57 protein-coding genes and 1 pseudogene are annotated in these 54,910 nt (G+C 57.9%); 47 read left to right on the forward strand and 11 right to left on the reverse strand.

Going from position 1 to position 54,910, the window contains the following annotated elements:
* Positions 1-253 precede the first annotated feature (253 nt).
* From EXR70_06540 to EXR70_06650, 23 genes are all read left to right on the forward strand, one after another.
* Positions 254-2,092: an ATP-dependent metallopeptidase FtsH/Yme1/Tma family protein gene (locus tag EXR70_06540; protein MSP38131.1), complete on the forward strand. Its 1,839-nt coding sequence runs from the start codon at positions 254-256 to the stop codon at positions 2,090-2,092.
* 521 nt (positions 2,093-2,613) lie between these two features.
* On the forward strand, positions 2,614-3,537 hold the full coding sequence (gene folP, locus EXR70_06545; GenBank protein MSP38132.1) for a dihydropteroate synthase: 924 nt from the start codon (positions 2,614-2,616) through the stop codon (positions 3,535-3,537).
* A 16-nt stretch (positions 3,538-3,553) separates the two neighbouring features.
* On the forward strand, positions 3,554-4,312 hold the full coding sequence (locus EXR70_06550) for a TIGR00159 family protein (protein ID MSP38133.1): 759 nt from the start codon (positions 3,554-3,556) through the stop codon (positions 4,310-4,312).
* A complete protein-coding gene (locus tag EXR70_06555) occupies positions 4,309-5,238 on the forward strand; it encodes a YbbR-like domain-containing protein (protein ID MSP38134.1) in 930 nt (309 codons plus the stop codon). Before EXR70_06550 ends, EXR70_06555 begins: the two co-directional genes overlap by 4 nt.
* A 42-nt stretch (positions 5,239-5,280) precedes the next feature.
* Positions 5,281-6,717: a phosphoglucosamine mutase gene (locus EXR70_06560; protein MSP38135.1), complete on the forward strand. Its 1,437-nt coding sequence runs from the start codon at positions 5,281-5,283 to the stop codon at positions 6,715-6,717.
* A 157-nt stretch (positions 6,718-6,874) separates the two neighbouring features.
* Positions 6,875-7,597, forward strand: coding sequence for a pyridoxine 5'-phosphate synthase (locus tag EXR70_06565; GenBank protein MSP38136.1), 723 nt, complete (start codon positions 6,875-6,877; stop codon positions 7,595-7,597).
* Positions 7,598-7,727: 130 nt separating this feature from the next.
* On the forward strand, positions 7,728-9,284 hold the full coding sequence (locus EXR70_06570) for an NAD(P)H-hydrate dehydratase (GenBank protein MSP38137.1): 1,557 nt from the start codon (positions 7,728-7,730) through the stop codon (positions 9,282-9,284).
* Positions 9,285-9,377: 93 nt separating this feature from the next.
* On the forward strand, positions 9,378-9,848 hold the full coding sequence (tsaE, locus tag EXR70_06575) for a tRNA (adenosine(37)-N6)-threonylcarbamoyltransferase complex ATPase subunit type 1 TsaE (protein MSP38138.1): 471 nt from the start codon (positions 9,378-9,380) through the stop codon (positions 9,846-9,848).
* 66 nt (positions 9,849-9,914) lie between these two features.
* Entirely contained in the window at positions 9,915-11,123 is a 1,209-nt protein-coding gene (locus EXR70_06580) for an aspartate kinase (GenBank protein MSP38139.1), read from the forward strand.
* A 335-nt stretch (positions 11,124-11,458) separates the two neighbouring features.
* On the forward strand, positions 11,459-13,051 hold the full coding sequence (locus EXR70_06585; GenBank protein MSP38140.1) for a citramalate synthase: 1,593 nt from the start codon (positions 11,459-11,461) through the stop codon (positions 13,049-13,051).
* Between the two features lie 50 nt (positions 13,052-13,101).
* Positions 13,102-13,836, forward strand: coding sequence for a serine O-acetyltransferase (cysE, locus tag EXR70_06590; protein ID MSP38141.1), 735 nt, complete (start codon positions 13,102-13,104; stop codon positions 13,834-13,836).
* Between the two features lie 121 nt (positions 13,837-13,957).
* On the forward strand, positions 13,958-14,938 hold the full coding sequence (locus tag EXR70_06595; protein ID MSP38142.1) for an ABC transporter substrate-binding protein: 981 nt from the start codon (positions 13,958-13,960) through the stop codon (positions 14,936-14,938).
* A 290-nt stretch (positions 14,939-15,228) separates the two neighbouring features.
* Positions 15,229-16,293, forward strand: a complete 1,065-nt coding sequence (gene mnmA / locus EXR70_06600) for a tRNA 2-thiouridine(34) synthase MnmA (protein ID MSP38143.1) — start codon at positions 15,229-15,231, stop codon at positions 16,291-16,293.
* Positions 16,294-16,398: 105 nt separating this feature from the next.
* Positions 16,399-17,748: a tRNA (N(6)-L-threonylcarbamoyladenosine(37)-C(2))-methylthiotransferase MtaB gene (gene mtaB / locus EXR70_06605; GenBank protein MSP38144.1), complete on the forward strand. Its 1,350-nt coding sequence runs from the start codon at positions 16,399-16,401 to the stop codon at positions 17,746-17,748.
* A gap of 248 nt (positions 17,749-17,996) precedes the next feature.
* Positions 17,997-18,686 carry a ribonuclease III gene (rnc, locus tag EXR70_06610; GenBank protein ID MSP38145.1) on the forward strand — a complete coding sequence of 230 codons (690 nt, stop codon included), beginning with the start codon at positions 17,997-17,999 and terminating at the stop codon, positions 18,684-18,686.
* Positions 18,687-18,723: 37 nt separating this feature from the next.
* A complete protein-coding gene (locus EXR70_06615; protein ID MSP38146.1) occupies positions 18,724-19,194 on the forward strand; it encodes a hypothetical protein in 471 nt (156 codons plus the stop codon).
* Positions 19,195-19,214: 20 nt separating this feature from the next.
* The gene (locus tag EXR70_06620; GenBank protein ID MSP38147.1) at positions 19,215-20,903 is read left to right on the forward strand and encodes an FAD-dependent oxidoreductase; all 1,689 of its coding nucleotides are present in this window, start codon (positions 19,215-19,217) and stop codon (positions 20,901-20,903) included.
* Positions 20,900-21,241, forward strand: coding sequence for a hypothetical protein (locus EXR70_06625; GenBank protein MSP38148.1), 342 nt, complete (start codon positions 20,900-20,902; stop codon positions 21,239-21,241). The genes EXR70_06620 and EXR70_06625 overlap by 4 nt, the downstream gene beginning before the upstream one ends.
* A gap of 238 nt (positions 21,242-21,479) precedes the next feature.
* On the forward strand, positions 21,480-21,809 hold the full coding sequence (locus tag EXR70_06630; protein ID MSP38149.1) for a hypothetical protein: 330 nt from the start codon (positions 21,480-21,482) through the stop codon (positions 21,807-21,809).
* Positions 21,810-21,861: 52 nt separating this feature from the next.
* Positions 21,862-22,410, forward strand: a complete 549-nt coding sequence (locus tag EXR70_06635; protein ID MSP38150.1) for a hypothetical protein — start codon at positions 21,862-21,864, stop codon at positions 22,408-22,410.
* A 36-nt stretch (positions 22,411-22,446) separates the two neighbouring features.
* Positions 22,447-22,800, forward strand: coding sequence for a hypothetical protein (locus EXR70_06640; protein ID MSP38151.1), 354 nt, complete (start codon positions 22,447-22,449; stop codon positions 22,798-22,800).
* A gap of 23 nt (positions 22,801-22,823) precedes the next feature.
* Positions 22,824-23,564 (forward strand): DUF2071 domain-containing protein, encoded by a 741-nt coding sequence (locus EXR70_06645; GenBank protein ID MSP38152.1) that lies wholly within the window; start codon positions 22,824-22,826, stop codon positions 23,562-23,564.
* 345 nt (positions 23,565-23,909) lie between these two features.
* Positions 23,910-24,782 carry an HDOD domain-containing protein gene (locus EXR70_06650; GenBank protein MSP38153.1) on the forward strand — a complete coding sequence of 291 codons (873 nt, stop codon included), beginning with the start codon at positions 23,910-23,912 and terminating at the stop codon, positions 24,780-24,782.
* Between the two features lie 23 nt (positions 24,783-24,805).
* On the opposite strand, the gene EXR70_06655 is transcribed toward EXR70_06650, so the two are convergent.
* Positions 24,806-25,696 (reverse strand): hypothetical protein, encoded by an 891-nt coding sequence (locus EXR70_06655; protein MSP38154.1) that lies wholly within the window; start codon positions 25,694-25,696, stop codon positions 24,806-24,808.
* 101 nt (positions 25,697-25,797) lie between these two features.
* A complete protein-coding gene (locus tag EXR70_06660; protein MSP38155.1) occupies positions 25,798-27,117 on the reverse strand; it encodes an anaerobic sulfatase maturase in 1,320 nt (439 codons plus the stop codon).
* 205 nt (positions 27,118-27,322) lie between these two features.
* On the opposite strand from EXR70_06660, the gene EXR70_06665 reads away from it, so the two are divergent.
* Positions 27,323-27,661 (forward strand): hypothetical protein, encoded by a 339-nt coding sequence (locus EXR70_06665; GenBank protein ID MSP38156.1) that lies wholly within the window; start codon positions 27,323-27,325, stop codon positions 27,659-27,661.
* Here EXR70_06665 and EXR70_06670 read toward each other — a convergent pair.
* Positions 27,658-27,846: a hypothetical protein gene (locus tag EXR70_06670; protein MSP38157.1), complete on the reverse strand. Its 189-nt coding sequence runs from the start codon at positions 27,844-27,846 to the stop codon at positions 27,658-27,660. The two genes, EXR70_06665 and EXR70_06670, sit on opposite strands and share 4 nt — an antisense overlap.
* Here EXR70_06670 and EXR70_06675 point away from each other — a divergent pair.
* From EXR70_06675 to EXR70_06725, 11 genes are all read left to right on the forward strand, one after another.
* Positions 27,827-28,057, forward strand: coding sequence for a hypothetical protein (locus EXR70_06675; protein MSP38158.1), 231 nt, complete (start codon positions 27,827-27,829; stop codon positions 28,055-28,057). The two genes, EXR70_06670 and EXR70_06675, sit on opposite strands and share 20 nt — an antisense overlap.
* Positions 28,058-28,333, forward strand: a complete 276-nt coding sequence (locus tag EXR70_06680; protein ID MSP38159.1) for a hypothetical protein — start codon at positions 28,058-28,060, stop codon at positions 28,331-28,333.
* Positions 28,330-28,791, forward strand: coding sequence for a hypothetical protein (locus tag EXR70_06685; protein ID MSP38160.1), 462 nt, complete (start codon positions 28,330-28,332; stop codon positions 28,789-28,791). The genes EXR70_06680 and EXR70_06685 overlap by 4 nt, the downstream gene beginning before the upstream one ends.
* A 28-nt stretch (positions 28,792-28,819) precedes the next feature.
* Complete coding sequence (locus tag EXR70_06690) at positions 28,820-29,698, forward strand: dihydrodipicolinate synthase family protein (protein ID MSP38161.1); 879 nt, start codon at positions 28,820-28,822, stop codon at positions 29,696-29,698.
* 92 nt (positions 29,699-29,790) lie between these two features.
* Complete coding sequence (locus EXR70_06695) at positions 29,791-30,792, forward strand: ABC transporter substrate-binding protein (protein ID MSP38162.1); 1,002 nt, start codon at positions 29,791-29,793, stop codon at positions 30,790-30,792.
* A 48-nt stretch (positions 30,793-30,840) separates the two neighbouring features.
* Entirely contained in the window at positions 30,841-31,902 is a 1,062-nt protein-coding gene (locus EXR70_06700) for a glycine/betaine/sarcosine/D-proline family reductase selenoprotein B (GenBank protein ID MSP38163.1), read from the forward strand.
* 24 nt (positions 31,903-31,926) lie between these two features.
* The gene (locus EXR70_06705; protein MSP38164.1) at positions 31,927-32,181 is read left to right on the forward strand and encodes a glycine/betaine/sarcosine/D-proline family reductase selenoprotein B; all 255 of its coding nucleotides are present in this window, start codon (positions 31,927-31,929) and stop codon (positions 32,179-32,181) included.
* A gap of 218 nt (positions 32,182-32,399) precedes the next feature.
* On the forward strand, positions 32,400-33,704 hold the full coding sequence (locus EXR70_06710) for a hypothetical protein (GenBank protein ID MSP38165.1): 1,305 nt from the start codon (positions 32,400-32,402) through the stop codon (positions 33,702-33,704).
* Positions 33,679-34,707: an ABC transporter substrate-binding protein gene (locus EXR70_06715; protein MSP38166.1), complete on the forward strand. Its 1,029-nt coding sequence runs from the start codon at positions 33,679-33,681 to the stop codon at positions 34,705-34,707. Before EXR70_06710 ends, EXR70_06715 begins: the two co-directional genes overlap by 26 nt.
* 81 nt (positions 34,708-34,788) lie before the next feature.
* The gene (locus tag EXR70_06720; GenBank protein MSP38167.1) at positions 34,789-36,093 is read left to right on the forward strand and encodes a hypothetical protein; all 1,305 of its coding nucleotides are present in this window, start codon (positions 34,789-34,791) and stop codon (positions 36,091-36,093) included.
* A gap of 16 nt (positions 36,094-36,109) precedes the next feature.
* Complete coding sequence (locus tag EXR70_06725) at positions 36,110-36,814, forward strand: peptidase E (GenBank protein MSP38168.1); 705 nt, start codon at positions 36,110-36,112, stop codon at positions 36,812-36,814.
* Positions 36,815-36,842: 28 nt separating this feature from the next.
* Here the strand turns inward: EXR70_06725 and EXR70_06730 are convergent.
* Positions 36,843-38,245: pseudogene (locus tag EXR70_06730) on the reverse strand (ammonia-forming cytochrome c nitrite reductase subunit c552).
* Between the two features lie 15 nt (positions 38,246-38,260).
* Positions 38,261-38,680 carry a cytochrome c nitrite reductase small subunit gene (nrfH, locus tag EXR70_06735; GenBank protein MSP38169.1) on the reverse strand — a complete coding sequence of 140 codons (420 nt, stop codon included), beginning with the start codon at positions 38,678-38,680 and terminating at the stop codon, positions 38,261-38,263.
* Positions 38,681-39,133: 453 nt separating this feature from the next.
* On the opposite strand from nrfH, the gene EXR70_06740 reads away from it, so the two are divergent.
* The 6 genes from EXR70_06740 to EXR70_06765 all read left to right on the forward strand — a co-directional run bounded on the left by EXR70_06740 (position 39,134) and on the right by EXR70_06765 (position 43,366).
* A complete protein-coding gene (locus EXR70_06740) occupies positions 39,134-39,700 on the forward strand; it encodes a DoxX family membrane protein (GenBank protein ID MSP38170.1) in 567 nt (188 codons plus the stop codon).
* Between the two features lie 61 nt (positions 39,701-39,761).
* Entirely contained in the window at positions 39,762-40,262 is a 501-nt protein-coding gene (locus tag EXR70_06745; GenBank protein MSP38171.1) for a hypothetical protein, read from the forward strand.
* The gene (locus EXR70_06750; GenBank protein ID MSP38172.1) at positions 40,259-40,762 is read left to right on the forward strand and encodes a hypothetical protein; all 504 of its coding nucleotides are present in this window, start codon (positions 40,259-40,261) and stop codon (positions 40,760-40,762) included. The genes EXR70_06745 and EXR70_06750 overlap by 4 nt, the downstream gene beginning before the upstream one ends.
* 44 nt (positions 40,763-40,806) lie before the next feature.
* Positions 40,807-41,751 (forward strand): AAA family ATPase, encoded by a 945-nt coding sequence (locus tag EXR70_06755; GenBank protein ID MSP38173.1) that lies wholly within the window; start codon positions 40,807-40,809, stop codon positions 41,749-41,751.
* Positions 41,752-41,963: 212 nt separating this feature from the next.
* Positions 41,964-42,863: a universal stress protein gene (locus tag EXR70_06760; protein ID MSP38174.1), complete on the forward strand. Its 900-nt coding sequence runs from the start codon at positions 41,964-41,966 to the stop codon at positions 42,861-42,863.
* Between the two features lie 32 nt (positions 42,864-42,895).
* The gene (locus tag EXR70_06765; GenBank protein MSP38175.1) at positions 42,896-43,366 is read left to right on the forward strand and encodes a universal stress protein; all 471 of its coding nucleotides are present in this window, start codon (positions 42,896-42,898) and stop codon (positions 43,364-43,366) included.
* An 8-nt stretch (positions 43,367-43,374) separates the two neighbouring features.
* Here the strand turns inward: EXR70_06765 and EXR70_06770 are convergent, their stop codons facing one another.
* Positions 43,375-44,583 (reverse strand): threonine ammonia-lyase, encoded by a 1,209-nt coding sequence (locus EXR70_06770; GenBank protein ID MSP38176.1) that lies wholly within the window; start codon positions 44,581-44,583, stop codon positions 43,375-43,377.
* Between the two features lie 157 nt (positions 44,584-44,740).
* Between EXR70_06770 and EXR70_06775 the strand changes: the two genes are divergently transcribed.
* Positions 44,741-45,874 (forward strand): rubrerythrin family protein, encoded by a 1,134-nt coding sequence (locus tag EXR70_06775; GenBank protein MSP38177.1) that lies wholly within the window; start codon positions 44,741-44,743, stop codon positions 45,872-45,874.
* Between the two features lie 15 nt (positions 45,875-45,889).
* Here EXR70_06775 and EXR70_06780 read toward each other — a convergent pair whose 3' ends face one another.
* The 3 genes from EXR70_06780 to EXR70_06790 all read right to left on the reverse strand — a co-directional run bounded on the left by EXR70_06780 (position 45,890) and on the right by EXR70_06790 (position 49,239).
* Positions 45,890-46,666 carry a hypothetical protein gene (locus EXR70_06780; GenBank protein MSP38178.1) on the reverse strand — a complete coding sequence of 259 codons (777 nt, stop codon included), beginning with the start codon at positions 46,664-46,666 and terminating at the stop codon, positions 45,890-45,892.
* Positions 46,615-47,223: a glutathione S-transferase family protein gene (locus EXR70_06785; protein ID MSP38179.1), complete on the reverse strand. Its 609-nt coding sequence runs from the start codon at positions 47,221-47,223 to the stop codon at positions 46,615-46,617. The genes EXR70_06780 and EXR70_06785 overlap by 52 nt, the downstream gene beginning before the upstream one ends.
* Before the next feature lie 144 nt (positions 47,224-47,367).
* The gene (locus EXR70_06790) at positions 47,368-49,239 is read right to left on the reverse strand and encodes a M20/M25/M40 family metallo-hydrolase (protein ID MSP38180.1); all 1,872 of its coding nucleotides are present in this window, start codon (positions 49,237-49,239) and stop codon (positions 47,368-47,370) included.
* Positions 49,240-49,336: 97 nt separating this feature from the next.
* Between EXR70_06790 and EXR70_06795 the strand changes: the two genes are divergently transcribed.
* Together EXR70_06795 and EXR70_06800 are read left to right on the forward strand one after the other, a co-directional pair.
* On the forward strand, positions 49,337-49,570 hold the full coding sequence (locus EXR70_06795) for a glutaredoxin family protein (GenBank protein MSP38181.1): 234 nt from the start codon (positions 49,337-49,339) through the stop codon (positions 49,568-49,570).
* A gap of 10 nt (positions 49,571-49,580) precedes the next feature.
* Positions 49,581-49,880, forward strand: a complete 300-nt coding sequence (locus EXR70_06800; GenBank protein MSP38182.1) for a hypothetical protein — start codon at positions 49,581-49,583, stop codon at positions 49,878-49,880.
* 160 nt (positions 49,881-50,040) lie between these two features.
* Here the strand turns inward: EXR70_06800 and EXR70_06805 are convergent, their stop codons facing one another.
* Entirely contained in the window at positions 50,041-50,742 is a 702-nt protein-coding gene (locus tag EXR70_06805) for an SDR family oxidoreductase (protein MSP38183.1), read from the reverse strand.
* 47 nt (positions 50,743-50,789) lie between these two features.
* Between EXR70_06805 and EXR70_06810 the strand changes: the two genes are divergently transcribed.
* Positions 50,790-51,749 (forward strand): ABC transporter substrate-binding protein, encoded by a 960-nt coding sequence (locus tag EXR70_06810; GenBank protein ID MSP38184.1) that lies wholly within the window; start codon positions 50,790-50,792, stop codon positions 51,747-51,749.
* 172 nt (positions 51,750-51,921) lie between these two features.
* Here the strand turns inward: EXR70_06810 and EXR70_06815 are convergent, their stop codons facing one another.
* On the reverse strand, positions 51,922-52,260 hold the full coding sequence (locus EXR70_06815) for a phage holin family protein (GenBank protein MSP38185.1): 339 nt from the start codon (positions 52,258-52,260) through the stop codon (positions 51,922-51,924).
* A 128-nt stretch (positions 52,261-52,388) separates the two neighbouring features.
* On the opposite strand from EXR70_06815, the gene EXR70_06820 reads away from it, so the two are divergent.
* Together EXR70_06820 and EXR70_06825 are read left to right on the forward strand one after the other, a co-directional pair.
* Positions 52,389-53,408 carry a fructose-bisphosphate aldolase class I gene (locus EXR70_06820; protein MSP38186.1) on the forward strand — a complete coding sequence of 340 codons (1,020 nt, stop codon included), beginning with the start codon at positions 52,389-52,391 and terminating at the stop codon, positions 53,406-53,408.
* Between the two features lie 130 nt (positions 53,409-53,538).
* Complete coding sequence (locus EXR70_06825; protein MSP38187.1) at positions 53,539-54,585, forward strand: PAS domain S-box protein; 1,047 nt, start codon at positions 53,539-53,541, stop codon at positions 54,583-54,585.
* The last annotated feature ends 325 nt before the right edge of the window (positions 54,586-54,910 follow it).

The following is a 54,910-nucleotide window of genomic DNA, read 5'->3' on the forward strand; positions in this document are numbered from 1 at the left end:
CGGCCTCAACCACGGTGATCTCGCTGCGATATACTCGTTGAATTACGTCTAGTCGTTTCTCGTCTTTCATTGTCAGGGTTGTCATCCTTCCACCCTGACATAATTACGTTGCCGTTAACCCCTGACATAATCACTTTGCTACAACAAGGATTTAAACTCTATGTTGATCGATCTGGGAGCGTGTGTTAAGCTTTCGTTTGTTTTCCATATCGATTAAGTCAGCTACATTGCGTCGTTTGTGTAGGAGGCTCGGTTGAGTCAGTCATCGAAACATATTGCCCTCTATTTGGTTCTTGCATTGGTGTTGCTCGGCGTCTTCAGCGTATTCAACAAACAGCATGGCCGCGAGCCGGAAGTCGTCTTCAGCGAGTTTATGACTTCCGTCGAGCGTGGCGATGTCCAAAAGGTCGTTATTCAGGGCCACAACATTCAGGGCGAATACAAAACCGGCGAACGCTTTCGCACCTTCGCGCCCAACGACCCTGAGTTAGTCAAATCGCTGCGCGATAAAAAAGTAAAAATCGCCGCCAAACCAGAAGACGACTCGCCTTGGTACATGGTGCTGTTGCTCAACTGGTTCCCGATGTTGCTTTTGATCGGCGTGTGGGTTTTCTTCATGCGCCAGATGCAAGTTGGCGGCGGTAAGGCGATGTCTTTCGGCAAGAGCCGGGCCAAGTTGCTCACGGAAAATCAGCACAAGATGACCTTCAACGATGTCGCCGGCGTCGATGAAGCGAAGGACGATTTGCAAGAGATCATCGCGTTCCTCAAAGACCCGAAGAAGTTTACTAAACTCGGCGGCCGAATTCCCAAGGGCTGCTTGCTGGTCGGCCCTCCAGGCACGGGCAAGACGTTGCTCGCCCGCGCGGTCGCAGGCGAAGCGGGCGTGCCGTTTTTCAGCATCAGCGGTTCGGACTTCGTGGAGATGTTTGTCGGCGTCGGCGCGTCTCGTGTGCGAGATCTGTTCGTCCAGGGCAAAAAAAATGCTCCTTGTATTATTTTCATCGATGAAATCGACGCCGTCGGGCGTCACCGCGGCGCCGGTCTTGGCGGAGGTCATGACGAGCGCGAACAGACTTTGAACCAGCTGCTCGTCGAAATGGACGGCTTCGAGACCAATGAAGGCGTCATTCTCATCGCCGCCACCAACCGCCCCGATGTTTTGGATCCGGCGCTGCTGAGGCCCGGCCGCTTCGATCGGCGCGTCGTCGTGCCACGGCCGGATGTGAAAGGGCGCGAAGGCATTCTCCAAGTGCACACGAAAAAGGTGCCGATGGGCGCCGACGTCGATGTCGGCGTGTTGGCCCGGGCGACGCCCGGTTTTGCCGGCGCCGATTTGGAAAACCTGGTCAATGAAGCTGCGCTCTTGGCGGCGCGCAACGATAAAGAAAAAGTCGACATGGACGACTTCGAGCTGGCCAAGGATAAAGTCATGATGGGCGCCGAGCGGCGCAGCATGATCATCAGCGACGAAGAGAAGCGCAATACCGCGTTTCACGAAGCCGGCCACGCTTTGGTCGCCGTGCTTTTGCCCGGCACCGATCCGATTCACAAGGTGACGATCATTCCGCGCGGCATGGCGTTGGGCTTGACCCAGCAGTTGCCGCTGGACGAGAAACATACTTACGGCAAAGATTTTCTGCTTAATAATTTGGTCATTCTATTCGGTGGCCGGGTCGCCGAAGAGCTGGTGCTCGCTCATACGACCACCGGCGCCGGCAACGATATTGAGAAGGCCACCGACTTGGCGCATCGGATGGTGTGCGAATGGGGCATGAGCGAAAAGCTCGGGCCCATGACCTTCGGCAAAAAAGAAGAAGAAATATTTTTGGGCCGGGATTTTACCCAGAAGGCGGATTACTCCGAGAGCACCGCCATCGAGATCGATGCCGAAGTCAGACGGATCATTCAAGAGAGCTATTACAAAGCCAAGGATCTCCTGAAGTCGAATATCCGCCTGCTCCATAAGGTCGCCGAATCGCTGCTCGAAAAAGAAGTTCTCGACGGCTCCGAGATCGACGCGATCGTGCGCGAGTTTGGCGGGAATGGTGGAGCCCCGCTTACTCCGACCGCCGCCGCCGCCGTCGCTTAAGCAATTCTTTACGGCGCGCCCGTGGCGCCCCTATCTCCACGTTCCAAATCATCGTCGCCGCGCCGCGCTCGGCTTGCCGAACGCGGCGCGGTTTTCTCGATCGCAATGCGGCTCTTGGCTTGCCGATATGCATTTTGAATAACTAGGCTTGAGGCGAGAGGCGCGAGTTGAAGAGGGGGGGGGAGGCATGTTCAAGAAAATTCTCGGCTGGCTACAGATCGCTTTCCTTCCGACAACTGTTTCATTCACTCCGGTCGAACAGCCGATGAAGATTGAATTCATCGTTAATCTCAAAGCGGCTAAACTGATCGGCTTCACGATGCCGCCGGAAATGTTGGCGCGGGCGACTCGAATTATTCGATGAAGGCAACATTGCAATTCATTGATTGGAACCATCCCCCCTTTGAAAAAGGGGGGCCAGGGGGGATTTTCTTCAGCGGCTTTACTCACGCACGCGCAGGGAAAATTCCCCTAGATACCCCTTTTTCAAAGGGGGAAGCTCGAAAGCTTTCGGAGAATCGATGACCGGCAACAATCCGTCCAATCCGACTGGCAACTTGAGCCCGCTGGGATTTTTGAATCCGGCGCTGGCGCAGTCTGGAGGCGAGCTTGTCACGCGTCATGGGCGGGTCGATTTTCGCCGGCGCACGGCGGTCATGGGAGTGCTCAATGTGACGCCGGATTCATTTTACGACGGCGGGCGGTGGCGCGATGCGCAGCAAGCGATCGCTGACGGTGTGGCGATGGTTGCTGCGGGGGCGGACATCATCGACATCGGCGGCGAGTCGAGCCGGCCCGGCGCTGAGGAAGTTTCTGCAAGCGAAGAGCTCGCGCGGGTGTTGCCGGTGATCGAAGGTTTACGCAAACAAATCTCACTGCCGATTTCCATCGACACTTACAAATCGTCCGTTGCCCGCGCCGCTTTGGATAGCGGCGCCGATATCGTCAACGACATCAGCGCGCTGCGTTTCGATCCGGCCATGGTCGGCTTGATCGCGGCGGAAAAAATCCCGGTGATCTTGATGCATATGCAGGGCACTCCGCGCACCATGCAAGTGGAGCCGCGTTACGACGATGTGGTGCGCGAGGTGCGCGACTTTCTCGCGGCGCAGCTTTATGACGCGCTCGACGTCGGCATCGCCGCCGAGTCGGTGCTGCTCGATCCGGGCATCGGCTTCGGCAAAAACCTTGAGCACAATTTGCAACTACTTCGCGGCCTGCCGATCTTCGCGGCGTTAGGCCAGCCGCTATTGGTCGGCGTGTCGCGCAAGACTTTCATCGGCAAAATTCTCGACTTAGATCCCCACCAGCGGCTCGAAGGCAGCTTGGCGGCGAATGTCGCCGCGGTGCTTAGCGGCGCCAATATCGTGCGCGTGCACGACGTTGTCGAAACCTGCCGGGCGATCAAGGTCGCCGATGCGCTCCGCTTCGGCCCGGCGCGGTGACGATAAAGGCACGACGATGTTCGACATGATCCCGCAAATTCGCTGGCAAGATGTCTTGGACATCGGCATCATCGCGTTCCTGGTTTATCGGGCGCTGCACATCGTGCGCGGTAGCCGGGCGATGCAGATGATCATCGGCCTGGCGGTGATTTTGGTCGCTTATGTTTCGTCCCGCGCCCTCGGATTGTTCACGCTCAACTGGATTCTCGACAATTTTCTCGCCTCGATCATTCTCGTCATCATTGTGATTTTTCAAAGCGATATTCGCCGGGCGCTGACTCAAGTGGGCAGCGCGCCGATGTTCGTCTCGGCGGAGCGCGAGGTGCAGCGGCGCGAGGAAATCATCGATGAAGTGGCCCAAGCGGCGCTGGCGATGGCGTCCAAGCATGTCGGCGCCCTAGTCGTGTTCGAACGCGAAGTCGGTCTCAACGAGTATATGGAAATCGGCACCCGGCTCGACGCCAGGGTGAGCCGGGAACTATTGGAAAGCGTTTTTCTGCCCCATTCGCCGATCCACGACGGCGCGCTGGTGATTCAAAAAGGGCGGGTGACGGCGGTGCGCTGCTTGTTGCCGCTCAGCACCAATCCGCATTTGAAAAAAACCTGGGGCACGCGCCATCGTGCCGCACTCGGCGTGACCGAAGAGACCGATGCCGTGGCGCTGGTGGTTTCCGAACAGGAAGGCACGGCGACTTTGGTGGTCGCTGGCAACGTTACGGAAAATGTCGATGGTGTGCGCTTGCGCGCGGCGCTACAGGAACTGCTTAAACCATGAAACGGCTGTGGGAAAAAATCGTCGCCCTGGCCGGAAGCAATTTCGGTTTGAAAGTCTTGGCGCTGGTGATCGCTCTCGGCCTGTGGACCGCCGGCCATCGAGATATCGAGCGGGCCATCGAAGTGGCGGTGGAGTTTCGCAATCTTCCATCCGACTTGATGGTGGTGGACAATCGCGTCGATTACGTAGTCTTGCGCTTGAACGGACCGCGCACCTTGGTTTCGACCCTCGATCCCGACGACATGAAACTCTCCCTCGATCTCCAGGGCGCCAAGTCCGGTCCGGCGAGTTATCCGTTGAGCGGCGGACTGTTCAATCTGCCACGCGGTATTACCGTGGCGCGGATCACGCCGCCGGTGGTGCATGTGCGTTTTGACCCGGTGTTGCGGCGGGCGGTGCCGGTGACCATCAAACTTTCCGGTAAACCCAGCAGCGGTTACCGCATCGTCCACTCGGTCGCCGAGCCGCAAACCGTTTCGGTGTCGGGACCGGCGGAAGAGGTGCAGCGGCTGGCGTCCGTCGATACCCTGCCCATCGACGTTTTCGAAAGCCGCGGCGTCATCAAGCGTAAGGTGCGCCTGTCCAACGACGGCAAGCCGTTGACGTTTCTCCCCGACCAGGTGGACGTAGTGGTGACCATCGAGGAGGAAGAGGTCAGCCGGGACTTTAGCGCCGTCGCCGTGCGGGCGAAGGATTTCGCCGGCGCCTATACAGTTTTACCGTCGACGGTTTCATTAAAAATTTCTGGTGCCAAATCGCTGCTCGATAAGCTAGAATTGAGCGGTAACGAGGTGTTTTTGAGTCTCAAGGGGTTGGGCCTTGGCGATCATAACCTGCCTTTGATGACTGACCTGCCTGCCGGTGTACGTGTCGTCGAACAAAAGCCCCAGCGCGTCCGCGTGCGCATCACCCGGCTGGCGAACTGAAAATTTCTAGTTTAGGAGTTGCTACCGATGAGTTTGCCGCAGATGAAAAAGAAACCGGCGAAGCGCCGACTGTTTGGCACCGACGGAGTGCGCGGGGTCGCCAATCAAGAACCGATGACTTCCGAGATGGCGCTCAAGCTCGGCCGCGCCATCGCCAAGGTGTTGTACGAATCGCAACCGTCGGAGTCCTCCGGTCGCATGGCGCCGGCTTCCTTCGCGCGCCAGAACGGCGCCAACGATAAGCATCGATTCAAAATTCTCATTGGCAAAGACACCCGGCTTTCCGGTTACATGCTCGAAACCGCGTTGGCGTCGGGGATCGTCTCCATGGGCGCGGACGTGTTACTCGTCGGCCCCATGCCGACGCCGGGCGTGGCGTTCTTGACCCGCAGCATGCGCGCCGACGCCGGCGTGGTGATCTCGGCGTCGCACAACCCCTATCAAGACAACGGCATCAAGTTTTTTTCCTGGGACGGCTTCAAGCTGCCCGACGAAGTCGAAGCGCGCATGGAGGAAATTATTTTCAGCGGCGAGATCGAAACTTCCCGGCCGACCGCTGGCGCGATTGGCAAAGCGTTTCGAATTTCCGACGCGGTGGGGCGCTACAATGTGTTTCTTAAAAATAGTTTTCCGCGCAACTTGACCTTGGAAGGGTTGAAGATCGTCGTCGACTGCGGCCATGGCGCGGCCTACAAAGTCGTGCCGGAAGTTTTATCCGAACTGGGCGCGCAAATTCTGCCCATCGGTGTGCTGCCCGACGGCGAGAATATCAACCGGCGTTGCGGCGCGCTCTATCCGGAAACCGCGCGGGAAGTGCTGTTGCATGAGAAAGCCGACTTTGCCGTGGCGCTCGACGGCGACGCCGACCGCGCCGTGTTCATCGATGAGACCGGCGAGATTCTCGATGGCGATCATATCTTGGCGATCTGCGCCCTGGACATGCAGGAAAAGGGAATTCTTAAAGGCAACGGCGTGGTCGCCACGGTGATGAGCAATTTAGGACTCGATATCGCCATGAAAAAAGCCGGGCTCGAAGTCGTGCGCGCCCAGGTCGGCGACCGCTACGTGGTCGAAAAAATGGTCGCGGGAAATTACAACCTCGGCGGTGAACAGTCCGGCCATATCCTTTTCCTCGATCACAACAGCACCGGTGACGGCGCGATTACCTGTTTGCAGATGCTCGCGTTGATGGTCGAGAAGCGCAAGCGTTTATCCGAATTGCACAGCGTCATGAAGCGCTTGCCGCAAGTGTTGGTCAACGTCAATGTTAAAGAGCGCAAGGATTTTTCGCACATGCCCAAGGTGACCGAGAAGATTGCCGAGATCGAACGCGCGCTCGCCGGCCGCGGCCGAGTGTTGGTGCGCTACTCCGGCACTGAACTGTTAGCGCGCGTCATGATCGAAGGGGAAGATCAAAAAAAGATTCGCGCCATGGCGGATGATATCGCCAGTGAAATCCGCGCCGAGGTCGGCAAGTAGGGGCCGGTCGCGACCGGCCCGGCCCGGTTAGGATTCGGATAATTAACCGCAAAGTACGCAAAAATTTCAGGAAGAAATCCGATTGTAGGGGCAAGGCGTGCCTTGCCCTCGCCGCTATGAAACCCTATCGACACCTATATCAGAAAATCTGCAATTCATGATCCGCCTAGGCGTCAATGTCGATCACGTTGCCACGGTGCGCCAGGCGCGCGGCGGCGCACTTCCCGATCCCGTCGAGGCGGCTTTGCTCGCCGAGAAGGCGGGCGCCAACAGCATTACCGTGCACCTGCGCGAAGACCGCCGCCATATTCAAGAACGGGACGTCATTCTGCTGCGCCAGAAAGCTCGCAGCAAAGTCAATTTAGAAATGGCGGTGACGCCGGCGATGGTGGCTTTCGCCGCCAAGCTCGGTCCCGACGACGCCTGCTTCGTGCCGGAAAAACGCCAGGAGCTTACTACTGAGGGCGGCCTCAATGTCGTGGCCCAGCGGCGCAAAATTAAAAGCGCGGTGGCGTTGCTTCAGGATTTGGGCATCAACGTTGCCTTGTTCATCGATCCGGTGAAAGCGCAGATCGAAGCGGCCAAAGATGTTGGCGCCCATGCCATCGAGATTCACACCGGCGCGTATTGCAACACCGTCGGCGCCAAACGCGCCAAGGAGTTGCGCGCCATAGTCGCCGCGGCGAAGTTTGCCAAGCTTTTAGGAATCGAAGTGCACGGCGGCCACGGACTCAATGTCGACAACGTATTGCCGATCGCGAAAATTCCCGAGATGGTCGAGTTGAACATCGGCCACAGCATCATCGCCCGCGCGGTGATCGTCGGCATTCGACAAGCCGTCCGTGAAATGAAAGAACTACTCGCTAAAGCGAAAGAATAACAGGTTCAAACCGTTTGAACGGAGCGCCCCTCGATACAGCCCTGCGGGCTTACTCGGGGAGGCGGGTGCTCAAACACCGATTATCCTGAGTAGCGCGAAGCGCGTATCGAAGGATTGAACTTCCTAAACCATGCTAGTTGTAACCGCTGAACAGATGCGCGAACTCGATCGCCGGACCATCGAGCAATATGGCGTGGCGAGCTTGACGCTGATGGAGCGCGCCGGCGAAGCCATTGCGCAGGCGCTGCTCGAACGCTTTTCGCGCAACGCCAAGAAGGGCGTTTTGATCGTCGCCGGCAAAGGCAACAACGGCGGCGACGGCTTTGTCGTTGCGCGTTTGCTCAAGAAAAAACGCATCCCCTGCGAAGTGGTGTTGCTGGCGCGGCAAGCGGAGCTTTCTTCTGACGCCAAGCATAATCTCGCCGCATTCAAAAAACTCAAGGGCAAGGTCAGCGAGATCGCCGGCGACGATCTCGGCTTGCTGAGCCAGCGCTTGAGCAAGAACGCGCTGATCGTCGACGCCATACTCGGCACCGGCATGAAGAACGACGTGCGCGGCCTGTTCGCCGAGGCGATCACGCTGCTTAACGCTTCGGGCTTACCGATCGTCGCGGTGGATATTCCTTCCGGTCTCGATTCTGACAAAGGCACGCCGCTCGGCGTGGCGATTCAAGCCGAGCTCACCGTGGCGTTGGGTTTAGCTAAACTTGGCGAAGTGATTTATCCCGGCTTAAACTTTGTCGGCGAGTTGGCGGTCGCCGACATTGGCATCGATCCGCGAGCGATCGACGATCTCGCGCCTGGCACGGAACTGTTGGAGCGCGAGACGATGCGCTGGCTGGTGCCGCGCCGGGCAGCCGACACGCACAAGGGTAGCTACGGACACTTGCTTGTCATCGCCGGATCGCGCGGCAAAACCGGCGCGGCGATTCTCGCCTGCCGGGCGGCGATGCGCAGCGGCGCGGGCCTTGTCACGTTGGCGGCGCCACGCTCGCTCAATACGATTTTCGCGACGTCATTAATCGAAGTGATGACCGAGCCGTTGGGCGAGAATTTACAGGAACAAATGGAACCGTTGAGCGATGACGACTGGCGCGGCTTGCTCGAACGCAAAAATGCATTGCTGTTCGGACCCGGCATCGGTGTCACCGACACGACGCAGAACACGATGCGCTGGCTCTTGCGCAATTTCGATATGCCTTGGGTGATCGATGCCGACGGGCTGAATAATTTAGCGCTTGAATTGAATCGTCTGCGTCACGCCAAAAGAGCGCCGATTCTCACGCCCCATCCTGGCGAAATGGCGCGGTTGGTTGGCAAAGACACCGCGGTGGTGAATGGCGATCGCGTCGCCATCGCCCGCGCTTTCGCCGTCGCGCATCATTGTCATCTCGTTCTCAAAGGAGCGCGCACGGTGATCGCCACGGCGCAAGGCAAAGTCTTTATCAATCCCACCGGCAATCCGGGTATGGCGAGCGGCGGCATGGGCGATGTTTTGGCCGGCATCATCACCGGGCTGTTGGGCCAGGGTTTAAGTGCCGAAGACGCCATGAAGCTCGGCGTCTATTTGCACGGTTACGCCGGCGACCGCGTCGCCGCTGCGCGCGGTGAAATAGGACTGATCGCGTCGGATATTATCGGCGATCTGTCCGCGGCGTTCCGTAGCCTCGCGACGGCAGATTCATAGTCTCGAATTCTCTCCAAAAATATACTAGTTATACTGGGAGGCCCTTTACCCGTGGGTTTGTCTACAACTGTTTCAAAATCTTCGCGCCAAACCATGAGTTGGGGAAAAAAGTTGGGCCGGCTGGTTCAAGGCGGGGAAATCATCGGCCTGGTCGGCGAGTTGGGGACGGGAAAAACCTGTTTCGTGCGCGGTTTCGCCGAGGGCATCGGGGTCGGCAAAGAAGCTTGGGTGCGTAGCCCGACCTTTACCTTGATCAATGAGTACAGCGGCCGGTTGCCGGTATACCATATCGATCTGTATCGGGTGGCGGGCCAGGCGGCCCAGGCCGGGCTCAATCTGCGCGAGTATCTCTACGGCGACGGGGTGAGTTTGGTCGAGTGGTTCGAATATCTTGACGCCGATGAAATCGACGAGCATCTGGAAATAAAAATCGCTCATCGCGGCGGCGCGAAGCGCGAGCTTGAGTTTATTGCGCATGGCGAGCGCTATGAAGCGATTCTGGCGCGCTTGTTTAGCCGGCGCGATTCGGCCAAGGCAAAAGGCAAAATGCAAATTGCAGAATGATAAATTTGGATTTTGCATTCTGCAATTTGCATTATCCATTTGGGGCGAGGTTGAGAGGTTAGATTCGTGGCTTTGTTAGTCCAAAAATACGGCGGCACGTCGGTGGGGTCTGTTGAAAAGATCAAGCATGTAGCAACCAAGGTGGCGGCGGCGAAGAAAGCCGGCAAGGATGTCGTCGTCGTGGTGTCGGCGATGGCCGGGGAGACCAACAGATTAATCGCCTTGGCTCAGGAGATTTCAATCATTCCTGACGAGCGCGAGAAGGACGTGCTGATCGCCACCGGCGAGCAGGTGACCGTGGCGCTGTTAAGCTTGGCGCTTAAAGAGATCGGCCAACCGGCGCGATCCTATCTCGGTCATCAGGTGCGCATCGAGACCGACAACGCTTACGGCAAGGCGCGCATCTTGAGTATCGACTCGACGAAAATTGTCGACGCGCTCAAGACCGGCGACGTTGTCGTCGTCGCGGGGTTTCAAGGCGTCGATGAGGACGACAACATCACGACGCTCGGCCGCGGCGGCTCGGACACCAGCGCGGTGGCGCTGGCGGCGTTTTTGAACGCCGAGGCGTGCGAGATCTTCACCGATGTCGAGGGTGTGTTTAGCACCGATCCGCGCATTTGCCCCGCGGCGAAAAAGCTCGGCAAGGTTTCCTACGACGAGATGATCGAGCTGGCCAGCACCGGTGCCAAGGTTTTAGAGATCCGCTCCGTCGAGTTCGCCAAAAAATATGCCGTGCCGGTGCACGTGCGTTCGACATTTACTGACGTGGAAGGGACTTGGTTAGTCGAGGAGGATGAGAGCATGAGCGATGTGTTGGTTTCCGGCGTGGCCTGCGACAAGAATGAGGCGAAGATCACGCTGCTGCGCGTGCCCGACCAGCCGGGCTTGGCGGCCCAGGTATTCGGCCCGATTGCCGACGCCCACATCGTCGTCGACATGATCATTCAAAACGCCAGCGAAGATGGCACCACCGACATGACCTTCACGGTATCCAAGGCGGACCATCAAAAAGCGCTGGCGATCGTCGAAAAAGCTTTGCCCGCGGTGCATGCCAAGGGCATCAAGGTCGACCCCGATATCGCAAAAATATCCGTGGTCGGCGTCGGCATGCGCACTCACGCCGGCGTGGCGGCGACTATGTTTCAAGTGCTGGCGCGGGAGAAGATCAATATTCAGATGATCTCGACATCGGAGATCAAAATCTCCGTGGTGATCGCCGCCGGGCAGGCGGATCAAGCGGTGCGCGCGCTGCACGAGGCGTTTATCGGCTAACGACCGCGTGGCTTAATGTTTCTCTCGGTGTTGGTAGATAATCCTCGCCCCCGGATCGCGGTCCGGGGCAGGCTTCAGGCGAAGCGAAGATTCGTCATGCCGGCGCAGAGCTTGCCCCGGACTCGATCCGGGACCGGTATCCAGCTGGCGGATAGGGTCCGTCATACCGTTGGAAAACGGTATCCAGGTTGGGTGGATGGGGATGGACCCCGGTTTTCACCGGGGTGACGATAAGACCGGAATGACGGAATGGGAGTCGACTTCTAGTCGACAATTTTAGAACCCCTCGGCCAAAAGCCGAGGGTTGTTCAATTGACAACTATTCAGAGGATTTTATGAAAGACGTTTTGCTTTACGACACGACATTGAGGGACGGCTGCCAGGCCGAAGATGTTTCGTTCTCGCTTGAGGACAAGTTGCGCATCGCCGCCAAGCTCGAAGAATTGGGCATCGATTACATCGAAGGCGGTTATCCGGGTTCCAATGAGCGCGACGCCGATTTTTTCACCCAGGTGAAAAAATTGAAGCTCAAGCATGCCAAGGTTGCGTCCTTCGGCACGACGCGGAAGTTCGGCGCCAAACCGTCCCAGGATATTAATTTGAAAGTCTTGCTCCAAGCCGACACGCCGGTGGTGACGCTGGTGGGCAAAACCTGGGATCTCCACGTGCGCGACGATCTGCGCATCAGCCAGAAGGCGAATCTGGAGTTGATCGCCGACTCCATCGCCTACATGAAAAAGCGCGTCGACGAAGTGATGTTCGACGCCGAGCATTTTTTCGACGGCTTTCGCGCCAATCCCGAGTACGCCATCGATTGTCTCAAGGCGGCCGAGGAAGGCGGCGCCGATTGGATCGTGCTGTGCGAGACCAACGGTGGCCGGCTGCCGGGAGAAATTCGCGACGCGCTCAATCACGTCAACCGCGTGATCAAGACGCCGCTGGGCATTCACTGCCACAACGACGGCGAGCTGGCGGTGGCCAATACCTTGGCCGGCGTCGAGATGGGCGTGACCCAAGTCCAGGGCACGATCAACGGCTTCGGCGAACGCTGCGGCAACATGAATTTGATTTCGATCATCGGAAACTTGCAGTTGAAGCTCGGCAAAAAATGCGTCACTCCGGCGCAGCTGAAAAAATTGCGCGAGGTGTCGCAGCTGTTTTACGAGCTGGCGAATATTCATCCGAACAAGCGCCAAGCCTATGTTGGCGACAGCGCCTTCGCGCATAAGGGCGGCTTGCATGTCTCCGGCGTGCTGAAAAATCGCGAGACTTACGAGCACATCGATCCGGAATTGGTCGGCAATCGCCAGCGGGTTTTGGTTTCCGATCTGTCCGGCCGCAGCAATGTGGTTTACAAAGGCAAAGAGTACGGTATCGATCTGAGCAACAAAGGCGACGCCGTGAAAGACATCTTGCGCCGCACCAAAGAGCTCGAAGGCCAGGGCTACGAGTTCCAAGCGGCGGAGGCGTCTTTCGAATTGTTGATTCAAGAAGCGCTCGGCAAGAAAAAGAAAAATTTTAGCTTGATCGGTTTTCGCGTCATCGACGAGAAGCGTAAGGAAGGTGAGGCGCCGATTTCCGAAGCGACGATTCAAGTAGAGGTCGACGGCGAGTTGGAACATGCCGCAGCCATGGGTAATGGCCCGGTGAACGCGCTCGATCAGGCGCTGCGCCGCGCGCTGACGAAATTTTATCCGGCGTTAAAGCAAATCGAGCTGCTCGACTACAAAGTCCGCGTGTTGTCGTCGGGCGAAGGCACCGGCGCGGTGGTGCGGGTCTTGATCGAATCCGGCGACGGCAAAGATCGCTGGGGTACCGTCGGCGTGTCGCACAACGTCATCGAAGCGAGCTGGCAGGCGCTGGTCGATAGCATCGATTACAAACTGTATAAAGACGCGAGGAAGGCAATAGGCAATAGGCAACAGTAAGACTCGGATTCGTTCCGAAACTGTTGCCTGTTGCCTGTTGCCTGCTGCCGATGTGGCAAGACATTAAAGAAGACTTCCAAGTAATTTCCCAGCGCGATCCGGCGTTGCGTTCGGTGTGGGAAATCTTGCTCGCCTATCCTGGCTTTCACGCCATCGTGCTGCATCGGCTGGCGCACTGGCTGTGGCAGCAGGAGTTGACGACCTTGGCACGCTTCGTCAGCCATGTCGGCCGCTTTCTCACCGGCATTGAAATTCATCCTGGCGCGAAAATCGGCCGGCGTTTTTTCATCGATCACGGCATGGGTGTGGTGATCGGCGAGACCAGCGAGATCGGTGACGACGTGACGCTCTATCAGGGCGTGACGCTGGGCGGCACGGCGACCGCGCCGATCAAGCGCCACCCGACCATCGAAGACTCGGTCACGATCTTCAGCGGCGCGGCGGTGCTCGGACCGGTGACAGTGGGAAGACACAGCCGCATCGGCGCCGGTTCGGTGTTAGTCACGTCGGTGCCGCCGCACTCGACGGTGGTCGGCATCCCCGGCAAAGTCGTCAAGACCGACGCGCTGCACACGCCGAGCGGCAAAGCGGTCATCGATCTCAACGCCGCCGATCTCCCCGACCCGGTGGCGAAGGCGTTCAGCGCGCTCGGCGATTACATCGAGAAACTCGAAAAGAAAGTCGACGAACTGAGCACGCGCCAAGGCGGCTTGGAAGAAAAGACCGCTGAGGAAACTGAAGAGCTCAATCGGATCAAAGCAGCGCTGAGGAATACCGGGAGTTGATGAACGCAACAGGCAATGGTAGGGGCGGACCTATGTGTCCGCCCGTTCGGAGGGCCGACACGCAGGTCGGCCCCTACAGCCGGGTGTCTTCGGCGAACCAAACCTTTACGGAGAGGAAAAAATGAACAGAAGAACCGCCATCCGGCAACTGGCAACTTTTTTTCTGACTACCGCTTCTCTCGCCGAGGCGCAGCAGGCAGGGAAAATCTACCGCATAGGTTTCCTTGATGGAGGCACTGCTGCCGGTAGCGCGGTCCTCGTGCAGGCGTTCCTGCAAGAGCTGAGCAAGCTTGGATGGATCGAGGGAAAGAATATCACCATCGAGTACCGATTTGCCGAGCAAAAGAACGAGCGCCTACCTGAGCTGGCGGCGGACTTGGTTCGTCTTAAGGTCGATCTGATTGTGGTCGCATCGCGACCGGTAGCAATGGCGGCCAAGAGCGCCACCGCTACGATCCCTATTGTGATGACGAATGTTGGGGACCCCGTGGGTGCAGGTTTGGTTGCCAGTCTGGCGCGACCGGGTGGCAATGTCACCGGGTTCTCGGGTTTCTCGCCGGAGCTAATCACCAAACGGTTAGAGATACTCAAGGATGCGGTCCCCAAGCTTGTCCGAGTTGGCGTCCTGCGAACGGCAACCGTAGGACAATTCCAAATGAAAGAGCTCAGGCCTGCGGCTGTGGCGCTGAAGCTAAAATTGGAGGAGATCGAGACTCAAGTCGACGCCAAAGGTTTAGAGCGCGCCTTTCAAACCGCAAAGCAGAAGCAGGTGGGCGCGATTATGACGATGGCCACTCCCGCCTTTTTCGCCGAACGAAAGCGGATCGTGGAGCTTGCCGTCAAATACCGCTTGCCGGCTATTTATTTTTCGAAGCAGTTTGTCGATGAGGGCGGCCTTATGTCCTACGGGGTGGACTTCGCTGACGAGTTCCGGCGCGCCGCCCACTACGTAGACAGGATTCTCAAGGGAACAAAGCCGGCTGATCTGCCTGTACAGCAGGCGATGAAGTTTGAATTCGTCATTAGTCTCCCGGCAGCGAAACAAATCGGTTTTACAGTTCCGTACGAATTGCTGGCGCGGGCGAATGAAGTGAGAAAGTGAAGAGGGCAACATGAATGGTAGGGGCGGACCGATGTGTCCGCCCGTCCAGAGGGCCGACACGCAGGTCGGCCCCTACACGCGTCCGAATTGAATTCCACACAAATGTCACAGCGAAAAAGCAAAATCGTCGTCGCTATGAGCGGCGGTATCGACTGCGTCCGTCATACCGTTGGAAAACGGTATCCATCTTAAGCCTTAAGGGGATGGGGATGGACCCCGGTTTTCACCGGGGTGACGATAAAGCGGGAATGGAGATAAAAGGTTCCTGACACCTTTTTCACTGCATAGAAATGTCACAGCGGAAAAACAAAATCGTCGTTGCCATGAGCGGCGGCGTCGATAGCTCGGTGAGCGCGGCGCTGTTAGTCGAGCAGGGCTACGACGTGTACGGCGTGTCGCTGCGTATGTGGGAAGGCGAGCGCGGGCCGCGGGTGTGTTCGGATCATCGCGGCGCCGAGGAAGTCGCCGCGCATTTAAAAATTCCTCACACGCTGCTCGATCTGCGTGAGCAGTTCGCCGAGACCGTGGTTAAACCGTTCGCTGAAGATTATCTGCGCGGGCGCACGCCCAATCCCTGCGTCGCCTGCAATCGCGACTTCAAGTTCGGCACGCTGCTCAACTGGGCCAAAGAGCATGACATGGATTGCGTCGCCACCGGCCATTACGCCAGACTGTTGCGCGAGGATTCGACGCAAACGACCGCGTTATTGCGTGGCGCCGATCGCGCCAAGGATCAGTCGTACTTTTTATTCGCGCTGTCGCCGGCGCAGTTGGCGCACACGATGTTTCCGCTCGGCGACATGCAAAAGACTGACGTGCGCGACAAAGCGCGGGCGCTGAATCTGCCCGCGGCGGAGCGGCTGGAGAGCCAAGATATTTGCTTTGGCGATTACAAAGCTTTGGTAGCGACCTATGCTCAAGCCGAGCAACTGACTGGCGGCGATGTCGTCGACGTCGCCGGCAAAGTGCTCGGCCAGCATGGCGGCGTGCACACCGTGACTGTCGGTCAGCGCAAAGGTTTGGGCATCTCCGCGCCGGAGCCGCTCTATGTCGTCGACATCGACGAAGCGTCGAAGCGCGTGGTAGTCGGCAAGAAAGACGCACTGAGCTGCACCGGTTTGATCGCGCACTCGGTCAATTGGCTCGAGCTACCAAGCGAACCCGACTTCGAGGCCGAAGTGCAGATTCGCTACCGCGCGCCGGCGATCGCCTGCACGATCCGGCCGAATTCCGATGGCAGTTGTGAAGTGCGCTTCGCGGCGTCGTTTCCGGCGGTGACGCCGGGACAAGCGGCGGTGTTTTATCGCGGCGAGCGAGTTCTGGGCGGAGGTTGGATCCAGCGCGCCTTGCGCTAGCGCGGGGCGCGATTCCAAATTACAGATTCCAAATTCCAAATGTCGGATTCGGAAAAATCTGGAATCTGGAATTTGTAATCTGGAATTGCTGAGCGAAGCGAAGCCATGAAGATCGCGATCACCACTCTCGGTTGCAAGATCAACCAATACGATTCCGCGGTGATTCAAAGCCGGTTGGCGGAGGCGCATTCGTTCGTGCCCTTCGAGGAGCGAGCGGACTGCTATGTGATCAACACTTGCACGGTCACCGACCATGCCGACTGGGAAGCGCGCCAGTGGGTGCGGCGGGCCAAGCGTTTGAATCCCGCGGCGAAGGTGTTGGTCACCGGCTGCTACGCGCAGATCAATCCCGACGAAGTCGCGGCGGTCGCCGGCGTCGATTACGTGGTCGGCTTGAATCGCTTGGACGATTTGGTGCGCTTCATCGATGCACCGGCGCCGGCGCAAACTCAAATCGCCGTCAGCGACGTCAAGCGCGAGCGCGGCGTCGCCGTGCTCGGCACCCGTGCGCTGCCCGGCCACACGCGGGCTTTTCTAAAAATCCAGGAAGGCTGCAACTACACTTGCACCTACTGCATCATTCCCACCGCACGCGGACTCAGCCGCAGCGTGACGCCGCGCCAGGTGATGGAGCAAGTGAAGCTTCTAGCCGATGCCGGTTACAAAGAGCTCGTTCTCACCGGTATCCATCTCGGCGGTTATGGCTACGATCTCACTCCCAAGATCGATCTGGCCGCGTTGGTAGAAACGATCGCGGAGAGCCGGCTGATGGCGCGCATTCGCTTGAGTTCTCTCGACCCGCGCGAAGTTCCCGACCGCTTGCTCGACCTGATGGCGAGTTCGGAAATCATCTGCCCCCACTTGCACATCTGCGCCCAAGCCGGCGACGACGCGATTCTCAAGGCGATGCGGCGCAACTACGATCAAGCTTTCTATCGTGATTTACTCATGCGCGTGCGTCAGCGCTTGCCCGACGCGGCGCTCGGCAGCGACATCATCGTCGGCTTTCCCGGCGAGAGCGATGCCCAGTTCGAAAGCTCGTTGGCTTATTTCGCTTTGCTGCCCCTGACTTATTTTCACGTCTTCCCCTATTCGTCGCGCCGGACAACCGTCGCCGCGACTTTACCGGATCATCTGCCGGGAGCGGTCAAAAAAATACGCGCCCAGCGTATGCGCGCGCTTGGCGTACTTAAGAAAAATGACTTCGCCGCCGGCTTCGTCGGTCAAACGGCTTCAGTTCTAGTCGAGAAAAAAATCCTTCGCGCCGGCGGCGTGCAGCGCGGCTTTACGCGCAATTATCTTCAAGTGGCGCTTTCTGGCGCAGGGCAGTTTGCCAACCGGGAAATTCTCGTTCAACTCGACGGTCTGCGCGACGGTTGCTTGACGGCCACTATTTCTGATCGCGATATAGCTTCATGCGTCGACGATAGCCAGCGCGTCGCCGGTTCGTTTTAGAGTTTCATGGGAAAGAGTTTTCACCACGAAGGACACGGAGAGCACGAAGTTAGGAATGTTAATTATTCGTACCCTTTCGAACTAGCATCGTTGATAGCTTTCTCGGCTCGTGGAAACACTTCTTCAAAGGAGCGCGGGTTTTCTAACCCGCCGCAATACGCGGACAAGAATGTCCGCGCTCCGTTAAACTCCGAACTTCGTGTCCTTCGTGGTGAAAGTAACTTCACAGTAAACCCGGAAGAACCCAATTGAAAAACCAAGCACCACTCGAACAGCTGCAAAAAGAGCTGGGATATATTTTTAAAAATCCCACGCTGCTTGAGCGCTGTCTTACCCACGTCTCTTTCGACCGGCAAAAATCCGAAGGCCATAACGAAGTGCTGGAATTTCTCGGCGACGCGGTGCTCGATCTGGCGGTGAGCGATCTGTTGATGCGCGCCAATCCGGAAAAAAGCGAAGGCGATCTGTCGCGCATGCGCGCGGCGCTGGTAAACTCCACCGTGCTGGCGGAAAAAGCCGCGGAGATTAATCTCGGTGCGTTGCTCCGTCTCGGCAAAGGCGAAGAACGCAGCGATGGGCGCAGCAAGCCGTCGATTTTGGCCGGCGCGTTCGAAGCGGTGCTCGGCGGCATTTACCAAGAGGGCGGCTACCAAGCGGCGCTGGGCGCGGTGGCGCGCTTTTTTCGCGACGAGGTCACCGGCAAGCAGTTGGGCCAGCATGATTACAAAACTCGGTTGCAAGAAATCAGCCAGATGCTGTTCCATGCGCCGCCGATCTATCGCATCGTAGACGAGACCGGGCCGGATCACGAAAAGTTTTTCATCACTGAAATTAGCGTCGGCGGCAAAGTGCTCGGCAATGGCGAAGGACGCAGCAAAAAGCAGTCGGAGCAGGAAGCGGCGAAGATAGCGCTCGCGGCGCTGAAAGAATCGGAGTAGAAAGCGTTGCTACATTATTGAACGTAGCGAGGTTTAAATGACCGCTTCCAAGGGTCCGACTCGGTGGACAGAGCAACAGTTTCAGGAAATGTTGTGGCACGACAATGCTGTCCATGGCGTTAGTTTTAGAAATCCGGATGAAGACTATAGCTTCGATCTCATTTTTGACATCGATCACGTGGTGGAATGGATTGAGATTCCCAACGATGGGTACGAGTATATCGTTTCACCCGCCACGCTGACATTTCATGATGTGGACAAAGTGGTTTTCGATGTAAAACTGAACTACAAAGAAAATTTAGAAATTAATTTTATTGATCGGCAGGACATATCTACAGACGCCCAGCGAAATGTTGGATACAAATTGTATCGCTGGAAAATCAGCTTGCACTCTCAGTCCTCTCAGCACGAGAATGTGATCGTTTTTGAGTCATCGGGTTTTACTCAAGAGCTACGAAGAGATCCGATTCGGTCAGATTACTACCGACTCGACGAAGAGCAGCGTTAGCCTGCGACACGATCAACTTCATGCCTCATCTCGCAACGGATGTCTTGATCATCGGCGCCGGCGGCGCCGGCATGTACGCGGCGATCGCCGCCGCGCGCAACGGTTCGTCCGTCTTGCTCCTCGACAAAGGCCAGGTCGGGCGCGGCGGTGCGACGATCATGGCGCAGATGACCGTGGCCGTGGCCTTGGGTGAGCAGGAAGCGGATTCAGTTCAACTTCATTTCCAAGATACTTTGAACGCTGGGCGCGGACTGTGCAACGAAGAATTGGCCATGTTGCTGTGCGCCGACGGACCGGCGCGCATCCGCGAAATGGCCGAGTGGGGTACGCGCTGGGCGCAACAAGACGGCCATATCAAACAAGAGATGGCGCCGGGACACAGCGTCAAGCGCTGCTGCTACGTCGACTTTCTCAACACCGGACCGGCGGTGGCGGCGACCCTGCGGCGTAAAGTCGGCGAGCTGGCGGCGATTCGCCGCCTCAGCAATTTTTCTACCGTGGAAATTCTTGTAGGCGACGGCCGCGTTATGGGCGCGTTGGCGCTCAACCTCGTCACGGGCGAATTTATTTCCATTCAAGCGAAGGCGGTGATTCTCGCCGCCGGCGGTTTGACCAAACTGTTCGCGCGCAACAGCGCTTCGGCGAACATGGGCGGCGAAGCGTATGCGCTGGCGCTTTGGGCCGGCGCGGAATTAGTCGATATGGAATTTGTCCAATTTTTTCCCATCGGTCATTTGGCGCCGCGGTTGGTCGGCATGGACCCGATCATGTGGGATCCGTTCCGCTACAAGCTTGGCGGCAAATTGCTCAACGGCCGCTTCGAAGAATTCATCGACCGCTACGGCAGCAGCGACTTCGGCAAGTACAACGCGACGCGCGACGTTGCCGCCTACGCGATCTTGAAAGAAGTCGAAGCCGGCCGCGGCACGCTGCACGGCGGCGCTTATCTCGATTTCCGCCACATTCCTGACGCGCAGCTGCGCGGCGCCTTCGGCCCGGTGATCGATCGCTTGTTGAGCAATGGTATCGACCTGACGAAAACTCCAGTGGAAGTGGGACCGGTGGCGCACTATCACATGGGCGGCGTGCGCGTCGATGTCAACATGCAGACGCGCGTCGAAGGACTCTACGCCGCCGGCGAAGCGGTGGGCGGCGCCAACGGCGCCAATCGCTTGTCCGGCAACGCCATCACCGAGGCGTTTGTCTTCGGCGAACGGGCGGGGGCTCAAGCGGGCGAAAAGGTGAAGCGGTTAGAATCGCATTGGCAAGATGATGTGGCGCGTGAAGCGATCGAACGATTTCATAACGTGCGCGACAGTCCTTCGACTGACAAATCGTCGCCCATCGCAGTGCAAGCTGAGTTGCAAAAGTTAATGTGGGAGAACGCCGGGCCGTTTCGCACGGGCGAAAAACTCAGCGCGGCGTTGGCGGGTATCGCGAAAATGCGGCAAGAGCTGCCGCAGCTTAAGATTGGCGCCGAAGCGTCGTTCAACCTCGACCTGCAAGATTGGTTCGAGCTGCGCGCGATGCTCACGACTGCTGAAACCGTTGTTAAGTCGGCATTGGCGCGGACCGAAAGTCGCGGCGCGCATCAGCGCGAGGATTTTCCCGCGCCCGACGAAGCGTTGCTCAAGAATCAAATCGTGGAATCGATAAATGGCGCGTTGATAGCGAGTTGGGCGGCGCCGGTGCGATCGGTGCAACCATGACGGGATCGTCGATTCAAATCGTTAAACTTCACGTCAAACGCGGCGCGCCCGGCGATGTGGCGCGTTACGACGACTTCGACGTGCCCTACGAAGAGGGCATGTCAGTGCTCGACGCGCTGCGCTGGATTCGCGCCAACTTGGACAGCACGCTGGCGATCCGCTACAGTTGCATCAACGCCAACGCCTGCAAGACCTGCATGGCGCTGGTCGATGGCGAAGTCGAGTACACTTGCATCGCCAAGCTCGCGCCTGAAGGGATGACCGTCGAGCCGCTCCCCAAACGGCAGCTGATCCGCGATCTGGTGACGGATATTTTGCCGGAGGATGAGAGAATTTAGGTAACCCGCTGGAACTCGACTTCTTGCGGTAACGGTTCGACGGCCCGCGAGGTGACTCATGACATGGAAAGATTTTTTAGTCCTTGGCACCAAGTTGATTTGAGTAGACTGTCTAACGACTGCGCTTCAAGAACTGTTCTACAGTCTTTTCTGGCAACTCGGGCAGATCGAGGAGGCCGGACTGTCGAATGGTATTTTCACGGTATCACTGCTGATCACATTCGCGATTCCGGTTGTCATGACCGCGATGGGATTTTATCTGATCCGCGACGGGAAGTTTGTATTTGATCGTGCATTGTCTGAAGGCGACGATGTCGAAAACTACGCTCAGCGATGGTTGAGTGCCGGTGTCGTGCTTTTTGGTGTGTACGCCGTAACAATCTCGGTTCCTGGCGCCATGCGAATCTTGTCGAACCTTGTCGTTGTGCTGCAGGCACCGGCATATGTAGGCGTTGAGGATTGGTGGGAGCGATTCTACCTCGATTTCCTCCCCACAATGTCGATCTTCATCCTTGGTTGGATCGGCTTTAAAAACTCGAAAGCTCTCGCGCGGACGGCATTACGCTAAGGATATAAATTGTACATGGGCATTGATTGATTCGCATATCCGGAGGTAGCCAGTGAGCCAACAACAGTTGTTCGAATTAGGCAGCAAATTCATCGGACTTTATTGCATGGTCATGTCCGTTCCGAATCTTGTGAGTGGAGTTCTCGAAATCATTTTGCCGAAGGCGACCCGAGAGCCGAGATTAGATTCGTTTACATCGTTATCCTCTGTGATATTTACTTTGAGTTTTTTACTTTTGTCCGGAATCGGATTGTTTGTTTTTCGACGGGCTGATGTTGTACGGAAATTCGCCTTTGCGGGTGACGATCAAGTCTATGATTCCAAGCTCGAAGAGCCCTTTGCTATTGGCGTCAAGTTGTTCGGCGCGTTTCTTTTTTTACGAACCTTGCCGCGGTTCCTGCGCCAGCTTTCTCAATACATCTTTATCGTGAATTCATCGCTGGACTTTCCACCTGTAGCTAGCCCGTTGATGGAAAGGCTGACGAATTTTCTGCCGGACCTGGTGTCTTTGCTCTTTGGCTTGCTGCTTTTCTTCCGCGGTGAGTTGTTGTCGTGCTGGGCATTTGCCACAAACAAACCCAGTGAGTCTATTGATAGCTAAGGGAATCAACTCTTCCAGCCTGACTGCTAGAACGCCATGTCCAAGTTCAACCTCAAACATTTTCTCTTCCAAGCTTTGGTTTGGCTCGCCGTTAGCATCGGCGCGTTGAGTTTTCCCGAGCCCCTCGGTGTGCCGCGGGCGCTGGTGGCGTCTTTGCTGTTGACGCTGTTCCTCGCCTTCGTGACGCGCCGGTTGTTCGGCGAGTTTGGCCGGGAGCAAAGATATATCGCCGTCGGCGCGACGGTTTCGTCCGCGGCGGTTTTGCTGTTACTGACCGTCAAGTTTTACGTTTTCAACTTCGAGCTGCGGGCGCTGCATCTGGTGGGAATATTCCTCGCGCCGGTGATCGTCAGCGGCTTGGTCAACGGCTGGCGCAAAACCCAAAAGTAATTCTTCGGTTGTTCCGAGCATTCATGACTGAGCGTTTCCGCAAACCTTTCCTCAGCGCCGAGTGGCGTTATCTGGCGATGCTCAACTATGAGATCGAGCCGGCGCTGCTTGCGCCGTTCGTTCCACGCGGCACTGAGATCGATTCTTGGAACGGCAAAACGTTTGTCAGCATGGTCGGGTTTCTTTTCGAGAACACGCGGGTGATGGGATTCCCCATTCCTTTCCATCAGAACTTCGAAGAGATCAATCTGCGCTTCTACGTGCGCCGCAAGGCCGAAGACGGTTGGCGGCGCGGCGTCGTGTTCATAAAAGAAATCGTCCCACGCATGGCGATCGCCCTGGTGGCGCGCTGGCTTTACAACGAGAACTACGTCGCCTTGCCCGCCGGCAACGTTATTTGCCGAGCCAAGGATGGCAGCGGCAACATCGAGTCGGTGAAATATTATTGGACGTTCAACCGGCGCGCCCAGTTTCTTGAATTGGCGACCCGCGGCGGACCGACGGCTTTCGTCGATGGCTCGCAGGAAGAATTCATCGCCCAGCACTACTGGGGTTATGCGAAACAAAAAGACGGGGGCACGGTGGAATATCGCGTCGAGCATCCGACTTGGCGTGTCTGGCAAGCGCAAAGCGCGCGGCTCGATTGCGATGTGGAAAATCTTTACGGCCAGCAGTTCTCGCCTGTCTTGCAAGGCGCGCCGGCGTCGGCGTTTCTCGCTGAAGGGTCGGAGATCGTCGTGTATCGCGGCCGCAAGTTGCAATGATGGCGCGATCCGCGATGCAAAACTGCGACGAACTTTAAAACCGTGACGAGTTTTCCGTTACCCTCTTTAGAAAAGAGGGGATAGGGGAGATTTTCTTTACGCTGGCGACATTCCGTCGTCGCAGAGCAGCGACGCGCAGGGACGAAGAAAGCCGCGCCGCCGCCCTAGTAAATCCCCCTTGATCCCCCTTTTCCAAAGGGGGAGGCAAGTCGTTTTCGAATTCTTTACGAAGTCTGACATATAGGGGCGAAAAATTTTTCGCCCCATCCGCCCCGGCAGTAATTTCGCGGGCGTGGCTCTAAAGTCCTGTCACGCAGCGCCGATAACTTCAGTAAGGAGTTTTCCGTGTTGCCGAAACCTGTCAATCAAACCGGCGGCCTGCGTCACGGACCGGCGCGTCATTATGTCAGCAACGTGATGGACGGCCATGCGCTGCCGTCGGTGCCGGTGGTGGCGAACAAGTTGTTGGAGATCGTCCAAGACCCGGAAGTGAGCATGCAACAACTCTGTCGCGTGCTGGCCGACGATCCAATGTTGTCGGCGCGGGTGTTGGCGGTGTCGCGTTCGCCGCGTTTCGCGCTACGCAATTTACCGACGACCTTGCTCGGCGCGGTGCAGGTGCTCGGCTTTCGCACTTTGACCAGCGTGGTGATTACCAGCGCGACCCAGAGTTTACGCCTTAAAGGCAACAAGGTTTCCGAGAAGCTCTGGCGCCATTCGCTGGGCGTCGCTTTGGCGATGCGGATTCTCTGCCAGCGGGCGCGCTCGCGCGACGACGAGATCGGATTTCTCATCGGCCTGATGCACGACGTCGGCCAGATGGTGTTCGTGCACGGCGATCCCATGGGCTACGAAAATCTGCTCCAGGCCGTCCAAGAAGCGCCGCGCCCGATCGTCGACGCTGAACGGGAAATTTACGGTGTCGATCACGCACTCATGGGCCACACGATTCTCAACCGCTGGAACCTCGACGCGCAGATCATCCACGCAACCCTGAAGCACCACAGCGACGGCGCCAGCCCCAATGAGCTGGCGAACCTGTTGACCGTCGCCGACTATCTCTCCAGCAAGTGCAATCTGGGCTTTTTCACCATGCCGACGCCACCGCCTGAGGCGTTGCTCGTCAAGTGCGGTTTGACTGACGAGACGGCAATGGCGCAATTGATCGCAGAAATCGTCGAGGCCCACCGGGAAGAAAGTCTGCTCTTCGAAAAATAATTTCAGCGCGGCGGTTGAGGTTTTTATGCCAGACCCATCAGGCGCGCCGGATTGATCGCGGCGACTTGATGGACTTCGCCTTGGCTCAAGCCGCCTTCGTGGAGCATGCCTAGATACATTCTAAATAGCTCGGCGGGATTGGGACTGTAGGGACGAAAATAGTCGGTGCTGGCGACGATTTGGCGGAGCCCCGCGGCGCGAAACTGTTTGACCAGCTCAGTTGAATCCAACCTTCCGGGCGCCAGCGCGTTCCAACAGGACTCGACAAACGCGCCCATGTCCGCGGCTTTTTTTTGCGCGTCCACCGGCATGTCGATCATGTGCGCCTGAGCGTGGTTGATCACCAATCGATGGCTGTAGCCCATGTCGCGGGCGGCGGCGATGAAGGCCAGCGATTCCTGCCACGACACATGGCCCATGCCGAGGGTCAAGTCGTGGGCTTTGCAGGCTTCGAGAATTTCATAACCGCGCGGGATCAGCTTACCTTTGTCGTCGAGAAAATAATATTGCGGGTTCTCTAACGTCGCATGCGCTTTGTAGTACGACTGGATGCGATGGCTGAAGCCTTTGTGCTCGACGTCGTTGCGCGCGCTCCATGTGGGCAGAAAAACCATCTTGCCGCCGAGTTCGGCGCAGGCTTCGACGATGCACGGGTTGGGTCCGCCGGCGGTGGCGTTTAAAACCACGCTCGACCAAATATCAATTTTAGTCGGCATCGCGGCGGCGATGTAGGGGACAACGTTGGCCGTCGGCCACCAGTGGGATTTTAACACCACGCCGCGCATGCCCATCGCCTCGGCCTTGGGGATCCACAGAAACTCCGGTTCGCGTTTACGTTCCTTCGCCGAGAATTCGAAGTCGATGTGGCAGTGCACGTCGATGACGCCTTCCATCATGTCGTCGTATAAAGTCATGAGCTACTCCTTCGGAAGATAAGAGTCGGAGGATTGGCCGCAAAGAACGCAAAGGGCGCAAAGGTAGGGGCGAAAAATCTTTCGCCCCTACAATAATTCAATCACGCCGCCGGACGCGCGGCGCCGCCGCAGCAGCGTTTGAACTTCTTACCGCTGCCGCAGGGGCAGGGGTCGTTGCGGCCGGCTTGGCGCACGGTGGACTTGGCATCGGCGGTGCGGACGATCGCCATTAATTTCTCGATCGGCTCGCCGGCTTCGACCAGCTCGGCGAATTTCTGAAAATACGGTTTGCTGTGGGTGAAAAATCCTTTGAGGCCGGCGCAGAGGTAATTCAAGCCTTCCTCGCCATCGGGCGTCTTGATAATGCGGTCCTTCGGGCAGCCGCCGTTGCACATGCTCAGCACTTCGCACTCGCGGCAGTACTTGGGCAGGCTGGTCCATTTTTTCTGGCCGAAGTCTCGTTGCCTGGCGTCATCGACCATTTCCGCCAGCGGCCGTTCATGGATGTTGCCGATTTTATATTCCGGCGTGACGTAGTGATCGCAAGAATAAAAATCGCCATTGTGCTCGATCACCGGCACGTCGCCGCAGGTTTCGCGATAAATGCACAGCGCGTGCTCCATGCCGAGAAAGGGGCGCACCGACTCGTCGAACAGCTGGATAAAAACTTTGCCGATGTCGTGGCGCATCCATTCGTCGAAGATCGTGTTTAAAAATGTTCCATAGGCGGCCGACGGCACCGAGCGCTTGTGCACGGGATTGTTGGGATCGCCGGTTTTTTCCACCAGCGGCAGAAACTGCAAGTATTGGCCGCCGATCTCTTTGAAGTAGCGGTAGACTTGGGTCGGATGTTGGACGTTGACGTCGTGCACGACGCAGAGCAAGTCGACGTGGATTTTGGCCTTGCGCAGCATATGAAACGCTTGGACGACTTGTTTGTGCGTGGTCTTCTGGCCTTTGGTCACGCGGTAGTGGTCGTGCAGTTCGCGCGGGCCGTCGAGGCTCAAGCCGATGTAAAAATTCTCTTTGGCCAAAAACTCGCACCACTCGTCATCGATGGTGGTGCCGTTGGTTTGAATGCCGTTGATGATCTTTTTCGTCGCCGGCAGATATTTTTTTTGCAGCTCCACCGCCTTGCGAAAAAACTCGACGCCGAGCAGGGTCGGCTCGCCGCCATGCCATGAGAAGCTGACGGTTTCTCCCGGCGTCGCTTGAATATGCTGCTTGATATATTCTTCGAGGGTCTTGTCGTCGAGACGAAAGTTGGTGCCCTTGGGATAGAGTTCTTCTTTTTCCAAGTAATAGCAGTAATGACAATCGAGGTTGCAAATCGCCCCGATGGTCTTGACCATGATCTGAAATTCACGCGCCGCGGTTTCCAAGTGAGAGCCTCCAGTCGCTAAGCCGGTGGCGGCCGCCATGTTCCGGCGCGCCGCCTGCCATCGGGGACTGTACTGAAAAAATGCTCCGAAGTCACCCCCTCGGCGGCGTTGGCTTGACCGGAGGCTTTGCGCCATTTTTGGACTGAGGCCACGCGTGCGTCGATGATTACCGGCACGTGCCGAACTTGACAGTCTTGGACAAAGTCATGAGAATGATTTCATTGCGGTTCGTTGGCGTTTTGCCATGTCATCCAAACTGTCCGATACTTTGTCGATTGTGGTTGGCGCTCTCGCGCTTTTACTGGTCGCCGCGCCCTCGGCGCAGGCTTGCAGTTGCGCCGCGCCGGCGCACCCCGCCGAGGCGCTGAAACGGTCGACAGCGGTGTTTAGCGGCCGGGTCGTGGCGATCGACCGGCCGTTTCTCGATCGCCTCGGTGTGACCAACAGCGGCAGCCATCGAGTCAAGTTTGAAATCCGCCAGCGCTGGAAGGGCGCGCCGGCAAAAAATGCCGAAGTGGTCACCCGTTTGAGCGGCGAAGCCTGCGGCTTTCCCTTCGCGCCGGAGCAGGAATATCTCGTCTAGGCTGTCGGCGGGCCCGGCGAACTGCGCACCGGCTTCTGCACCGGCACCAAGAGCGTCGCCGAGGCGGCCGGCGAGATCAAACAGCTCAATGCCTTGGTTGGCGCTGTGGGAAAATAGGAGCAGCCGATCTTTAGCGAAAAACAACAAGGCGTGATCCGCGGCGTGGTGCCGGCGGCGTTAATCACTTTGGCGCTGCTGTGCGGCGGCTCTCTGGCTGTTCCGCTCGCCGCGCTTCCCGGCGACGATAGCGGCGCGCGTTTGGTTTGGGCGCTGCAGTGGGCGCTGCTGCCGTCGCTAACGTTGATGATCGCGATCATGCGCGTGGCGAATTTTCGCTTCGCTTCGCCCGAGGATATCGACGGTAGCGGGCTGACCAGCGGCACGCCGGCGATTTAAATTCTCCGCGCCGTGCTGCAAAATACTTTGGAACAGGCCGTGCTCGCGATCATCGCCTATTGCATCTGGTCGGTAACGATGCCGCTGCGTTGGCTTGGTGTGATTCCCGCGGCGGCGCTGCTTTTTGTCATCGGTCGAATTCTCTTCACCGTCGGCTACGCCCGCGGCGCCAGTGGACGCGCGACGGGCTTCGGTCTGACGGCCTATCCGACCTTCGGCATGTTGGCGACCTTAGCTGTGGTTTTGCTATCTCGTCTGATTGGCTGGGCGGCGTGAACTACATCGTTCTCGACGACTTTCCTGCTTGGTCGACATATATCTTGGCGAGCTTTGTGCTGGTGACATTTTGGCTGGCGTGGTGGCTGCTCTTACGCACCCTGCGTCGCCGGCGAATCGCGCGGTTGGATGGCTCGGCACGCGCGCGCTCCATCCATCCGCCATGGGCATTTGCCATCGCCGCCAGCGCCGCGCTCGTGTTTATGGCGTCATCGATGTTCGGCCGTTTCCATGCGGTGGCGATCGATCGGCTGCAACTCGAGCTGATCTATTTATGGCCGCAGTCGCCGGTGGCGATCAATGTCAGCGAGCTGGTCGATATAAAACTTGCGCGCGCCGGGCGAAACTGCGGTCACTTGGAAATCGCCACGCGCCAAGAGCGTTATCTCAGTGTTGCTTTTCGCAAGTGCGAAAATGCCGAGGCGCTGATCAAACAGGTTGGGTTGCGCAGTCAATGAGCCGCTATTTTATGTGAAGGTGATCGTCATGGATTTTCACGGAGTGTTTCCTTATCTGATCTCGCCCATCGATGCCGCGGGCGCAGTGCAGGCGGAAGTGCTGGCGCGCTTATGCGATGATTTGATCAAAGCCGGCGTACACGGATTAACTCCGTTGGGTTCGACTGGCGAATTCGCATACTTATCTTGGACTCAACGGCGCCGGGTTGTTGAAGTCGTGATCGAGGCGGCGCGTGGGCGGGTGCCAGTGATCGCCGGAGTCGCTTCGACGACGATTGCCGATGCGGTCAGGCAGGCGCGCGAGTTCGAGCGGATGGGAGCGAGCGGCATTCTTGCCATTCTCGAAGCGTACTTTCCGCTCAGCGATGACGGCGTGTTTCAATATTTCAAAGCCATCGCCGAATCGGTGTCGCTGCCGGTGGTGCTCTACACCAATCCAAACTTTCAGCGATCCGATTTAAGCTTGCCGGTGATCGATCGGCTGAGTCTAATTGCGAACATCGGCTATATTAAAGACGCGTCGAACAATACCGGCCGGCTGTTGTCGATTATCAATTTAGTCGAAGGGCGCATGAAAGTCTTCGCGGCCTCGGCGCATATTCCAGCGACGGTGATGCTGATCGGCGGCGTCGGCTGGATGGCCGGGCCGGCCTGCGTCGCGCCGCGCCAAAGCGTCGAGCTTTACGATCTGTGCCGCCGCGGCGAGTGGAGTAAAGCGATGGAGTTGCAGCGGCCGCTGTGGGCGCTCAATCAAGCTTTCGCGAAATATAATCTCGCCGCGTGCATCAAAGGCGCCCTCGAACTTCAGGGTTACGTCGTGGGCGCGCCCTTGCCGCCGCAAGCGCCGCTGTCGGCCGAGGCGCTGGAATATGTCAAGCGGACGCTCATCGCTATCGGCGCGCTGTAGCCGCGATTGCAATTCGACGCCAGGTGGAGTTATTCAAAGAAGACACTTCTTGGTCTTCGGGGATCGCTGAATCGGCCGGAAAGGAGCCAGCAATGAGGCAAATGAATTGCGGTAAGTTCACCGTCGGCGCGATCGTGGCGGCATGGCTACTATGCTGCATCGGCATTGCGGTCGCGGCGACGCCGGCGCCAAATAAACGCGTGCGCATACTCTATGCCGACTTCAGCGAGCGCATGGGTTTGTTCTTCGTCGCCAAGGATCAACGATTCTTGGAAGAGCAGGGCTTGGACGCGGACCTCGTTCAGGTAAACACCGGTCCGGTGGCAGTGGCGGCGATGGCCGCCAACGAAGCCGAGTTCTACACTGTGTCGGCCACCGGTTCCGCTCTTGGCGCCATCTCTAGCGGGCTCGACTTGGTCTGGGTCGCGGGGATGATCAATAAACTCGACGGCTACTTTTACGTCGCGCCGAAAATCCAAAAGCCCGAGGATCTGAAAGGCAAGACGCTCGGTGTACAAAGCTTCGGCGGCGGTATCTGGATGTTTGTCATGATGACCTTGGATCACTGGGGATTGAATCCGGAACGCGATAAGATTCAGATGCGGGTGATCGGCGACCAGTCGGTCTTGGTGCAATCGCTAAACGCCGGGCTGATCGATGGCTCGGTGTGGGGCTACGCCTACAATCCCGCCTTGCAACGCAGCGGCGGCCGGCTGTTGGCCGATTTGACGACGCTCAACATTCCGTACCAGGGAACCGGACTAGTGGCGCGGCGGGCCTTTGTTGCCAGCTCGCCGGACATCGTAGAAAAGACTTTACGCAGCTTCGTCAAGGCCAACAGTTTTGTCCGGGAAAAGAGCAATCAGGCGGCGGTGGTGCGGAGCATCCGCAAATGGTTGCGGCTATCGCCCAACGATAACGCCGATGACTTGTACGAACGCATGCGCCTGCTCTACGACCGGCGCATCGCACCGACCCGCGAGGGCATGCAAAACGCCCTACGGGTGCTGGGTAAAGTCGATCCCAAGTACACCAAGCTAAAGGTAGAAGATCTGGTTGACGATCGCATCGCACGCAAGTTGGAGAGTCCATAACTTAACGGCAGTCGCGTTGAACTAGCCGTCGACGGAGGGAGAGTAATCATGATTCGCATTGTCCATATCCTCAATCAATTTTTTGCCGGTATCGGCGGCGAAGAGAAAGCCGACATTCCAGTGGCGGTCGCCGACGGCGCGGTGGGCGCGGCGCGGGGGCTCCAGGTGCAGTTGGCGGAGCGCGGCCAAGTGGTCGCGACGCTTTACTTTGGCGATAATTATTTTCATGAACATAAAGATGCCGCGCTGACGGCGCTTCTAGCCGAGTTAGAGAAACAAAAACCAGACGTGGTGGTCGCCGGTCCTGCGTTCAACGCCGGCCGATACGGTTTGGCCTGCGCCGAGATTTGCCAAGCGGCGAGCGAGAAGCTTGGACTTCGCTGCGTCACCGGCATGGAGCCGGAAAATCCCGGCATCGGCGTCTACTGCGATTATCACAACGACAAAGTTTTTTTGCTGCCCACCGCCGAGACCGCCTCCGGCATGGCCCGCGCATTGACGGCGCTTGCGCCCTTCGCTTGCCGCCTGGCCGCTGGTGAAGAAATCGGCCCCGCCGCCAAGGAAGGCTATCTGCCGCGCGGCATTCGTAAGCTGGTGCGCGTCGAGCGCAGCGGCGCCGATCGCGCCATCGATATGCTGCTCGCTAAAGTTGCCGGCCAGCCGTTCACCACCGAAGTACCGATGGAAGTGTGGGACAAGGTCGAACCGGCGGCGCCGTTGGCCGATGCCGCAGCGGCGAATTTAGCTGTCATCTGCACCGGCGGCGTGGTGCCCTGGGGCAATCCGGATGGTTTTAAAACTTATCGCAATACTTTTTGGCGCAAGTATAATTTCTCCGAGCTGGCGAAGTTAGAGCCGGGCAAATGGGAAGCGGTGCACGGCGGCTACAACGTCGCCTTTATGAATCAGAACCCGCACTATGGCATGCCGCTCGATGCGCTGCGTGCGTTGGAAGCCGAGGGGAGAATCGGCCGCGGTAAACTCTATCCCGCTTATTATGTCATTCCCGGCAACCAAGGTTCGCCGGCGGTGATGCGCCGGGTCGGCCAAGAAATTTCTGCCGATTTGAAAAAAGACGGCGTGCAAGGGGTTTTGCTCGTCGCCACGTGAGGAACCTGTAGTCGCAGCGGCGCTGTGATTAGCAAGGAACTCGACAGAGCAGGTCTCCCAGTGGCGATGATCAGTGCGATGTATCCAGTGGCGGAACAAGTTGGCGCGAGCCGGATTGTCAAAGCGGTGGCGATTCCCCATCCCTGCGGCGATCCCAGTTTGCCGGCGGCGCTGGACAGCGAGTTGCGCCGTGAGATCGTCTCGACGGCGCTTAAGGCACTGGAAGCGAAGGTCGACACGACGACTGTGTTCACGCCTAGGATTGCGGCGAATGGATGAGTCGCGTGATCGTGATCGTGTTTTCTTCCAAGGAAGATCTTTCGATCATGGCTTGGTATGTCCCCCCTTTGAAAAAGGGGGGCAAGGGGGGATTTTCTTGAGCGGAGCTTCTCTCGCGCAGCAACTTCAAAATCCCCCTCGTTCCCCCTTTTTCAAAGGGGGAAGTTTCGAGTATCGAACTTTAATTCTACGTCACGGCACGAGTGTAGGAACCCTTCATGCGTCTTGAGTTGGCTGAGTTTCCGGTTTCGCGCATTGCGTTGGGCGAACAGTTTAGTTATTCCGCCGGACAATTAACCGTCGACAAATCCGCGATCGAGCAGTCGGTTCTGCAAGAAAGTAGAATAGAGCAAGCGTGGCTCGATGTCGTCGCTCCCGGCGACAGAGTCAGAATCACCGGCATTCGCGACGTGGTGGAACCGCGCGTGAAGGTTGTCGGCTCGGGGCAAGTGTTTCCTGGTGTGCTTGGGCCGGTGGAACCGGTGGGTGACGGGCGGACCCATCGGCTGTCCGGCATGGCCGTGTTCGTCACCGCGGAATATGAAGGCACGGTGCGCGCCGGGCTAGGCGTGCAACGCAGCGCGATTCTCGACATGTGGGGCGCCGGCGCCGCGGCTTCGCCGTTCAGCGCTTTGAATGGACTGGTGCTGAACTTGCGTTTGGCGAAAGGTTTATCGGAACTCACCGCGCACACGATTATTCAACGAGCGGCGCTTGAAACAGCCAAGCGCTTGGCGGAAGTCACCATCGGATTGGACCCGACGCAAATTGAAGTCTTCGAATTGGGCGGCGCCGATTCGACGTTGCCGAAGGTTTTACTGATCCAAGGTTGCTTGACCGACGCAAGCAACCCGCACTCCGGTGTCGGCTATTTCGGCTTGCCGATCCGCGATTCGCTGGCGACGGTAATTCATCCCAACGAATTTCTCGACGGCGCCTTCACCATGTACGCGACCCGCTGCCTGGCTTACTTCCCGGTCACTTGGGATTGGCAGAATCATCCGCTGCTGCTCGGACTGTATCGCGCCCATCGCCGGCAAATAAATTTTCTCGGCGTGATCCTCGAACGGATCGCCTTCGATACCTTTCACGGCAAAGAAGTGATCGCGCAAAATACCTCACAGCTGGCGACTATGCTCGGCGCCGAGGCGGCACTGGTGTCGTGGACCGGTTCGGGCAACGCGTTCGTCGATGTCATGCTGACACTGCGCGCCTGCGAGCAGCGCGGCATCAAGACCACGCTCACGACTTACGAATACGGCGGCAAAGACGGCGTCGATTCGCCGCTGCTATTTTACGCGCCGGAAGCGAGCGCGATTGCGAGCACGGGCAGCCGCGATCGATGGGTCGATTTGCCGGCGGCGGACAAGATCGTCGGGCCCTATGACGAAATCAAAGTGTTGAATTATCCCGGCGCGCCGCTGACGCCGGCGCGCGGGCCGTTCACCCTCGATGCCCGCGACATGATTGTCGGCGGCGTCGATTATTGGGGCCGCGATGCGTGGCAGTGCGCGGCGTATTAACATGGAGCGCTCGATGAAAAAGTTTTGCCGATTGGTAATTTTCGTTTTGCCGGTGATCGCGGCATTGGCCCCGCGGGCTTTTGCCGCGACGCGGGTGGTGATCGCTTATTCATCGCTGAACGAGCGCGGCGCCGGCGCGCTGCTGGTCGCCCGGGATCAAGGCTTTTTTCGCAAGCACGATCTCGACGTGCAGTTGATCTTCATGCGCAATGCCGCGGTCGCCTTGTCGGCGCTCTCCGCCGGCGAAGCGCAATTCTATTCCGGCTCGGCCAATGGGTCGGCGCTGGGCGCGATGGCGAATGGACTCGATCTAGTGTTTGTCGCGGGCTTGGCGAACAAACTCAACGGCACCATGGTGGCGTCGCCGGCGATTCAATCGCCCGCCGATTTGAAAGGCAAAAACATCGCCATCCAGAGCATCGGCGGCGGCGTCTGGATGATCACGCAGTTGGTGCTTGAACACTGGGGCCTCGAAGCGAAGCGCGACGCGATCAATTTGCGTATCGTCGGCGACGAGTCGGTGATGGTGCAGTCGTTGATTCTCGGCACGGTTGACGCGACTTACGCGGGCTACGCCTACGCGACCATGCTCAAGAAGCAGGGGTTTCGCGTGATGGCCGACTTGACCAAGTTGGGCGTGCCGTTTCAGAGCACGGCGATCTTGGCGCGGCGCAGTTATTTGAGCACTTCGTCGGCGACGGCGGAGAAAGTGATCCGCACTTTGGTCGAATCGATCGCTTTCATTCAGCGCCCGGCCAATAAGGCTTCCGTGGTCGCAACGCTGACCAAGAATTTGCAGATCGTTCGGCCGGAGGATGCGGAAGAGGGTTACGAAGTGATTCGCAACGTTTATGAGCGGCGTGTGTATCCGAATGTCGAGGGGATCAATAACGCGATTCGTCTGCTCGGTATTGGCAACGAAAAGATTCGCCAGCTCAAGGCGGTGAATCTGATCGACGATACCATTGTTAAGAAATTGGAAAAGGAAGGACTGCTGCAATAATCGAGATCATTCCTATACCGAATTATTCGTGCCGTCCGATGTAGGGGCGACCGGCCGGTCGCCCTTACGAAAGCAATACTTATGCAACTCACATTAGCTGAATTCCCGGTGCGCCAGATTCGTCTTGGCGATGTTCACCGCTATCACGATGATATCCTCGACGTGGATCGCGACGATCTCGTGCGCTTGGCGCGGCAAGATCCGCGCATCGATAGCGCGGAGCTGGCCGTCGTCGCGCCCGGCGAAGCAGTGCGGGTCACGGGCATTCGCGATGTCGTCGAGCCGCGCTACAAATTCACCAACGATGCGCAAGTATTTCCCGGCGTCATCGGTCCGGTGGCGACGGTCGGCGACGGATTGACGCATCGTTTGTCTGGCATGGCCGTGCTCGCCACGGCGGCTTACGAGGGCACGATTCGCGCCGGCACCGGCGTGCAGCGTAGCGCGATTCTCGACATGTGGGGTAGCGGTGCCGCGGCGTCGCGTTTCAGTACTCTCAGCCATTTAGTTTTGATTCTGCGCATTCGCGCCGGCTTGGGCGAGCTCGAGGCCCATGGGGCGATTCAAAAGGCGGCGTTTGCCGTCGCCTGCAAAGCGGCTGAGACGACGCGCGGCATGACGCCGCCGCGAAGCTCATGCCATGACTTGCACTGGCAATCGCAACAGCCGCGCGTGGTGCTGATCCAAGGCTGCATCACGCAAGCGCAGCAGCCTCATTCCGGCGTAAGTTATTACGGCCTGCCGATGCGCGAATCGTTGCCGACCGCGCTCCATCCCAATGAGTTGCTCGACGGCGCAGTGACGATGAACACGACTCGCGGTATCGGTTACTATCCGACGACATGGGACTGGCAGAATCATCCGCTGGCGTTACGACTTTATCGCGCTCAGGCTGCGGGTGAGCTGGCGTTCGCCGGGGTGATTCTCGAACGGATATCCTACGAAACTCATCACGCCAAAGAAGTCGTGGCGCACAACACGGCGCAACTGGCGAAAAGTTTAGGCGCCGAAGCGGTGCTGCTGACATGGCTCGGCTCGGGCAACGCGTTTGTCGAGATGATGCTGACGATTCGCGCCTGCGAGCGCTTGGGCATCAAAACCGTTCTAGTCACCTACGAGTACGGCGGCAAAGACGGCGTCGATTCGCCACTGCTGTTTTATGATACGGCGGCCGATGCGGTTATCAGCACCGGCAGCCGCGACCGCTGGATCGACTTGCCCGCGGCGGAAAAAGTTATCGGGCCGTACCAAGACATTCGTGTCTTAACTTATCCCGGCGCGCCGACGACGCCAGCGGCGCATGCTTTGACCCTCGACGCCCGCGATATGATCATCGGCGGCGTCGACAATTGGGGCGGCGATAAGTGGGCGTGCGAGTTGTATTAGCTAAATCGGAGGACGAGTGGCGGAGAAAGCGAAGCAAATCATTCCCATCGGCGGCGGCGGATTTTACCGCGATGCAGAAAATTTAGAATTGGAGAAGTACGTCATCCGGCAAAGCGGTGCGCAGCATGCGCGGGTCTGTTTCATTCCGACGGCGAGCGGCGAGCCGGATCATTATGTCGCGAGTTTTTATTCGGCATTCCTGAAACTCGGCTGCCAACCTTCGGTGCTGACGTTTTTCAAACGGACGCCGGACTTGCGCTCGTTCTTGCTCAATCAAGATGTCATCTATGTCGGCGGCGGCAACACCAAGAGCTTGATCGCCGTATGGCGCGATTGGGGTGTGATAGAAATTCTCCGGGAAGCATGGGAATCCGGCATCGTTTTGACTGGCGTCAGTGCTGGGGCGATCTGTTGGTTCGAGCAAGGGCTGACCGACTCGTTTTCCGACGGGCTGTGTACGCTCGATTGTATGGGCTTTCTCCCCGGCAGCTGCTGTCCCCATTTCGACGGCGAAGCGCAGCGCCGGCCGGCGTTTCACAAACTGCTCGCCGCCGGTGACATCGCCGCCGGCGTCGCCATCGAAGACTGGACCGGCGTGCATTACATCGGCGGCGAAATTCACAAAGTCATCGCCTCCAAGCGCGGTGCCCGCGCTTACAGCATGCGCGTCGCTCATGGTTCGGTGCAGGAAGTGGCGCTGCCGGTGGAATACCTGGCGTAACGATTCAATTTTTCGAACCAGAGCAGAGTCATTTCGTCGGGCTTTTACCGTCGCGCAGGGCCACCTGGCCCTTGCGCGATGCGTCGATGGATCCGCCGATAATTCTTGCCGCTTCTTGGGGCGCGTGAAAGCCGGTGGAGTTTTCCGCTTCGACGAAGTCCAAGAAAAACTGCGCGCGCCGTTGGAAGCCGCGCGCTGGATCGAGTTGGCCGTCGTCTTTTCCGTTGGCCTTGGCGCGTTTCAAATCGCCGATCAGCTCGATCAGCGCGTCCATGGCCAGATTGCGCAAGCGCTGGGTGCGTTCCTGAATGGTCTCGACCCGCGCTTTTAATTCGGCTTCGGGAATCTTGTGGCAGGTCTGGCAGGCGCGGTTGATGTTGAGCAGCGGACTGCGCACATGGTGGTCGCTCATCTTCTGCGCGCCCTCGCGTTTGTAGGGCATATGGCAGTCGGCACAGCCGACGCCGGAGCGGGCGTGAATCCCCTGGCTCCATAGTTCGAACTCGGGATGTTGCGCCTTGAGCACCGGCGCGCCGGACTCGGCGTGGGTCCAGTCTTTGAATTTTTGCTCGTCGTAGTAGGCGAGGATTTCCTCCACCTTCAAACCTTTGGCCCAGGGATAGACCAAGCGTTTCTCCGGCCCTTTGAAATAATATTCCACATGGCACTGGCCGCAGACGTAGGAACGCATCTCCTGGCGCGTCGCCATGGCATTGACGTCGTAGTCTTTGACGCCTTGGCTGGCTTTGAGTGCGCGCATACCTTCGATGAAGCCCGGCCGGGTGATGCGCAGCTGCATGGTGTCTGGCGCGTGGCAATCGATGCAGGCCACCGGGTGGGTGACTAGCTTGCGCGCTTCGGCAAAGGGCAGCTGATTCATCTTCTCGAAACCCTTGATCAGATCGCCGCCGCCGGCTTTGCGATAGGGAACATAGATGGACGCGTGGCAGTGCAGGCAGGTGCCCGGCTGTTTCACCGCGATCTGGCGCTCGGTGTAGGTCTGGTCGTCGAGCATGTAGGCGTGGCGCGCTCTTCGCGAAAATCCTTGGCGAAGGCGTAGCCGGCCCACATGACTTTCAAGCGCGTGTCATCTTCGACCTTCGATTGGGCCACCACCGAGCGCGGATCTGTTTGGCTCGGCGTTCGCGGTATCGCTTCGCTGCCGCCGAAGCGGGTGCGCACCTGGTCGACGGTGCGCCGGTAGCCGTCGTACTGGAGCGGGAAGTTTTTACCCCAGATCGCCGGATCGTCGATCTCGTCGTTGAGCTCGACCACCCGGTAGAAAGGATTTTTGCCTTCCTGTTTTCGTTCGAAGACGTTGATGAGCAAACCGACGGCGACGACGGCCAGGAGCGCCGCGCCGAGGGCGACGCCGACGATCAGTTTGGCGCGGCGGGATTTAGTTTCTCGTGAGTCGTATGTTTCGGCCATTTTTACGCTCCCATGCTATGGATGTCCGACGGAACCATGGCAGCGAATGCATTGCATCGCCTGGCCGCCAGGATGACTGGTGTCGATGGCTTCGGTGATCGCTGCATGGCAGCCGCGGCAGCGGCTCTCGGTGATGGCGCGGTTGCTCGCCTTGATGGCGATCGGTTCGTGGAACCAGCCGGTGGTGAACGCCCAGGAGTGGCGCGCGCCGTTCGCCGATTTGTTCAAATACTTGCTGACAAAACCTTTGGGCGTGTGGCAGTCGTTGCACACCGCGGCGTGGCGATGGCTCGAGCGCATCCAGCCGTCATACTGTTCACGCATGATATGGCAGTTGGCGCAGGCGGCCGGATCGTCGGTCAAGTAGGACGCGCCCTTGGCGTAGACGAAGGTAAAACCGCTGATGCCGACGGCCAGGCCGATGGCGAGGGCCATGAGGATCAGTAAAAATTCTTGATATCGCAAGCCGGCTTCTCTCCGTATGCATTATCTCATAGATCGTAGATCCTGCCCCTGGGCGACGGCGCTGACATTGCCGACGATAGCGCCATCGTTCATCACCGGCAAGCGTTTGATCGCGTGGGTGGTCAACGGCCGGGCGATCTCTTCCACGGCGGTATCTTCGCTGAATTTTGTTTCACCATGACGCAATGATTCGTTGCGATTCTTGTGCCGAACACTTTTTTTCCATTGCGGGGCTAACCCAGCGCGTCGAATCGGAGTATTCGCACAACTGCGAATTCTCCCGGTCACGATTCCTGATGTTGGGAAGAATTTCATCGATATATGTTCTTAGTCGCTGAGGTTTCAGGTAGTTCTCGGTGGCACGGTCATTGCGCTGACACCGGGTGAAGGCAAAAGTAGAAAGTAAAAGAGGAGGGAGAGGTTATGAGCACTGATAGAATTGCGATTGAGGAACCGCCCATCGCCAAGCTGCTGTTTAGCGACGCGCGTTTTGGTTGGTTATGGCTGCCGGTGCGGTTGTACTTGGGCTACATGTGGTTCGAGGCCGGCTGGCATAAGTTTATCGATCCTAAATGGATCGGCAGCGGTGAAGCGTTGCTCGATTACTGGAAGCGCGGCCTCAAGATGACGCCCAAACCGGCGATCACCTACGACTGGTACCGTAGCTTCATCGAATATCTGGTTAGCGCCGAAGCCCATACATGGTTTTCCAAGATCATCATCTTCGGCGAACTCGCCATTGCGATGGCGCTGATTCTCGGCGCCTTCGTCGGAGTCGCCGCTTTCTTCGGCGGTATGATGAACTGGAGCTTTATCATGGCCGGTTCGGCGTCGACCAACGGCATGCTGTTCGCGATCGCGACTTGGTTGGTTCTGGCATGGCGCAACGCCGGCTGGATCGGTCTCGACCGCTGGCTGCTGCCGACGGTGGGCACGCCGTGGAAACCGGGCCATGTCTTCCGTCCCATGCGTACAGTGAAAGTGAGCTAAGCAAAAATCCCATGGGCGGGAGCGGCTTCCCGCCCACAACCGAAAAAAAAGGAGCAGGGTCATGGAAGAGCTATCTGATTTCAACGCGATGTTCGATCTGTTGAAGGCTCCCGAAGGGATTTCGCCCATTGAGCGGTTGCTCAATGAGTTCGAAGCCCACGAGGCGCAGGAGGAAAAGTCGCTGGAATACTATCGCAAGGTTATGGGCGAAATGCCCAATCCGATGACCCGCTTCCTGCTTCAGATGATCGTCTCCGATGAAGAGAAGCACCGCGCGGTGATCCACGCCATGGCGGCAACACTCAAGGGCAGCCTCACTTGGAGCAAACCCGCCGGCAGTTTGGAAGGTAGTCTGGCGACCAAGAACGGCAAGCTGAGCGAGGCGACAGAAGAATTCATCCGGATTGAAAAGGAAGGGATCAAAGACTACAAGAAACTCGTGGAGGCGAGCAGCGGCTATTATCACGGTCTGTTCAAAGTCTTGATCGATTCGATGATTCGCGATTCCGAAAAGCATGTTGAATTGCTCGAATTTCTGAGAGGGAGTCTAAGCGCCACATGAATAGCGAGGAGCGGTTCGATCCGCTGTTGAGCTTCGCGGCGATCGAACGGCTGGTTTCGAAGATCTATTTTCGCTTCTCGCATCTCTTTCTTGCCCAACCGGAGCTGCGCGATTTCTGGTGGGAGATGGCCAAGGAAGAAGAGCAGCATGCCTGTATTCTCCAGGCTTGCCGCGCGGTGATCGTGAATTTCGCCGACGAGCCGCTTGACCCAACGATCAACCGCGACAAGGCGCAGCAACTCAGCCTGCGGCTCAATGCTTATCTTGCTCAAGGTACGGCTAGGTTGACGATCGATGAAGCCTTCCGCACCGCGGTGGAAATCGAAAGCTCCGAGATCGATGCGATCTATAGCAAATTGACGCAATTGGGCGGAGAAGCGGTCGCCAAGACCATGGAAAATCTCGGCGTGCCGGCGAGCGTGCAACGGCAAAAGCTCAAAGCGGCGCTTAGGCGATTCTGTTCCAGCCCAGAGCTGTTGTCCGCGGCGGAAAGACTGTGAGCCGCTGGCGAACTGGCGCGTGAGTGTTAAGCCAATCTTGATCCATGGAATTTCATCTCGACAACATCATCGGCAAGAGCAAGGCGCTGCGCGACGTGCTCAATCTAGTCAAGAAAGTCGCCAACACCCAGGCCACGGTGCTGATCACCGGCGCCAGTGGCACCGGCAAGGAGCTGATCGCTTTGGCGCTGCATGCGCTGAGCGACCGCAAGGACAAACTGTTTTTACCGGTGAACTGCGGCGCGTTGCCCGAGACGTTGCTGGAGAGCTTATTGTTCGGCCATATCAAGGGATCGTTCACCGGTGCTTTCGCCAATCAAGAAGGGTTATTGGAGAAAGCCAAAGGCGGAACGATCTTTCTCGACGAGATCGGTGAGGTGGCGCAGCATCTGCAAGTTAAGCTGTTGCGCGCCCTTGAGGCCAAAGAGATTCTGCCCATCGGCACGACCACGCCGCGCCGTATCGACGTGCGCGTGTTGGCTGCGACCAATCGTAACTTGACTGAAGAAATGGCGGCGGGCCGTTTCCGCGAAGATTTATTTTACCGGTTGAACGTGATGAATATCCACATTCCGCCGCTGAAGGATCGCCCCGAGGACATTCCGGCGCTGATCGATTATTTTATCCAGCGCCACAACCCGGAGTTGAAGCGCCACTTTCTGGGCATCGATGCGGATGCCGTCCAGCTGCTCATGTCGCTGCCTTGGAAAGGCAACGTGCGCGAGCTCGACAACGTCATCGAGCATACGATGATCCTCGCCGAAGGCGAGCGCATCGCTCTGAAGGACTTGCCGGCCGCGGTGGTGGCGAGCGCCGCCGGACATCCGGTATTTACCCTCAAGTTGAATGAGGCGCTTAGCCAGTTTGAAAAGCAGCACATCGCCCGCGTGCTCAAGCAAACCAACCAGGATCGCAAGGAAGCCGCCAAGCTGCTGGACATCAGCCTCTCCACGCTCTACCGCAAGATCGAAGAACTCGGCATCGAGTGAGATCTGCATCTAAGCAGCGTTCCTTCCCATTTCTTAGCCGTCGTTCCAAGTCGTGTGCGGCAGCCTGACTGCTTCTCAATGTCGCGACAACCAACAAGACAATTTCTCAATTATAAAAAACTTCGGTGCTTTTCCTCAATGGGATCGCGTTGACGCCGTGGCATGCTAGTTGCGCCATTCACTAGTCGAGAGGCTAGAGAAAGGAGAACGATATGTACAGCAAGATCCTGATACCGCTGGATGGTTCGAAGACCGCGGAAAAGGTATTGCCATTGGCGCGCAGCTTGGCGGCGACGTTGAAGCTGCCCGTCGAATTATTGGCAGTCGTCGATATCACCGCAGCGACCGCGCATATCGCGGCGGACAAGGCGCGCTATCTCGACCGGATTATCACCGAGGGGGAAAACGCCAGCCGCGAGCACTTGGCGGAAGTCGCCGCGACCTTTCCCGGCCTTGCCGTCAGTTGCCGGGTCGAGCGCGGCCGGCCAGCCGATGTGATCATCGAGCGCGCCGAGGCGAAGAAAGGCACGCTCATCGCCATGGCGACCCATGGCCGCTCGGGGATCAACCGCTGGATGATGGGCAGCGTGGCGGAGAAAGTGCTACGCGGCACTAGCGCACCGTTGTTTCTCGTGCGCGCCGGCGAGTCTGAAAGCGCTTGTGCCCCGGCGATCAAAACCATCGTTGTGCCGCTCGATGGTTCGGAGCTGGCTGAGACGGTTTTGCCGATGGTCTGCGAAGTTGCCAAGACCCTCGATCTCGACGTCGTGTTGTGCCGCGCCTATGAATTGGCCGCCACTGCCTACTATGGCAGCGAGGATTATTTGCCTAACTACGGCGAAATGCTGCGCGACTTGAAGGCAAACCTCGAAGACTACCTGATCAAGACAGCCGATGGCTTGAAAGCCACCGGGCTAACCCGAGTGAACTGGGTGGCGCTGGAAGGTGCCGGCGCCGAGGAAATCGTCCGCTACGCCAACAAGCGTCCTGACGCCCTGGTGGCGATGTGTACCCATGGCAGGTCTGGCTTGAGCCGCTGGGCGCTGGGCAGCGTGACCGAGAAGGTCGTGCGCCATGCGGAGGAACCGGTGCTGGTGTTGCACGGGGCTTGAGGCTTTGACGATTGGAAAATACGGAGGTGGTTATGAACCAGATCAAAAAAATTCTTGCTCCCACGGATTATTCGGAATTGTCCTGTGTTGGGCTGCGTCACGCGTTTGAAACTGCATACGAAACCGGCGCGGAACTGATGCTCTTGCATGTCATTGACGTGAGCAAGGACTGGTTCGGCAAGCATGAAAATCTTGGGCCGGCGCGCACCTTGATGGCCGAGCAGACGACGTTCTTAGACAAGTTTCTCAGGGAAAAGTTCGCCGATTTCATGAACCTGGTCGAGGTCCGGCAGAAGGTCGAATTCGGTGGCGCCGCTGTCAATATCGCAGATCTCGCCGAACGGGAAGGGGTCGACGTGATCATGATGGCGACCCATGGCCGCACTGGCCTCGATCATATGTTGCTCGGCAGCGTGACGGAAAAAGTAATCGCCCACGCGAGTTGCCCAGTGTTGGCGATCCCGGCGAATAAAGCTGATGGGCCGGTGCAGAGGGCGGCTTAGCGCCTCGCTTAGAATTCGCGTCGAACGCGAAAGCTCTCCTCGCCGAGGCCGTCGAGCAATCTTTGGATATGTTCGGCGCCGCTGGTTTCGAGAATTATTTCAACCTCGGTCTCGCCGACGGCGATCTGACCGAAGCCACGGCTCTGGTTCACTTGTAAAATGTTTGCGCCGAGATCGGCGATGCGCTGGGTGAGCCGCGCCAGGTTGCCGGGACGGTCGGCGATGACGACGCTGATGCGGCAGAGCCGGCCATCTTGGATCAAGCCTTTTTCGATGATGCGCGCGATCAAGTTCATATCGATGTTGCCGCCGGAGATCACCAGGCCGACGTTTTTGTTTTCGAGAGCAATCTTTTTATTGATCAACGCGGCGAGCGGCACGGCGGCGGCGCCTTCGGCCACGGTCTTTTCGATTTCCAAGAGTAGCAAGACCGCGTTGGCGATCTCGCCTTCGCTGACCGTAACGATCTCGTCGACGAACTCTTTGACCAGCTCGAAGGGCGTTTCGCCGACGCGCCGCACGGCGATGCCGTCGGCGATGGTGGTGGCCGGCGGCACGCGCTCCGGTGCGCCTTTGGCCAAGGCGGTTTTCATCGACGGCACGGTTTCGGCTTGGACGCCGATGATGCGGATTTTCGGATTCAAAGTTTTTAGCACCAAGGCGATGCCGGCGATCAGTCCGCCGCCGCCCACCGGTACGATGACCGCGTCCAAGTCGGGATTCTGCTCGTAGAGTTCGAGGCCGATGGTACCTTGGCCGGCGACGATCCAGGGATCGTTGAACGCCGACACAAAGGTCAACTGCTGTTCTTGGCTCAAGCGCTGGGCTTCGGCGAGGGCGCTGTCGTAGTCGTTGCCGTGGAGAATTCCTTGGGCGCCGTATTGGCGCACGCGGGTAACTTTGATCAGCGGCGCGAACAGCGGCATGACGATGGTCGAGGCGATATTCAAGCGCCGGCTATGAAAGGCCAGCGCCATGCCATGGTTGCCGGCGCTGGCGGCGATCACGCCGCGGCGCGCTTCTTCCGCGCTGAGCGTGAGCAGGCGATTGAGCGCGCCCCGTTCTTTGAAGGAGCCGGTCAATTGGAGATTTTCCAGCTTGCAGAAAACCCGGTTGCCGGTCATGCGGCTCAAGGTTTCCGAGTAGGGCAGCGGCGAAAAATAAATTTGTTCTTTGATGCGTTCGCGCGCTTCTTCGACATCGACGAAGGTGATCATGATCGCCGAGGTTAAGATAAAATGGTTGGCAAGTGCAAGGTGGATCGGGTATGTAAGAAGAGAAAATTCCAAATTCCAGATTCAAAATTACAAAATCCGGATAAGCATCGGCGGCTCTCAACTCAAAACTAAAAACTAAGCACTCAAAACTAATCCCATGGCCGAGAGCAATGAAAATATCAGTGCCGCCGATGTCGCGCGCTACGGTCAGAATTATCTGATCGAGATGGACGGCATCGAGCTTTATCGTTCCCTGGCGGCGGCCGAGAAGAGCGAGCAGCGCGCCGAAATATTTCGCAAGATGGTGCGCGCCGAAGAGCGCCATGCGCAGCGCTGGGTGAGGCTGATTCAAGCCGGCGGCGGCACGGTGCCGGTCTACCGGCGCAGCGCGCGGGTGCGTGTGTTTGGCTGGCTGGCGCGCAACTTCGGCACCGAGCGCGTGGTGCCGCTGATCAGCGCGTTGGAAGCGCGCGATGAGGCGGGCTACCTAAATCAAACCGAGGCCGAAGGATTGCCGGCTCAAGAACGCGCCCATAGCCGGGCGCTGCGCGAAATGGGCGAAGAAGGAGGCACCGCGCATGGTGACATTGTCGGCCGCGAAGGCTGGCACATGGCGTCGCGCGGCGGCAGCCTGCGCGCCGCGGTGTTCGGCATCAACGACGGTTTGGTTTCCAATTTCAGCTTAGTGATGGGTTTTGCCGGCGCGGAGGCGAAGCCGGAATATATTTTACTCGCCGGCGTCGCCGGATTGCTCGCCGGTTCGTTCTCCATGGCCGCCGGCGAATATGTTTCGGTGCGCGCCCAGCGCGAGCTGTTCGAGCAGCAGATCGCCATGGAGCAGCAAGAATTAGAAATGTCGCCCAAGGAAGAGGAAGAAGAGCTGGCGCTGATCTATCAGGCCAAGGGCATTCCCGAGGTCGACGCCCACTTGATGGCGCGCCGGATCATCGCTAACCCGCGCACCGCCATCGACACCCTGGCGCGCGAAGAACTCGGCCTCGATCCTTCGCAGCTGGGTTCGCCATGGGTGGCCGCGGGTAGTTCGTTTGTTGCCTTCATCGTCGGCGCACTGGTACCGGTGCTGCCGTTTCTCGTCACCTCCGGCACCAATGCGTCGGTCGCCAGCGCGATTTTAAGTTGCTTGGCGTTGTTCGCCGTGGGCGCACTGCTATCGATCTTCACCGCTCGCGGGCCGCTGTTTAGCGGCTTTCGCATGCTCGCCATCGGCCTGGTCGCGTCGCTGATCACCTACGGCGTCGGCTGGCTGCTCGGTGTTTCAATTGTCGGTTAATTTCCGATCCGCGCATTAATCAGATTTTGCGACTGCCAGCCGTTGAATCTCCAACCAAAGCGACAGCGCCGTGTAGTAAATCGGATAGGCCAGCGATGCGCCGGTGAGTGCCCGCGGCGCGTCGGGCAAGCGATAAATCAAGTAGATGAGCAACGCACCCCACAGGGCGCCGAGGATGTTGGTTGGTTTTCTGAAGCGCGGGCTACGGCTCGGGTAAATATAGCGCAGCGGCACGAAGACTAAGATTGCCAAGACGATGAGCGTGAAGGCGTTGACCCACAGCGGCGTTTGGAGCGCGTAGAAATAAAAGACGACGATGTTCCAGTAGGACGGGAAGCCGAGAAAAAAATAATCGGCGGTTTTGGCGTCCCGTTGGCAGAAGCCGTAGGCGCTGGCGAGCAAGGGCAGGGCGGAGAGGTAAAGCGCGTCCTGGGGTGGAAGCAGATTGGCTCGCGCTAAAAACAGGCAGGGCACGATGACGTAATTAAAATAGTCGACGATCTCGTCGAGCAATGCGCCGTCGAACCAGGGCAGGATTTCTTTGACGCGGGCATAGCGCGCCAGTGTGCCATCGGTGGCATCGATGACGACGGCGCCGGCCATCAAAAAGAACGCGGCGCGAAAGTCCGCCTGTTCGATGGCGAGGATAGTGCAGAAACCGATCACCGCGCCGAGTGCGGTGTAGAGATGGACGAGCCAGGCGAAAATGAACTGGATGAGACTGGGGCTCATCCTTGAGACTAACTGGCGGAAGCGGCGAAGCTGGGTCGGGCCTTGAGCCGGGCGATCCAGGCGACGGTTTTGGGATATTTGGCGGCGTCCACCGGAATGCTGAAGCGATCGAACAATTCGAGATTGGCCATGAAGGCGACGTCGGCCAGGCTGAAGCTGCCGGCGAGGTAGTCTTGGTTTTTCAATTCCTGTTCGAGGCGATCGAGGGCTTTGGTAATCTCGCCCTTGGCGGCGTCGATACGCGTCGCGTCGCGCTCGCCTTCGGGCTTACGCGATTCCTGAATGATGTGAACGAAAAAGCCGTTGAAATGGCTATCGCGAAAGTCCTCCAGCAACCGCGCCCTGGCGCGTCCTTCCGAGTCCCGCGGCATCAACGAAGGATATGGATACTCGTCTTCGAGATATTCATTGATCACCGTCGAGTCATAAACGATGAAGCCCTCGTCATCGAGGGCCGGAATCTGACCGAAGGGGTGAATCTTCAAATAGTCCGAATTCTTTTGTTCTCGTTTGGTTAGGTCAATGTTGATGCGCTCGAACTCCAGCCCTTTCTCCAGCAGAGCAATGCGAACCTTGCGCGAATTGGTCGAGGGCGGAAACGTATAGAGCTTGATCATCGACAACTAACCTCCTTAAAGGCCATAAAACTAAGGAGGATTGTAACATAAGGATTTTTGAGCTGCGAGCTTTTTCTCAAAATCTGCGCAAAAAAGCGGCCAGAAGAGTTGTCCGCCATGCGGCGCGTGCTTTTCGCAGTTCAGCTAGCCGCGTTCGCGTAAAATAGCCTTCAACGTCAATGTGCTTTCCCCCCGCAGCACCACGATGGCGACCTCATCGTCAGGTTTTTGATTGCGTAACGCGGCGGTTAAGTCCTCAATATTTTGAATTTTCGCTTCGGCGAGCTTGACGATAACGTCGCCCTCGCGCAGACCGGCGCGGGCCGCCGGGCTATCGCTGGCCACTCCCGCCAGCCGGAGACCCGCGCTGTTGGCGCCGTAATCCGGCATGGTGCCGAGGTAGACGCTGATGCCACGTCGGTCGTCGCCGCGCTCCGACGGCGGACGGGAAGGCAGGCTGACAAAGCGCATGGGCTCCTTGGCGTTGGCAACGCTGAGCGTTGTGGCCAACGCTAGATCGCCGACCCGCGCCATGCCGTCGATATCGATTTTCTCCCAAGTGTCGCTCGGCCGGTGATAGTCTGGGTGCACGCCGGTGGTGAAATGGAGCACGGCGATTTTCTTGTTGTAAAAAGACATGTGATCGCTGCGGCCGACATCGTCGCTCTCGCCGATGGCAAAACCCAAGGTACGGCCGGCGCCGGTGACGATCTCGGAAAGTTTTTCACCCGAGCGGGCGCCGGAAACGGTCAGCCGATTGTCGCGCAGTCGGCCGACCATATCGAGATTGATCATCGCCTTGATCGCGCCGATGGCGGGGAAGCGCTCGACGAAGTGGCGCGAGCCGTAAAGGCCGAGCTCCTCGGCGCTGAAGGCGGCGAAGTAAATAGTCCGCGCCGGCCGCACCGGCAGTTGACTCAACCGGCGCGCAAGATCGAGGAGCAGGGCGGTGCCCGAAGCGTTGTCGTCGGCGCCGTGATGAATCTCGCCGGCGGCGCCGGCGTTGCGCGCGCCGAACTCGCCCGTGCCCAGATGATCGTAATGGGCGCCGATGACGATGACTTGATCTTTCAATTCGTCGTCAGCGCCGGGCAGGAAGCCAACGACATTATCCGCGCGCGCCCGATTCTCTTGCAGTGTTACTTGTAGCTGTATGGTGCTGTCGGCAATCGGCTGCGATGCCGGTTTTTCTTCCCGGTCGATTTTTTCCTTGAGCGCGGCGAGCGAGACGCCGCGCCGTTCGAGCCACGCTTCGATTACGTGGCGTTTGATCTGCGCCGCGACCAAACTGCCGCCGCCGCGCGCCAGGCTGCCGAGGGTCGTGATCAGTTCGGTTTTGTCTTCGCCGCGTTGATTGAGATCGACAAGGATCAAACCCGCGGCGCCATGGTCGCGGGCGTTGTTGGCCTTGGTGCGTAGCGCCGAGTGGTTGGAATAATCAGGGGCGTTGCGAAACGGACTCTTGGCGCTTTTCGGTGGCGGCTCGTAGCGCAGCACTAAGACGATTTTGTTTTTGACGTCGAGCCCGGCGTAGTCGTCGTAACCGGACTCTTTGTCGGTGATGCCGTAGCCGGCGAAGACCATTTCCGCCACGACTTTGTCGGATGTCGAAAAGCTCAGCGGCGTCCAGTCTTCATTGCGCGCTAGCGGTGCTCGATCGTCGAGCGCGAGCAGCGTCGGCTCTTTGATCGTGACGCCGACGGCGACTTCAAAATTTTGCCGATAGCCGTCGGCGTCGCCGGCCGGCTTGAGACCGAGCTTGGCGAATTGCTCGGCGATATAAGCGCTGGCGAGATCGATTCCCGCCGTGCCGACGCCGCGCCCGGCGAATTCGTTGGACGCCAATTGTTTGACGTGGCGCAGCAGTGCGTCATCGGCGCTCGGCGCCGCGAGCTGTTGGCTCCAAGCCGACAGAGCGATGAGAATCGCACCACCGAGCGTTAGGCTGGCTAGGCGCAGTTTGAATTTAGCTTTGTCCTGGCGGATATCATTCATAACGAACACCGAGGTTAGCATGTTTCGCTAAGTCGATTGAAGGCGACCGGTCACTTTTGCGGCGGCCCAGGGGAAATGTTATAAACGGTGGCAGATCATCACAGGAGGAGAACTTGCCATGGCAAAATCGGTTGTTGTTTATACCCAACCTGGCTGAGGCCCTTGTCACAAAGAGGTAGAGTTTCTATCTCAAAAGGGTGTCGAGTTTGTCGAGAAAAATGTTCGCGCCGATAAGGCGGCGATGAAGGAGCTAATCGATCAAGGTTTTCAGAGCACGCCGGTGACCATTATCGATGGCCAGTCGGTGGTCGGTTTCGATCAACTGAAAATTTTAGAGCTGTTGGGATTATAGGGAGATCGCTATGATTCGCCAATGCGACTTTGAATCCGGTGCGAAAATCAGCCGGCGCGCTTTCGTTGCAAAAGCTGCGCTTGTCGGTTTGCTCTTGCTCGGCTTGGCGCCGTCGCCGGCAGCGGCGCGCACCTGTCCGAAGCTGATCAAAGAAGGGCGCGACCTGCTCGCCAAAAGCAAACTCGTCAAAGCGGACAAAGACAAGGCGAAAGCGCTGGTCGACCAATCGGAAAGACTTCACGACGGCGGCGACCACGGCGAGTCGATGAAAAAGATCAAAGAAGCGCTGGCGCTGTTGAAGAAAAAATAGCTAGCGATTTTTATTTATCAACGTTGTTTTGGGGCGGGTGTCATACCCGCCCCTTTTTTTTGTTTTGACTAAATCTCGTCATGGCGAAACCCGTAGGATGTGGTGAGTACACCAACCGCATCGGTTGAAACGGGCACGGCACGCCTTGCCCCTACAAGAATTATTTGATTTGGCCTTTCCAACCTGAAGAGCTGAGCATTTTTGACGTCACAGATTTGGCTTCGTCGGACGCGAGATAGACAAACACATCGGTGACCGATTCCGGTTTGCTGCCGCTGTAGCCGGTCAACTTGGTCGCGACGTAGCCGGGCTCCACTGAATTGACGCGGATGTTGGCGGAGCGCACTTCCGCTGCGAGTGTCTGCGTGAATCCTTCCAAGCCCCACTTGGAGGTCGCGTAGGCGAGGAAGTTGGCGTAGGCGCCGCGGCCGATCATCGACGAAACGTTGATGATCGAACCGGATTTTTGCTTGAGCATGATCGGCAGCACCGCTTGGGTGATCAGAAACGGCCCGCGCAAATTGACCGCCATGGTGTAGTCCCATTTCTTGACGTCGAGTTCGATCGTCGGCGTCGGCCGAGTCATGATCCCGGCGTTATTGACGAGAATATCGATGCGGCCATATTTTTGCTGCACCTTGGCGATTAATTCTTTAACCGGTTCTTCGAGTGCGACGTCGCATGGCCAACCTTCGGCTTCGCTATTCATCGCGCGCAGTTCCCTGACCGTCTGATCGAGCTCGCTGGCGGTGCGCGCGCACAGCGCGAGCTTGGCGCCTTCGCGGGCGTAGTGAATGGCGATGGCTTTGCCGATGCCGCGGCCGCCACCCGTGATCAGAGCGACTTTGTCTTTGAGTTTCATGCAAGTTTCCTTTTCCGCTTCGTGTTTAAGTCTCGCGGCATCTTAACTTGATTCCCCGTGCTAAACCAAGATTAGGCTTGAGGCTTGAGGCGCGAGGCGGTAGTAAGAACAACGCGGAGGAAAAAAATGTGGATGTGCTGAGCATCACTGGATACAACCGGCGGCCGCCGCATCTGGTGGCGGAGTACAAAGGGTTCTTCGCCAAAGAAAATCTCGAAGTAAGATTTCACGAAACCACTTACGCGCCGGATCATAATAAAGGCATGGCGGAGGGACGTTGGGATTTTACTCTCAGCAGCGCCGACACGATGATCGCGCGCACGACCACCGACGGCGTCGACTACATGCTGTTCATGCAAGCCGAAGAAGGACTGAGCGCCTATTTGATCGGCCAGCCGGGATTCGATTCCCTTGACAAGCTGCGTGGCAAATTACTCGCCGGCGATCCGGGCGATTCCAATTTGGATTTGATCCGCAAAATAATTCTCCGTACCCGCGGCATCGACGACAGCGAGTACGACATTGAAATCATCGGCAGCTCGCCGGTGCGCTTGCAGGCGTTCCTCGATCGCCGGGTGGTGGCGGCGATGTTAACGCTGCCGGCGTCGGACAAAGTTTTGGCGGCGGGCGGCATTCTCCTCGCCAGCGGCGACGATTACGTGCCGGGTTGGCCGCTCACTTGCGGCTGGACGCTGCGGCCTTGGTTGTTGGAGCACCGTGAGTTGGTCGTGCGCTTCATCCGCGCTTGGGCGGCGGCCACCGATTGGTTGCTGATGCCGGAACATCGCGAAGAAACTTTGCAACTGTCGATGGACAAGGAAAAGCTCAATCGCGCCGCCGCGGAAATCGCCTATTCGAAAGTAGTTGCACGGGCGCGCATCAATCCGGCGGCGCTCCAGACGGTGATCGAACTGAGAAAAGAGATGGGCGCGTATAAGCCGCCGTTCGAGTCGCCGGAAAGATTTTTCGATGATAGCTATTGGCGCGCGGCGACGGGCGCTAAATAACAAAAAAGACGATTCGGAAGGATTAACCGCAAAGAACGCAAAGGTCACAAAGTAGGGGCGCGATTCATCGCGCCCTCGGATCGAAGACACGGATTAGCTAACCGCAAAAAGCGCAAAGGGCGCAAAAAAGAATTGGGATTCGTAGGGGCGGGTTTGAAACCCGCCCTCAAGATTACGCGAACAGGGCGCGCAGGATCATGCTGACGATGCTCATGACGATGGCACCAAAGAAGGCGGACCAGAAGCTGGCGACGTAAAAACCGGGGACTAGAAACGCCGCGAGTTGCAGCATCAGAGCGTTGATGATCAGGAGAAACAAACCGAGGGACAGGATCGAAATCGGGAAGGTGATTATTTTCAAAATGAAACCGATAGTGGCGTTGACTAAGCCGATGACGATGGGCGCGATCAACGCCGGGCCGAGGCCGCGCAACGCGATGCCGGGAAAAAGATAGGCGACGATCGCCAAGCTGGCGGCGCTGATGGCCCAATGAATGATCAAGTTGCGCATGGTTTTTTCTAACAGAGGCGCGCAGAATTCACAATTGAACTGTAGTTGGCCCTTGTCAGCAGCCGGACAGAATGTAAAATAGGCAAGTTCGATATTCAATTCGACATTCAAAAGGAGGCATGATTGCCATGTCAAAGCAGGAACTCGAAACGATCGCTCAAGCGATGGTGGCCAAGGGCAAAGGGATTCTCGCCGCCGACGAGAGCATGGGCACGATCAAACGGCGCTTCGATAGCATCAAGATCGAATCCAACGAGAACAACCGGCGCGGTTATCGCGAGATGCTGTTCGGCACCAAAGGACTCGAAGAAGCGATCAGCGGCGTGATTCTTTTCGACGAAACTTTACGTACCGAGGCGAGCGACGGCACGCAGTTCTCACAGCTGCTGAGCAAAAAAGGCATCATGCCGGGCATCAAGGTCGACAAAGGGCCGGTGAATATTCCCGGCTTTCCCGGTGAAACCGTCACCGAGGGGTTGGACGGCCTGCGCGCAAGGGTGAAAGAGTACAAAGACCTCGGCGCCAAGTTCGCCAAGTGGCGCGCCGTGATCACCATCGGCGACGGCATTCCGACTTATAATTGCCTGGTGCAAAACGCCCACGCGTTGGCGCGCTACGCGACACTGTGCCAGGAAGGCGGCATCGTGCCGATCGTCGAACCGGAAGTGTTGCTCGATGGCAATCATACGATTGAACGATGCGAGGAAGTTACTCAAGAGACCTTGCGCCTCACCTTCTCGACGCTGTTGGAACAGCGCGTTCATCTCGAAGGCATGATTCTCAAACCGAGCATGGTCGTGTCTGGCAAAGACAATGCGCGCCAAGCCGGCGTCGATGAAGTCGCCGAGCGGACGATCCGCTGCTTGAAGCGCACCGTGCCCGGCGCCGTGCCTGGAATCGCGTTTCTCTCCGGCGGCCAGAGCGCGGTGAGCGCGACTGAACATTTAAATGCCATGAACAAAATTGGCCCTCATCCTTGGCAAGTGAGTTTTTCCTACGCCCGCGCGCTGCAAGACCCGGCGCTCAAGGCCTGGAAGGGCGAAGCCGGCAACGTCGCGGCGGCGCAGAAAATTTTTTACCACCGCGCCAAGATGAACAGCGCCGCGCGCACCGGCAGCTACACCAAGAAGATGGAAGACGCGGCGTAGCCTGCACCCATTTAGCTCTCCAGCACATTCATTCCGTAAAACTCGCCGGTGCCAATGAGCTTTTTCTCTGGAGCTTGTGGCACCGGCTTGTCTTTGATATGGGAGTCCGGGCTAGTCGGACTACCATTCTATGAGAATTATCGATCCCCAAGCGTCGGGCCGGAGGTGGCTGGTATGGGCTACGGCAAGTGTCATCACGCTGTCGGCCATTTATGGCATATTGATCCTGCGCCATTGGTGCGATAACAGCCACCGTATCGTCACGTTAATGGGCGAGATCGAAGGGCAGGCCAACCGCTTGAGCGCCATCGAGTGGGAAGCGATGTCGCGCAAGAGTTTGACACAAGAGCTGAAGCATTCCCGTCAGCAAGTGAGTAGTCAACTCGTTCGTGACTTCAATGAATTGCGGCAGCATGTCGAGGACGAGAGCTTCTGGGAGATCCGGCGCGTCTACAGCGCATATGTCCAGGCCACTGACGAAGAGTTTCACTTGCTAGAGTCGGCGCGCTTTGCCGAAGCGCTCAAGGTCGACGACGACAAAGTCGACACCGCTTACGCCGAGCTCATCGATCTGATCAGCCGGGCGCGGCTGCGCTACACCGCCGCGGCGCGTTGGACGATGCTCGCCGTCGATATCGGCTCGTCATTGTTGTTAGTCTTGGCGGCGATTTCCATCGGCGTGTTGTTCAGCCGTTATGAACGGCTCCAGCGCGGCCGGCAGGTGCTCTTGGCGGAGCAAAAGGCGCTGCGCCGCAGCGAGCAGCGTTTTCGTTCGCTGGTGCACAACACCTCGGACATCATCGCGGTTCTCGACCCGCTGCCGCCGACGATTACCTTCGTCAGCGATTCGATCCGACGAATCCTTGGCCATCGGCCCGAGGATTTGATCGGCAGCGATATTTTCACCTATGTCCATCCCAACGACGCGGCGGTGATGCAACGGTTTATCGCTAGCTGTGCGTATAACGTCGGTGCCACGTACGTTGCTGAAGTGCGCATTCGCCACCACAACGGCGACTGGAGCGTGGTCGAGGCGTTTGGCGACAATCGCATGAACGACAGCGCGGTGCGCGGTATCGTCGTCAACTTCCGCGATGTTTCGGAGCGCAAACGCATCGAGGAAGATCCCGATCAACAGCAAATCGAACTCGAATTGTCGGAGCGAAAACTGCACTAAGCCCGACGACGAATTCTCGTCGCCACGCTGACTGAATCGGCTCCGCCACTCTTACTTCGACGACCCTACGATGCGGTTTAAGGCGAAGCGAACTTTCACAGCGTCGTTAACCTTCACAGACCTCAACGCCAGATCATCCGTGGTGCCGCAATTGTTCTATTCACCGTCGGTGATTTCCCATGTCGTGGCAACGTCAATATGTCATGTTAACAGCAACGCGATTATGTCAGGGTAGTGCGTTGGGTTGAGGTCGTAAGTTAGAAACCTGGCCATAGCGGAACCCCACCTTGTTGGAGTTGGTTCGATATAGGCCAAGTGTGTGCGT

The organism is Deltaproteobacteria bacterium, from assembly GCA_009692615.1.
Lineage (GTDB): Bacteria > Desulfobacterota > Binatia > UBA9968 > UBA9968 > DP-20.

Coding starts and splice junctions, on each gene's coding strand:
- folP (MSP38132.1), top strand. CDS start 2,614: ATGACCGGCAACAATCCGTCCAATCCGACTGGCAACTTGAGCCCGCTG.
- EXR70_06550 (MSP38133.1), top strand. CDS start 3,554: ATGTTCGACATGATCCCGCAAATTCGCTGGCAAGATGTCTTGGACATC.
- EXR70_06555 (MSP38134.1), top strand. CDS start 4,309: ATGAAACGGCTGTGGGAAAAAATCGTCGCCCTGGCCGGAAGCAATTTC.
- EXR70_06560 (MSP38135.1), top strand. CDS start 5,281: ATGAAAAAGAAACCGGCGAAGCGCCGACTGTTTGGCACCGACGGAGTG.
- EXR70_06565 (MSP38136.1), top strand. CDS start 6,875: ATGATCCGCCTAGGCGTCAATGTCGATCACGTTGCCACGGTGCGCCAG.
- EXR70_06570 (MSP38137.1), top strand. CDS start 7,728: ATGCTAGTTGTAACCGCTGAACAGATGCGCGAACTCGATCGCCGGACC.
- tsaE (MSP38138.1), top strand. CDS start 9,378: ATGAGTTGGGGAAAAAAGTTGGGCCGGCTGGTTCAAGGCGGGGAAATC.
- EXR70_06585 (MSP38140.1), top strand. CDS start 11,459: ATGAAAGACGTTTTGCTTTACGACACGACATTGAGGGACGGCTGCCAG.
- cysE (MSP38141.1), top strand. CDS start 13,102: ATGTGGCAAGACATTAAAGAAGACTTCCAAGTAATTTCCCAGCGCGAT.
- EXR70_06595 (MSP38142.1), top strand. CDS start 13,958: ATGAACAGAAGAACCGCCATCCGGCAACTGGCAACTTTTTTTCTGACT.
- mnmA (MSP38143.1), top strand. CDS start 15,229: ATGTCACAGCGGAAAAACAAAATCGTCGTTGCCATGAGCGGCGGCGTC.
- mtaB (MSP38144.1), top strand. CDS start 16,399: ATGAAGATCGCGATCACCACTCTCGGTTGCAAGATCAACCAATACGAT.
- EXR70_06615 (MSP38146.1), top strand. CDS start 18,724: ATGACCGCTTCCAAGGGTCCGACTCGGTGGACAGAGCAACAGTTTCAG.
- EXR70_06620 (MSP38147.1), top strand. CDS start 19,215: ATGCCTCATCTCGCAACGGATGTCTTGATCATCGGCGCCGGCGGCGCC.
- EXR70_06625 (MSP38148.1), top strand. CDS start 20,900: ATGACGGGATCGTCGATTCAAATCGTTAAACTTCACGTCAAACGCGGC.
- EXR70_06630 (MSP38149.1), top strand. CDS start 21,480: ATGACCGCGATGGGATTTTATCTGATCCGCGACGGGAAGTTTGTATTT.
- EXR70_06640 (MSP38151.1), top strand. CDS start 22,447: ATGTCCAAGTTCAACCTCAAACATTTTCTCTTCCAAGCTTTGGTTTGG.
- EXR70_06645 (MSP38152.1), top strand. CDS start 22,824: ATGACTGAGCGTTTCCGCAAACCTTTCCTCAGCGCCGAGTGGCGTTAT.
- EXR70_06655 (MSP38154.1), bottom strand. CDS start 25,696: ATGACTTTATACGACGACATGATGGAAGGCGTCATCGACGTGCACTGC.
- EXR70_06660 (MSP38155.1), bottom strand. CDS start 27,117: ATGGCGGCCGCCACCGGCTTAGCGACTGGAGGCTCTCACTTGGAAACC.
- EXR70_06665 (MSP38156.1), top strand. CDS start 27,323: ATGTCATCCAAACTGTCCGATACTTTGTCGATTGTGGTTGGCGCTCTC.
- EXR70_06690 (MSP38161.1), top strand. CDS start 28,820: ATGGATTTTCACGGAGTGTTTCCTTATCTGATCTCGCCCATCGATGCC.
- EXR70_06695 (MSP38162.1), top strand. CDS start 29,791: ATGAGGCAAATGAATTGCGGTAAGTTCACCGTCGGCGCGATCGTGGCG.
- EXR70_06700 (MSP38163.1), top strand. CDS start 30,841: ATGATTCGCATTGTCCATATCCTCAATCAATTTTTTGCCGGTATCGGC.
- EXR70_06710 (MSP38165.1), top strand. CDS start 32,400: ATGCGTCTTGAGTTGGCTGAGTTTCCGGTTTCGCGCATTGCGTTGGGC.
- EXR70_06715 (MSP38166.1), top strand. CDS start 33,679: ATGCGTGGCAGTGCGCGGCGTATTAACATGGAGCGCTCGATGAAAAAG.
- EXR70_06720 (MSP38167.1), top strand. CDS start 34,789: ATGCAACTCACATTAGCTGAATTCCCGGTGCGCCAGATTCGTCTTGGC.
- nrfH (MSP38169.1), bottom strand. CDS start 38,680: ATGGCCCTCGCCATCGGCCTGGCCGTCGGCATCAGCGGTTTTACCTTC.
- EXR70_06740 (MSP38170.1), top strand. CDS start 39,134: ATGAGCACTGATAGAATTGCGATTGAGGAACCGCCCATCGCCAAGCTG.
- EXR70_06745 (MSP38171.1), top strand. CDS start 39,762: ATGGAAGAGCTATCTGATTTCAACGCGATGTTCGATCTGTTGAAGGCT.
- EXR70_06750 (MSP38172.1), top strand. CDS start 40,259: ATGAATAGCGAGGAGCGGTTCGATCCGCTGTTGAGCTTCGCGGCGATC.
- EXR70_06755 (MSP38173.1), top strand. CDS start 40,807: ATGGAATTTCATCTCGACAACATCATCGGCAAGAGCAAGGCGCTGCGC.
- EXR70_06760 (MSP38174.1), top strand. CDS start 41,964: ATGTACAGCAAGATCCTGATACCGCTGGATGGTTCGAAGACCGCGGAA.
- EXR70_06765 (MSP38175.1), top strand. CDS start 42,896: ATGAACCAGATCAAAAAAATTCTTGCTCCCACGGATTATTCGGAATTG.
- EXR70_06770 (MSP38176.1), bottom strand. CDS start 44,583: ATGATCACCTTCGTCGATGTCGAAGAAGCGCGCGAACGCATCAAAGAA.
- EXR70_06775 (MSP38177.1), top strand. CDS start 44,741: ATGGCCGAGAGCAATGAAAATATCAGTGCCGCCGATGTCGCGCGCTAC.
- EXR70_06785 (MSP38179.1), bottom strand. CDS start 47,223: ATGATCAAGCTCTATACGTTTCCGCCCTCGACCAATTCGCGCAAGGTT.
- EXR70_06790 (MSP38180.1), bottom strand. CDS start 49,239: ATGCTAACCTCGGTGTTCGTTATGAATGATATCCGCCAGGACAAAGCT.
- EXR70_06800 (MSP38182.1), top strand. CDS start 49,581: ATGATTCGCCAATGCGACTTTGAATCCGGTGCGAAAATCAGCCGGCGC.
- EXR70_06805 (MSP38183.1), bottom strand. CDS start 50,742: ATGAAACTCAAAGACAAAGTCGCTCTGATCACGGGTGGCGGCCGCGGC.
- EXR70_06815 (MSP38185.1), bottom strand. CDS start 52,260: ATGCGCAACTTGATCATTCATTGGGCCATCAGCGCCGCCAGCTTGGCG.
- EXR70_06820 (MSP38186.1), top strand. CDS start 52,389: ATGTCAAAGCAGGAACTCGAAACGATCGCTCAAGCGATGGTGGCCAAG.
- EXR70_06825 (MSP38187.1), top strand. CDS start 53,539: ATGAGAATTATCGATCCCCAAGCGTCGGGCCGGAGGTGGCTGGTATGG.